This is a genomic window from Enterobacter sp. HG048 (genome assembly GCF_024702055.1).
In the GTDB taxonomy this organism is placed as follows: Bacteria; Pseudomonadota; Gammaproteobacteria; order Enterobacterales; family Enterobacteriaceae; genus Enterobacter; species Enterobacter dykesii.
Genome location: NZ_JANLIZ010000025.1, coordinates 1 through 42,500, shown reverse-complemented (window position 1 = coordinate 42,500; position 42,500 = coordinate 1). Strand labels below are relative to the sequence as shown.

Here is a 42,500-nt window from a genome sequence, read left to right as displayed (position 1 = left end):
CGGGGGGCGAGCGCAGCCCAGGGGCCCCCCGCCTCGACGATGCCGTGCAGCGCCAGGGTCAGGAACACCGAGCGCGGCAGGGCCACCGCCACGCTGTCGCCCGGCTTCACGCCGCGCGCGCGCAGGAGGTTTGCCAGCGCGACCACCTGCTCGCGCATCTGGCGATAGTTCAGCTCAACGTTTGCATCCGCCAGCGCGGGGGCGTCCGGCGTTTTGCTCGCCTGCTCCGCCACCAGATCCGCCAGCGTGGTGGCCGGCAGCGCCAGTCCGGTATTGTTGATGCGCGCAAGCCTCTGGTATTCCTGCTCTGAAACGGTTTCCACTTCGCCGCAGCGCAGGTCCGGGTTAGCCGCAAACTGCATCAGCATCGCGTTCAGACGCGCCACGTGACCGGAAAGAGTCGCTTCATCGTAACGCTGCTTACTGGCGAGGATCTCAATGCTCAAGCCACCCTCTTCGTCCGGGAACAGCGCCAGCTCCAGATCGTTCACCGGGCCGGTTGCGAGCGTGTGGGTGATGGCCTCCACGCCGTCGATATCCAGCTGATAATCAAACACCTTCACGTTCAGCACCGGACCAAACAGGGCTTCATCGCCTGCGGCACGCCCGCTGTCGCGGACGATCTGCTCGGCGTCGTAGCGCTGATGGCGGCGCATTTTTTTCAGCTGGTTCGCCAGGCGCAGCGCCAGTTCCGGCAGGCTCTCCTGCGGGTTGATATTCACCGCCAGCGGCAGGACGTTGAGCACCGGCCCGGTCGCGGTCAGCGCGGCGGAGCCCATGCGGCGCATAAAGATAAACCCGGCGGCGTAGTCCAGCCTTCCGGTCAGGCGGCCCAGCCACAGCGCCACCAGCGCAAGGGCCAGATCGGTACGCTGCACCTGCCCTGCCGCCTGCGCAAGCTGGCTAAAGGCGCGACCGTCGGCGTCAACCTTCAGGCGAAGAATATCGGTTGTGGCGGCGCGTCCCGGCAGCGGCGCGGAAGAGAGCGAGACCGGAGACGGCAGCTGTTTGCGCTGCTCGGCCCAGAAGGCGCCGTCGCGCTGGTACGCCTCGCTGTCGCGATAGCGCTGATACTCCTCCACCACTTCGGCAAATGGCGTAAACGGAGATGCGGGCGTCGGTTCACCCTTTTTCCACGCGGCATAAATCGCGGCAATCTGGCGGGTAATGGCCGGGAAGCTGAAGCCATCCACCACCAGATGGTGATAGCGCTGATACCAGTACCAGTGATTTTCACCGACCTGAAGCAGCTGGTGAAACGCCAGCTGCTTGCCGCTGTCGACGCGCAGGTTCTGGTTAAGATCGGATTCCATCAGCGCCACGGCGGCGGCGTGGGAATCAACGCGAATAACGGACGGCTCCGGCAGAACGAAGCTCTCATCCACCCACTGCCACACCTCGCCGTTTTCTTCGGCAAAACGCATCCGCAGGGTGTCTGCCTGCATCATGCCCGCGGCAATGGCTTTTGCCAGCAGTGGCGCATCGATATCGCCTTTCAGCTCGGTGTAGTGCGCCACGCTCCAGGCGTTTGGCAGCGTGGACAGCTGTTCCGCCATCCAGATCCCCGGCTGGGCGGCGACGAGAGGAAGACGGTTCATGCGTTATCCCCCGCAAAATAAGACGGCTCAAGCGTCTGCCAGCGTTCCGCCAGCCACTGCTGGCATGCCTCCTGAGACTGCGCTTCGCACACCACGCGCCACCCCGCCGGCAGTTCGCACTGCTGCGGCCACAGGCTGTACTGCTCACGGTCGTTTTGCAAAATGGCGAACTGTCCCTGCGGATTATCGAAAGGATTGCTGAATTCCATACAGACTCCGTTATTGAATAAGCGGCTGCCAGAGGGTCATCAGCCCCTGCGTCAGCCCACCGCGCCAGCAAAGCGCGTCGTGTCCGCCGTCAACCTGACGCCAGGTAACCTGCTGCTGCGCGTGTAGTTCGGCGTAAATCGCCTGATTGGCATTGAAAATCAGCGGCTCGTTACGTCCGGCCTCGAGGACGATACGCAGCCCGCTAGCGGTCAGCTCACCGGCTCGGAGCTGTTCGATGAGTTGCCCTTCCTGCTGCCCACTGCGGTGCGGCCACCAGTACGAGCCGGACTGGCTGAGCACGCAGCCAAACCGCAGCGGCCAGTTGAGGCCAGCATAAAGGGAAGAGAGTCCGCCAAAGCTCTGGCCCGCCACCACGGTACGGTCGGCGCGGTCGCTGAAGGGGGCGATATTTTTTACAAGTGGGAGAAGTTCTTCCTGCACCGCCAGCCAGAAATCGGGATTGCACGGCAGCTCGCGGTTGCGATGCTCCATGTCGATAACATCGATTAAGACGTAGACCGCGGGCAGTAATTTGTGCTGGGCGGTGAGCGATGCCAGCGCAGGCCAGACGGGCATACTTTCGGCCCAGAACTGCCCGTCGAGCAGCACCGCCAGCGGACGCTCCGGGTCGTGACCCCCGGTGGTGAAAATCCAGACGCGACGGCGATTTTCCAGGCGCGCGCTTTCCCACTCAATGCAGACCGGCGGCTGATACGGCGTATCGGGATGATTCCAGCCCGGCTGAACCGGCGCTTCCGGCATCTCCAGCGCGGAGACGGCATGTCCGCGCCCGCCGCGCCAGCTTTGCGAATTCAGCGGGTCGGAAACCGCGTGCGGCAGCAGTTTACGCCAGCCTTCGCGCAGCGCCATGCGGTCCGGCAGTTCGCCTTCAAACACGGTATCGGTAAAATCGTTTTCGTTCACGGATGGGATAAAACAGTAGCTTCCGCGCCACTCGGGGCTGAACTCACCCTGCCACTGCCAGACGTCGGTATCCGGAATGCGTTCGAGAGACTGAGGGCGGGCATTTTGGTGGTGATCGGTCACGCCGGTGACGTAGAGCCAGACGCGTTTGATCGGTGACGTTCTTTGCGTTCCTGCCGGGTCACGCCACCAGAACGTGACGCGATATTTTCCCTTTTCCAGCTTCCATTCAGGCCCATTTTTCGACTGCCACCACGCTTCACTTCCGGTTGTTAACGTCGTCACCCTTATAACCCCATGTTTCACAGTCTTTTTTGTTTCAGCGCAAATTTTATTGATAATATTATTGATAACTATTTGCATTTGCAATAGCGTAATGCCCGCGCTGTGGGAAGCGCGTTCATTAAATAACCATAAAAGCGGGACGTACAATGAATAAGAAGATTCACTCTCTGGCCTTGCTGGTCAATTTAGGGATTTATGGTGTCGCGTTGCCCGCCATGGCAGACGACAACACCGCCTCTGCACAGCACGAAGACACCATGGTAATCACCGCCGCCGAGCAGAATTTACAGGCGCCGGGCGTATCGACCATCACCGCCGACGAGATCCGCAAAAATCCGCCCGCGCGCGATGTGGCGGAAATTATCCGCACCATGCCGGGCGTTAACCTTACCGGGAACTCCACCAGCGGCCAGCGCGGAAATAACCGTCAGATTGACATTCGCGGCATGGGTCCGGAAAACACGCTGATCCTGATCGACGGCAAGCCGGTGACCAGCCGTAACTCTATCCGTCTGGGCTGGCGCGGCGAGCGCGACACCCGCGGCGATACCGGCTGGGTGCCGCCGGAGATGATCGAGCGCATCGAAGTGATCCGCGGTCCGGCCGCCGCGCGCTACGGCAACGGCGCGGCAGGCGGCGTGGTGAACATCATTACCAAAAAATTCGACGACCAGTGGCACGGCTCCTGGAACACCTATCTGAACGCGCCAGAGCACAAGGACGAAGGTTCCACCAAACGTACCAACTTTAGCCTGAGCGGCCCGCTGGGCGGCGACTTCAGCTTCCGCATGTTCGGTAACCTGGATAAAACCCAGGCCGACGCGTGGGATATCAACCAGGGTCATCAGTCCGATCGTACCGGTGCCTACGCCAACACCCTGCCGGCTGGCCGCGAGGGCGTGGAAAACAAAGACATCAACGGCGTGGTGCGCTGGGACTTCGCGCCTATGCAGTCCCTGGAGTTCGAAGCGGGCTACAGCCGCCAAAACAACCTCTACGCGGGCGACACGCAGAACACCAACAACGACAGCGCGCTGGTGAAGAAGAATTACGGTAAAGAGACTAACCGTATCTACCGCCAGAACTTCGCGGTGACCTGGAACGGCGGCTGGGATAACGGCATCACCACCAGCAGCTGGGCGCAGTACGAACACACCCGCAACTCCCGCCTGGGCGAAGGGCTGGCGGGCGGTACGGAAGGGTTATTCAACAGCAATAAATTCACCGACACCGACCTCGCCGACGTGATGCTGCACAGCGAGATCAACCTGCCGATTGATTTCCTCGTCAACCAGAACCTGACGCTGGGCACCGAGTGGAACCAGCAGCGCATGAAGGACTCCACCTCCTTTACGCAAACCCTGCAGGGCGGCACCATTCCGGGCATGACAAACGACCGCAGCCCGTACACCTCGGCGGAGATTTTCTCCCTGTTCGCTGAAAACAACATGGAGCTGACCGACAGCACCATGCTGACCCCTGCCCTGCGCTTCGATCACCACACCATCGTCGGCAATAACTGGAGCCCGTCCCTGAACCTGTCGCAAGGTCTGGGGGATGACTTCACGCTGAAGATGGGGATCGCGCGCGCCTACAAAGCGCCGAGCCTGTACCAGACCAACCCGAACTACCTGCTCTACAGCAAAGGCCAGGGCTGCTACGCCAGCTCGGACGGCGTGGGCTGCTACATGATGGGCAACGATGACCTGAAAGCCGAAACCAGCATCAACAAAGAGATTGGTCTGGAGTGGAAGCGCGACGGCTGGCTGGCGGGCGTGACCTGGTTCCGCAACGACTATCGCGACAAGATTGAAGCGGGCTACGCGCCGATTGGTCATACCTCTTCCGGCAAAGTGCAGACGGATATTTACCAGTGGGAAAACGTTCCGAAAGCGGTTGTCGAAGGGCTGGAAGGCTCCCTGAACGTGCCGGTCAGCGACACGATCAACTGGACCAACAACATCACCTATATGCTGCAGAGCAAGAACAAGGAGACCGGCGACCGTCTGTCGATCATTCCTGAATACACGCTGAACTCGACCCTGAGCTGGCAGGTGCATCAGGACGTGTCGCTCCAGTCGACCTTTACCTGGTACGGCAAGCAGCAGCCGAAGAAGTACAACTACAAAGGTCAGCCGGTGACAGGATCTGAGAAAGACGAAGTCAGCCCTTACAGCATCGTTGGCCTGAGCGCGACCTGGGACATGACCAAAAACGTCAGCCTGACCGGCGGCGTGGATAACGTCTTCGACAAGCGTCAGTGGCGCGCGGGTAATGCCCAGACGACTGGAAATGCCACCACCGGTGCGTATATGTACGGTGCGGGAGCGTACACGTATAATGAACCGGGCCGTACCTGGTACATGAGCGTGAATACGCGATTCTGATTCAGGCAGTAACTCCTCCCTCTCCCTATGGGAGAGGGCCGGGGTGAGGGCATCAGGCCGCACAATTCTGAAGGAAAACCATGCACACTACCCACAGCACATTTTCTCTTGCCGGCCACACCGTCCACCACGTCACCTTCGACCCCACCACCTTCACCGACGCCGACCTTCTCTGGCTCCCCCACCACGCAGAGCTTGCAAACGCCGGGCGCAAACGCAAAGCCGAGCATCTGGCTGGCCGCATTGCCGCCGCGCATGCGCTCGGCGTGATAAATGAACGCGCGATCCCCGGCATCGGCCCCAGCGGCGAACCGCTCTGGCCGACAGGTGTGTCGGGCAGCATCACCCACAGCGGCACGCAGGCGATGGCGGTTGTCGTCCGTCATCAAGATGCGCTCGTAGGTATTGATTGCGAAGCCATTCTTCCAGACCGGGAAGCCCGCGAAATCCAGGACGGCATCGTTGATGCGCAGGAAGTGATATGCCTGACGCACTCGGGCTCCCCCTTTGCGCTGGCGCTGACGCTGGCTTTTAGCGCCAAAGAGAGTTTGTTTAAGGCGCTCTTTCCGAAAGCGAATACTTTCATGGGGTTTGAGTGGGCGAGAGTCACTGAGTTAACGGAAAAAACAATCACGCTGGCGCTTTCGCATCCGGCTGGAGACTATCCTGAGGGTAAACGCTTCACCCTCATCTGGCAGAATAATGATACGAGTGTGTTTACGCTGCTAAAAGCCTGATGGCGCTGCGCTTATCAGGCCTACGGTAAACCGGTTTGTATGCCGGGTAAGCGCAGCGTCACCCGGCATAGAGTGTACAGATAGATATCAGCTCACTGCCCCGCAAGCGCTCTGAAAAACGCGGGATTATCTCTAATCACATTTAGCACTTTCGCCGCTAATCCCGTTGGGTTTCGCCGTTTCGACTCCCAGCTTTTAATCGTATCAACGCTTGTACCCAGAGCCTTCGCCATTTCGCTTTGAGTGACATTTAACTGCTCTCTTATCGCGCGAACGTCCGCGACCTCATAGCGAGTGACTCGTGATGGCGTTTTCTTACCACGTTGGATCTCGGCTGCCTCTTCAAGTGAAGCCTTCAGTTCATCAAAGATACTCATTGCCTGCCCCTTGTTGCCTGATGGAGTACATAGTACACCTTTAATTGATGGAACTGGAAGCGCTATTGATGAGAACAGACGTGAGTTTTTTGAGTTCGGCTTTCTCTACATCGGTCAGGCTGTCCTTCATGCTTTTTGGATAGGCCATAAGGAAAAAAATCACCTCTTCAGTAGCCAGAAAGTATATGACTCTGGCCCCGCCGCTTTTTCCCTTTGAGCCAACAGCCATTCTTATTTTACGTAGCCCGCCTGTATGCTGGATCAAATCGCCTTTATGAGGCCAGGCAATGAGTTCCTTTTGGAGATCCCTTAATTCATCATCCGTAGCAATGCTTTTGAATTGTCGGGTAAAAAGTGATGTTTCGATAAATTCTATCGCGTGGCTCATGCATGATACCTTCCCTGATGCAGCAAAAGCCTCAATGCGTCAGCATCAGACTTTTGCTGCAATATGACTCTTCCATGAGTAATATCGCACTGGATAACTGTATTTATATACAGGTTTATTGTTTTTTAAGAATCCATTTAGACATCCGGGAACATCACGCTATTCCCCGGCGCTTCCCTGTGCAGATGGATAAAGTTCAGGTGCCGTTCATACTGGTCCAGAATGTCCGTAATCACCTGCTCTTTGCTGTAATCCATCAAATCATTCCCCTGGCTTCCTTCCAGCAGGAAGGTCTCCAGCCGGTAGTAGGTCGACTTCCCGCTGCGCGCCCGGTAGGTAAAGCCAGGCACCGAGTACTGTTGCGGCCAGATCTGGTAGACAAAGTTCTGCTCGTCGCCCATGTGTACCAGCAGATCCAGATGCCCCAGGGTCTCGCCCTCCTCCGGCGGCAGGTTTTTCAGCTCCACGTAGGCGCCACGCAGCTTCAGCTCCTGCGCAACCTCTTCCATTGCCGGGAAGCAGACCGTCTCCATCATCTGTTTGGTGTAGCGCGTGCCCGGGTAGTTCATCAGGCGCGAGAGCCGTTTTTTCCAGCTCAGCCTGTCCTGCGCGCCCATCGGACGCGGCGCGGTGTCGCGACTCGCGCTGACGCGGCGGTAGTCTTCCACCTTGAGGGATTTATACAGCCCGGCCATCACGAAGAAGATGACGAAGCTGAACGGCAGGCCCATGATCACCGTGGTGTTCTGCAGCGCCGAAATGCCGTTGGTCATCAGCATACCGAGCGTCAGCAGGCCGATGGCGACGGACCAGAAGATGCGCAGCCAGTTCGGCGCATCGCTGTTGATGTCCTTCAGCTTCGAAGTGAAGTTGCCCAGCACCAGCGCACCGGAATCCGCCGAGGTGACGTAGAACAGCAGGCCGGTGATGGTCGCCACGGAGGCGCTAAAGGTAAACGCCGGGTACTGCGCCAACAGGCTGTAGAAGCCGCGCTCCGGGTGCGCCATCGCTTCCTGCGCGAAAGTCGCGTTGCCGTGGATGATCTCATGCAGCGCGCTGTTGCCGAAAATCGACAGCCACAGCAGGGTAAAGGTGAACGGGATAATCAGCGTGCCCATCACGAACTGGCGGATGGTGCGGCCACGCGAAATACGCGCCAGGAACAGGCCGACAAACGGCGACCACGCCACCCACCACGCCCAGAAGAACAGCGTCCAGTTGTTCATCCACTCCACCGGACGGTCGAAGGCGAAGCTGTTCAGCGTCATGCCCATAAAGCGGTTCACGTAGTCGCCCACGTTGAGCACTAACGCATTGAGCAGGAAAGAGGTATCGCCCATAAACAGCACGAACAGGATCAGGCCCAGCGCCAGCGCCACGTTCAGCTCGGAGAGCACGCGGATGCCTTTATCGACGCCCGACGTCACCGAAATGGTGGCGATAATCACCGACAGCGCAATCAGCGCCGCTTTCGCCGCCATCGAATCCGGGATATCAAACAGCACGCTCAGCCCGTAGTTGAGCTGCACCACGCCAATCCCGAGCGTCGTCGCGATACCAAAGATGGTGCCGATCACCGCCGCGATATCGACGCTGTGGCCAATCGGGCCGTTAATCTTTTTACCGAAGATCGGATACAGGGCGGAGCGGATGGTGAGGGGCAAATTATAACGATAGCTAAAGTATCCGAGCGCCATGCCCATCAGGGCGTACATCGACCAGCCCGTCAGGCCGTAGTGGAACAGCGTCCAGACCATCGCCTGGCGCGCGGCCTCCATCGTCTGCCCTGCCCCTTCCGGCGGCTGCATATACTGCGTGACCGGTTCCGCCACGGAGAAGAACATCAGGTCGATGCCGATGCCTGCGGCAAACAGCATCGCGGCCCAGCTCAGCAGGCTGAACTCGGGCTTGGACTGCTCAGGCCCGAGCTTCACCGAACCGAAGCGCGAGCAGGCAATGCAGACCACGAAGACAATATAGAGCGTCGCGGCCAGCAGATAGTACCAGCCGAAGGTCTTCGACACCCAGTTCAGGGTGCGCCCAATCCACTCGGCAGAAAAATCACGAAAGAAGATCGTCGTCAGGGAAAACAACAAAATCAGCCCGGCGGAGGTATAAAAAACGACCGGGTTGATTTTGTCTTTTTCTCTGTCTTGTGAAAGGTCTGTCATCCAGTATCCCCACTGTTTTTGTAACTATTAAAATCCAAATCCGCAACAATTAAGACACATTTTATATTGAACGTCCAATCAAAAACCGCTTTAATGTATAACCAACGCTGATGAATGGAGTGGCAACAATGCCCAAAGTGGGGATGCAGCCGATCCGGCGCAGGCAGCTTATCGACGCCACGCTGGAAGCAATAAATGAAGTGGGAATGCATGACGCGACGATCGCGCAGATCGCCCGTCGGGCGGGCGTTTCCACGGGGATCATCAGTCACTACTTCAAAGACAAAAACGGTCTGCTGGAAGCAACCATGCGCGACATCACCGGCCAGTTGCGCGACGCGGTTTTGAGCCGCTTACGCGCCCTGCCGGACGCCAGCGCGGAGCAGCGCCTGCAGGCAATTGTCGGCGGCAATTTTGATGAAACCCAGACCAGCGGAGCGGCAATGAAGGCCTGGCTGGCCTTCTGGGCGAGCAGCATGCACCAGCCGATGCTCTACCGCCTGCAGCAGGTGAGCAGCCGTCGTTTATTGTCAAACCTGGTGTACGAGTTCCGCCGTGAGCTGCCGCGCGAGCAGGCCGAAGAGGCGGGCTATGGCCTGGCGGCGCTGATCGACGGGCTGTGGCTACGCGCCGCGCTGAGCGGCAAGCCGCTGGATAAGACCCTGGCGCAGTCGCTCACCAGCCACTTCATCAGCCAGCATTTACCGACCGAATAACCGAGGAGAATTTATGTCCCGAATGGCAGAACAGCAGCTTTATATCAATGGTGGTTATACCTCCGCCACCAGCGGTCGCACCTTCGAGACCATCAATCCGGCCAACGGTGAAGTTCTGGCGAGCCTACAGGCCGCCGGGCGCGAAGACGTCGATCGCGCCGTAGAAAGCGCAACGCGCGGGCAAAAAATCTGGGCGGCGATGACCGCCATGGAGCGCTCGCGCGTTCTGCGTCGCGCCGTTGATATCCTGCGCGAGCGCAACGATGAGCTGGCGAAGCTGGAAACCCTCGACACCGGTAAAGCGTATTCCGAAACCTCAACCGTCGACATTGTCACCGGCGCGGACGTGCTGGAGTATTACGCCGGGCTGATCCCGGCGCTGGAAGGCAGCCAGATCCCGCTGCGTGAGACCTCGTTCGTCTACACCCGCCGCGAGCCGCTTGGCGTGGTGGCGGGTATCGGCGCGTGGAACTACCCGATCCAGATTGCCCTGTGGAAATCGGCCCCGGCGCTGGCGGCGGGCAACGCAATGATCTTCAAGCCGAGCGAAGTGACCCCGCTTACCGCCCTGAAGCTTGCGGAGATCTACACCGAAGCTGGCCTGCCGGACGGCGTGTTTAACGTCCTGCCGGGCGTGGGCGCGGAGACAGGCCAGTACCTGACCGAGCATCCGGGCATCGCCAAAGTCTCCTTCACCGGCGGCGTCGCCAGCGGCAAGAAGGTGATGGCCAACTCGGCGGCCTCGTCCCTGAAAGAGGTAACGATGGAGCTGGGCGGCAAATCCCCGCTGATTATTTTCGACGACGCTGATCTCGATCTCGCGGCAGACATCGCCATGATGGCGAACTTCTTCAGCTCCGGCCAGGTGTGCACCAACGGCACCCGCGTGTTCGTTCCCGCGAAATTCAAGGCCGCGTTTGAGCAGAAAATCGTTGAGCGCGTGGGCCGCATCCGCGCGGGCGATCTGTTCGATGAAAACACCAACTTCGGCCCGATGGTCAGCTTCCCGCATCGCGATAGCGTGATGCGCTACATCGCCAAGGGCAAAGAGGAAGGCGCGCGCGTGCTGTGCGGCGGCGACGTGCTGAAGGGTGAAGGCTTCGATAACGGCGCGTGGGTGGCCCCGACCGTGTTCACCGACTGCACCGACGAGATGACCATCGTGCGCGAAGAGATCTTCGGCCCGGTGATGTCCATCCTCACCTATGAAAGCGAAGAAGAAGCGATCCGCCGCGCCAACGATACCGACTACGGTCTGGCGGCGGGCATCGTTACTGCCGACCTGAACCGCGCGCACGGCGCCATTCATCAGCTCGAAGCGGGCATCTGCTGGATCAACACCTGGGGGGAATCCGCCGCAGAGATGCCGGTCGGCGGCTACAAACACTCCGGCATTGGCCGCGAGAACGGCGTGATGACGCTGCAGAGCTACACCCAGGTGAAGTCCATCCAGGTTGAGATGGGTAAATTCCAGTCCATATTTTAACCGGGAGGTTTATTTGCAATTTGACTACATCATTATCGGGGCAGGCTCTGCCGGCAACGTACTGGCAACGCGACTGACTGAAGATCCGAACACCACCGTCCTGCTGCTTGAGGCGGGCGGGCCGGACTACCGCTTTGACTTCCGCACCCAGATGCCCGCCGCGCTGGCGTTCCCGCTGCAGGGCAAGCGCTACAACTGGGCGTATGAAACCGAGCCAGAGCCGTACATGAACAACCGCCGCATGGAGTGCGGACGCGGCAAAGGGCTGGGCGGCTCGTCGCTGATCAACGGCATGTGCTACATCCGCGGTAACGCGATGGATCTCGACAACTGGGCCAAAGAATCTGGCCTTGAGCACTGGAGCTACCTCAACTGTCTGCCCTACTACCGCAAGGCAGAGACGCGCGACGTAGGGCCGAACGACTATCACGGCGGCGACGGTCCGGTGAGCGTCAGCACCTCGAAACCGGGCGTGAACCCGCTGTTTGAGGCGATGGTGGAGGCGGGCGTGCAGGCGGGCTACCCGCGCACCGACGATCTCAACGGCTATCAGCAGGAGGGCTTCGGCCCGATGGACCGCACGGTCACGCCGCAGGGCCGACGCGCCAGCACCGCGCGCGGCTATCTGGATCAGGCCAAAAAGCGTTCGAACCTGACTATCCGCACCCACGCCATGACCGATCATATTATTTTTGACGGCAAGCGCGCGGTGGGCGTCGAGTGGCTGGAGGGCGAAAGCACCATCCCGTCCAAAGCGACGGCGAATAAAGAGGTGCTGCTGTGCGCAGGCGCGATTGCCTCCCCGCAGATCCTCCAGCGTTCCGGCGTGGGCAACGCGGAGCTGCTGAAGCAGTTCGATATTCCGCTGGTGCACGACCTGCCCGGCGTGGGCGAAAACCTGCAGGATCACCTGGAGATGTACCTCCAGTACGAATGCAAAGAGCCGGTCTCCCTCTACCCCGCCCTGCAGTGGTGGAACCAGCCGAAGATTGGCGCCGAGTGGCTGTTTGGCGGCACCGGCGTGGGCGCGAGCAACCACTTCGAAGCGGGCGGGTTTATCCGCAGCCGCGAGGAGTTTGAATGGCCGAACATTCAGTACCACTTCCTGCCGGTAGCGATTAACTACAACGGCTCGAACGCGGTTAAAGAGCACGGCTTCCAGTGCCACGTTGGCTCCATGCGCTCCCCGAGCCGTGGGCACGTGCGGATTAAGTCCCGCGATCCGCACCAGCATCCGGCGATCCTGTTCAACTATATGTCCCACGAGCAGGACTGGCAGGAGTTCCGCGACGCTATCCGCATCACCCGCGAGATCATGCACCAGCCCGCGCTGGACAAGTATCGCGGTCGCGAAATCAGCCCGGGTATCGAATGCCAGACCGACGAGCAGCTGGACGAGTTCGTGCGTAACCACGCGGAAACCGCCTTCCACCCGTGCGGCACCTGCAAGATGGGTTACGACGAGATGGCGGTGGTCGATGGCGAAGGCCGCGTTCACGGGCTGGAAGGGCTGCGCGTGGTGGATGCGTCGATCATGCCGCAGATCATCACCGGCAACCTGAACGCCACCACTATTATGATTGGCGAAAAAATTGCCGACGCGATCCGCGGGCGCGAGCCGCTGGCGAAGAGCACGGCGGCGTATTATGTGGCGAACGGGGCACCGGTAAAACGCTAAGTTTCGCCCGCCTACGTTTCAACGATGATTAAAACCTCAGTTTCATAGACAAAAATCCCCGGACGTCGCCGCCGGGGATTTGTACCAGTCAGAACGCATTGTCCCTGAGACGAAATGAACGGGTAATGCGATCCCAGATCGCCACAAGCTCAGCTTCGCTATAGGCTGATGGGGGAGCAGTGTCGCTTCCTTCGGGTGGGATTTCGTTGCTGAGTGTCAGATCAAGACTGGGATGCATGAAGTCTGCATTTGTCTCATTCGCTACGGCTGTAAACATGAGCTGCGCTGAGGGATTATCGGATGATCTTTTTGGTGGGGCGGTAATCAGCCATTCATTGCCCGTGAAACCGGCAATCTGCGCTTCACCCTTACGTAATGTGCGTCCATTAATGCTGTTGATATAAGACTGAATTTCCCCGGTTCGCTCCAGCATGGTGGTGCTTTCTTTCAGAGCATTATTGCTCCAGACGATAAAAGAAAATACCGAACTGTGCGGATAAATAAAGGTGATGTCTTCCTTTGGTTTACCGTTCCCGTCGCGGATAAACCCTTCTGAAATACAGGTGCCCGGCTGTGTCGGGATTTCATCATTTTTTCGCCCGCTCAGACGGGACATTAAGTCCTGTAGCTCTGCTAGTTTCTGAGGTTTGTTATTAATATGGCCAGGACTGACACCAGCATTGATAAAATCCTCCTTATCTTGTTGATATTTAGGATCTGATAAATCGATAATATCCTGACTGAGGATAAACGCTACCCCATCTATATACAGGTGCCCTTCCAGAGTGCGGCCATATCCTCCTTCACTCCCATTTCTATTCCGGTCAAAGATCACCGCATTCTCATTGATCCGGTACACCTGCTTTAAGAAAGGCTGATCCACTTTCCTCACTGTATGCCCGTTCAGCAACTCCTGCTCTCGTAGCCTGATACGTTGTTCAAATGCCGGGCGATAAAGTCGCTTGCTGCTGATGCTGATCTCATTGATTTTGGCATCTTCGGTCCGGGTGTTTTCAAAAGAGGTCGGAACCTCAAACACATAGCGCCCCACGCACTGGGCTTTAGTGGAGGCAAACAGGGTATCAACCATACGTTTTTCCTTAGCGATCAATTCTGGTGGCGTATGAACAAACGTCACAAAGTTGTGAATATAGAATCCTGCCGCCAGCAACAGCATCGCCAGCGGAATAAGCAGGGGAAACGGGAATTTTTTCATGGTGCCGGCACCTGCTGCACGATTTTTACCACCGAGCGGACCGTGAACATCAGGGCGTCGGACAGGTCGCTGTAAACTGAACGGGAGCGATCCACAGGATCAACGGCATAGGCCCCTTCATGGTCAACATTGGTCGCCAGCACCCCAAAAATTCTGGGGGACCTGGTCCGGATCGCCTTTACTGGCACCGTGCCATCGCCGGGCGTTCCTGCGGAAATCAACTCAAAAGTTGTTCCTGCATCATACCGATATGTCGGTGACGATGGCTCTGGATAGCCCATCACCGGCACAGGCCGCAGAGCAGGCCGTTCTTTCCACGTCAGAAAAGCATCAGACTTATTGTCTGCACTCGCACCATAAAACAGCCAGGTCTGCGGGTGGTATTTGCCATTCAGTTTCTCAATGAATTCTTTAACTGGATTCTTTATCCGGTAAACAAAATCTTGCCACTCACTATTCGTATCCCCCAGCAGCAAATCCTTATCACATAGCCGCCACCAGTCCGTTTTGTTCAGGTATATTTCCGTGTACGGATCGCTCTTTGGTAGAGACTGTTGCGTATCGCCGCTCTCGATTTTCAGCCAGCCAGGACCGTAAGCCTTGCCCGGCAGCAGTTGTAACGGGCCGGGAGACTGGGCCAACACCGGCATCAGCTTCTCGGCACTGTCCCCGATAATTATCCCGGTAATTCCCCGTTCGCCGATTTTCATCCGTCGATAAGCTGCTGGCGAGCCAAGGTCCGGCATCACCCCGTGGACAATCCCCAGAATCTTGCTCTGACCGTTCATGTTTTCTGAATAATGTCGGGCAACCAGGCCTCCCATCGAATGGGTGACCAGAATGACTTTGTCCACCGCCAGACGACCGTGATATAACCCCAGAACCTTGCTGATATATTGGCCAAGCAACGCCGCCGAATCAGCATTCGACTGTAGCCAGTTATAGCCAAAAACATGAAGCGGGTATAAAAAGTGGTGCCCGTGCGCCGCTTCTTCTTCCGTCAGCACCTGCTCTGCAGGTTCGTCACCGATCCTGACCCCGGTAAAACGCTGCCGCGCCGTTTGTAATTGCGCTTCACGGAAATAATTATCTAACAGGATATCGTCGTCACTGAGCAGGTACTGTAACCGGTCAAGCGCCTCGCCGTAGCTCATGTAAAACGCACTTCCCAGCCCCGCACACACCGGGATGGGAACTTTTTACCGTCAGCCCCCTCATTGAAGATATTCCCGCTGTCATCAACAAATGTTGTTTTTGGGTCAAGAAGCTGTTTTCTTTTCTCCGGGCCTGCCAACGGCCATTTTTTTAGTGATTCAAAGCTGTACTCCCAGACTTTGTTCTCTTTGTTCTTTAGATTAGATCCCATCACTCCTGGAATGAAAATAACCGGAATGATTTTGTGCGGCGGCACAAGGCAAACCGCCACGTAATTATTTTCTTTTGGCTGGGAGGTCAATTCATAATGAAACCGTCCATTGTCGTCCCAGATGGGCCGATGATAAGCACGATTTTCAGAGTCATCCATGAGTTAAGTTCCTGATATTGTAGATTCAGAAGGGCATTAGCGCATAAAAGCCGCGAACAGAACTTAACCAAAATCAACTTTCAAATTCACTTTGCCACTCCCTTCCCAAAATATTTTCATCCTCCTGCATCCAGTTTCCCACCAGCCCTCGTATGTGAATATGTGAGCAACGCCTTTGCTCCTTAATCCGAGGATAAATGATGAAAAAGCTACTCAGTGTTGCATTCGTATCCAGCGCTTTACTCTTCTGTGCAGGCGCATCAGCGGCCATGACGTCAGGCTCCGTGATGGTGGGCGGAGCGGAAATGTTCCCGAGCAAAAACATTGTTGAAAACGCTGTGAACTCAAAAGATCACACCACGCTGGTGGCGGCGGTTAAAGCGGCCGGACTGGTGGATACGCTCCAGAGTAAAGGGCCATTCACCGTCTTTGCGCCCACCGATGCGGCGTTTGCGAAATTGCCTGCGGGTACGGTCGACAATCTGGTGAAGCCGGAAAATAAAGCGCTGCTCACCAGTATCCTGACCTATCACGTGATCGCCGGTAATTACGATGTGAAAGCGCTGGAGCAGAAAATTAAACAGGGAGGCGGCCACGCGGAGCTGAAAACCGTTAACGGTCAACCGCTGTGGATCATGAGTAACGGCCCGCACAATATTCAGCTCAAGGATGGTAAAGGTAACGTGGCGAACATCAGCACCTATGACGTCCATCAGAAAAATGGCGTGATCGATGTGATTGATACCGTCCTGATGCCTAAGTAGTTGTCTATACTTAGGAAGTGTGACGTTGCCTTCCGGGAAAAACATGGATAACGCGTTAGCTGAACAGCAGTTGAAATTAATGCAGGCGGTCGCAAACGGCGATCGCCGCGCATTTGAACAACTTTACCGACTCACATCGCCTCACCTGTTTGCCGTCGCGCTGCGCATGCTACGCCATCGCGCCTGGGCAGAAGAGATCCTTCACGACTGTTTTGTCACCGTCTGGAGTAAAGCCGAAACCTATAACGCCGCCCTGAGCTCTCCGATGACCTGGCTTACGCATATTGTTCGCAACCGCTGTATTGACTGGCTGCGCAGCGGGCAAACCCGGGCTGCCGCCCGCGAGGAGTCGTATTCGGAAGATATTCTGCTGAGCGAAAGCGATGAGCAAAACAACTGGCACGACGACGCGCAGGCAGCACGGCTCAGGCATTGTCTGGATCATCTGAGTCATGAACAGCGGCAGAGCATTACGCTCGCCTACTATCAGGGCATGTCCCACAGCGACATTGCCGACTGGCTCCAGCAGCCCGTGGGCTCGGTAAAAAGCTGGATCCGCCGCGCGATGGATCATCTTCGGGAGTGCGTGGGCCTATGAATGACAGCGAAAAACGCGATGACATGCTGGCTGCAGAATATGCCCTCGGTACCCTGCGCGGAGGGGCGCGGCTTCAGTTCCAGAAAAGGCTTGCCGCGGAGCCCGGTCTGGCCGCCCGCGTGGCGTACTGGCAGGAGACGTTCAGCACGCTCGACAGTCATCTCGCGCCCGTTAACCCACCCGAGACGGTGTGGAAGAGGATCGCCCTCGATCTGCCGCCCAGGAAGCCCTTGCGCCAAAGCCGGCCCTATCTCGGCTGGATGGTCGCTGCTGGCCTCGCCGCCGTTACCGTCGTGACCTGGTATTCCACCCGCACGCCGGAACTCGCACCGCTGATGGTGCTCAACGATGCCCAACAGCACGGGCAATGGATCGTCAGTGCGGACAGCCGCCGCCAGTATCTGAGCATCACCCCTCTCAGACCGAACGCTGTCGCGGCGCAAAACAGCCTGCAGCTTTGGCTTATTCCTGCCGGTAAGGCTCCGATATCCCTTGGGCTGCTGCAAAGTGATATACCGACTGATGTTGCCCTCAGGAACAACACCCTTACCCCTGACGCGATGATAGCCATAAGCCTTGAACCTAAAGGGGGATCACCCACCGGTCAACCCACCGGCCCCGTGCTGTACAGCGGCAAGATTTAATCCTCCGGCCTTGTTCGCAGGGCCGCGCGCATCTTAATCTGCCTTCTACGGATTTACGCCCGAACGATAAGAAAAGAGAGATTTTTCAATACTCAATCCTGTACCTAACATTGGCTGTTAGATATAAGAATTAAATATTAGCACCGCAATGAATTTTATTATTAGAAACTTTATTGACACTCTCCCTGCAACTCCATTAAGTTTAAATCGAATGCTATTTAATTCGATATATACAATATATTTTTAAAAAGGGTTAAAGAATTCGTCATCATTCTTTAATCCTTCTCTGCATTTTATTTTTTTGAATCACATAACAGTGAGATAAGATCATGAATAATAGTGCAAACAAAGTTGTTGTTATCACCGGTGCCAGCAGCGGTATTGGTGAGGCCATTGCCCTTCATCTGGCAAATAAACCTTTTTCCCTGGTGCTGGTTGCCCGTCGTCTGGAGAGAATTAACGCCCTGGTGGATCGCATTATTCAGCAGGGCGGCCGGGCGATTGCCGTGAAGGCGGATGTGACCCAACAGGAGGAGGTTCAGCGCGCGATTGACGCTGCCGTTGCCGCCTACCAGCGCGTGGATGTTCTGATCAACAACGCGGGCTTTATGGCCATCGCCCCGCTTAGTGAGCTGAAAACCGACGAGTGGGACAAGATGATTGATACCAATATCAAAGGCGTGCTGTACGGCATCGCCGCGGCTTTCCCGGTGTTCCAGCGTCAGAGGAGCGGACATTTTATTAACGTGGCCTCCGTGGCGGGTATCAAGGTCCTTGCCCCCGGCGGCGTGGTGTATAGCGCCACGAAATTCGCCGTCCGCGCGCTGAGTGAAGGCTTACGTCAGGAAGCGGGGAAAACCGTTCGGACTACCCTTATTTCCCCCGGCGCCGTTGAAAGCGAGCTGCAGTTTGGCAGCTCTGATGCCCCGAGCAAACAGTTCCTGCATGAATTTTATAAGCAGGCTATTCCGGCAGAGTCGATTGCCAGAGCCGTATTATTTGCTATCGAACAGCCTGGCGACGTTGATGTAAATGAAATAATTGTCCGTCCAACGCAGGAAGAATTTTAGCATGAGTTAAATAACGCTGAATGAGGTGTCATTATGATTAAATCATTAACGTCCCTGTCAGATTTAAATATGCGATCGGGTGCCGACATTCTCCTTGAAGTGCTGGAGAGTGAAGGTGTGGAATATATTTTTGGCAACCCCGGCACCACCGAACTTCCGCTCATTGATGCCCTTCTTCGCCATGAAAATATTCACTATATTCTGGCACTCCAGGAAAGCAGCGTGGTCGCCATTGCCGACGGTTACGCGAAAGCCTCCGGCAAGACCGGTTTTATCAATTTGCATACCGCCAGCGGTCTCGGACACGGGATGGGGAATCTCATTAATTCGCGGATCATGAAAACGCCGCTGGTTGTCACCGTCGGGCAGCAGGACACGCGGCACTACGTGCGTGACCCGCTCCTGTACGATGACATTGTCTCCATTGGATCGCCGGTGGTGAAATGGGCGCAGGAGGTCACCAGCGCCGATCAGCTCCCGGTGCTGGTGCGTCGGGCATTTCACGCCGCCAGCTATCCTCCCGCGGGTCCGGTGCTACTTTCCCTGCCAATGAACGTGATGGAAGAGATCAGCGACGCCGGGATACAAACGGCCTCTAAAGTGAACTACCACACCGTGGCGGGCTCGCTGGACGAACTGGCCGAAGAGTTGAGCCAGGTTACCCCCGGCAGGATCATGATTGTGGCGGGGGATGAAGTTCACTCCAGCGGCTCGACGCAGGAGATTGTCCAGCTTGCTGAAGCGCTCGGCGCCCACGTCTACGGCTCCTCCTGGCCGTTGAACCTCCCCTTTCCCACGCAGCACGCGCTCTGGCGCGGCAATATGCCCACCACCGCAAATGAAATCGCCAGCGTCGTTAATGCCTACGATGCGGTGTTTATCATCGGCGGCAGAAGCCTGATTACCATTTTGTATAGCGAGGGCGAGGCCATTCCGGAAACCTGCGCGGTGTATCAGCTCTCGGCGGATATGAACGAACTTGGCCGCACCTACGCCACCCGCCTCTCGGTGATGGGGGATATAAAACTCTCCCTGAAGGAACTGTTGCCGAAGCTTGAGCAGTGCCGGGTGGCAAGCAAATTGACGCATCAGCGGCTGCTCAAATCGGCACGCGCTGAACGTGAAAAAGAGTGGCAACTGCAGGAAGAGCGTCTGGCAGCCGAGCGGCTGCGCCCGGCAATTTCTCCAATGGTCGCGGCCTACGAGGTGATAAAGTCCGTTCCGCCTGGCATAACGATTGTCGACGAAGCGATTGCAACGGCCAGACACGTTCGCCGGTTTATCTCCGATCAGCAGCACCCGCGCTACTACTTTATGCGCGGCGGCGGTCTGGGCTGGGGAATGCCTGCAGCAGTAGGTCACTCGCTGGGGCTGGGGCGCGAGCCGGTAGTGTGTCTGGTTGGCGACGGCGCCTCCCTGTACTCGCCGCAAGCGCTCTGGACGGCGGCGCACGAAAATCTGCCCGTCACCTTTATCGTGATGAATAACCTGGAGTACAACATCCTGAAAAACTTCATGAAAGGACAGCCGGGCTACAGTTCAACACAGCTGGGTCGTTTTATCGGGATGGATCTGATTAACCCGCGAATTGATTTCCAGTCGCTGGGCACCGCGATGGGTATCCGCTGCTGCCGGGTGACCCAGGCCGCGGATATCGCCACGGCGGTGATGCAGGGGCTACAGTCAGGAAAAACCAATTTGATTGAAATTGCCATTTCCGCAGATTGATCGACCATTTCAGATGTACCCTACATAAAACACTTATAACCGAAACGCCTCAAGCCGCTTAATCTGCCGCCCTTCCCCGTCAAAATTCTCCGTCGCCAGCCAGGCGCGCAGTTCGGCATCGCGCTGCGGCCACTCGCCGTCAATAATAGAAAGCATATCGCTGTCGCGGTTGCGCCCTTTGCGCACCAGCTTCTGGCGCAGGCGTCCTTCCCAGACAAACCCCAGCCGCTCCGCCGCGCTGCGCGACGCAACGTTCATGGAATCGCACTTCCACTCGACGCGCCGGTAGCCGTGCTCAAACGCATTTTTCAGCAGCAGCCATACCGTTTCGGTGCCCATCCGGGTTCCTTTCATCCTGCGCGACCAGGTCACGTGCCCGATCTCCACCGACCCCAGCAGCCGCTCGTTAGCCATATAGCTCACCAGCCCCACCGCGCGTTCGGTGCGTAAATCAATGACGGCAAACGGCACCAGCTCATCGTCCATAACCTTACCCACGATCCAGTGGGCGGTGGCTTCCACGCTCGCTGGCTGCGTGCTGGCAAGCCACGTCCAGTCGCTGTCGTCGCCCAGCGCGTAGGCCTCATAGAGATCAGCCGCGTGGCGATCGGCATCCAGCGGCTCCAGGCGGCAATACTGGCCGAACAGCGGCGTGCGGGTTAATACGCGCGCGCCTCTCCAGTCTGGAACGATATCGTTGACGGTTTGACCATGTTGATTGATTTCGGGCACGGCGGTGACTCCCTGAAAGGTAAGGAGTTTGTTATAGCAGGTTAAAAAGCGTGCGAAAAGCAGCGTATTTTAATAGCCCGAGCGCATGCGATATTCCCGCAAGATATAAGCAAAGCTGAATTTCGACTTTGCGGAATGTCAGAGTCGACCTAACGTAGCGGAGCATAAAACAATCACAATATATTCTTCTCAGGGATCGCTATGACGAAAAAACTGTTGCCGTTACTGGTGCTGGCTGCGCTCTCAGGCGTTGTCCACGCCGCTACTCCGCCCAACACGCTGGTTGTTGCCCAGGGGCTGGATGACATCGTGAGCCTCGACCCGGCCGAAGCCAACGAGCTTTCCAGCATCCAGACCGTTCCGAGTCTGTATCAGCGTCTGGTACAGCCGGACCGCGATAACCCGGAAAAAATCACCCCGATTCTGGCAGAAAGCTGGGAAGCGGACGCGGCAGCAAAAACGCTGACGATCAAACTTAAGCCCGATGCCAGATTCGCCTCCGGCAACCCGCTGCGCCCGGAAGACGTGATTTTCTCTTACACCCGCGCCGTGACGCTGAACAAATCCCCGGCCTTTATTCTGAACGTGCTGGGCTGGGACGCGAGCAACATCGCCAGCCAGCTGAAAAAGGTGGACGATCATACCCTCCAGCTTCACTGGACGGCGGACGTTAGCCCGTCGGTGGCGCTGAATATTCTCTCCACGCCGATCGCCTCCATCGTCGATGAAAAGCAGGTTGCGGCAAACGTGAAGGATAACGACTTCGGCAACGCGTGGCTGAAAATGCACTCCGCGGGCAGCGGCGCGTTCAAAATGCGCGTCTATCAGCCGCATCAGGCCATCGTGCTGGAAGCTAACGAATCGGCACCCGGCGGCGCGCCGAAGCTCAAAAGCATCATCATTAAAAACGTCCCCGATCCGGCCTCACGCCGCCTGCTGATCCAGCAGGGTGATGCGGACGTGGCGCGCGATCTCGGAGCAGATCAGATAAGCGCCCTGGACGGCAAGCCGGGCGTTAAGGTGCTGAGCATTCCGTCCGCCGAGCAAAATTACCTGGTGTTTAACACCGGCAACAGCGCCAACCCGCTGCTGAACAACCCGGCGTTCTGGGAAGCCTCGCGCTGGCTGGTCGATTATGAAGGCATCACCAAAAATCTGCTGAAAGGCCAGTACTTTGTTCATCAGAGCTTCCTGCCGGTCGGCCTGCCGGGCGCGCTGGAAGACAACCCGTTTACGTTTGACCCGGCAAAAGCGAAAGCCATTCTCGCCAAAGCGGGCATTAAAGACGCGCACTTCACGCTGGACGTGGAGAACAAGCCGCCGTTTATCACCATCGCCCAGTCGATGCAGGCGAGCTTTGCCCAGGGTGGCGTGAAGGTCGATCTGCTGCCTGCCGCCGGAAGCCAGGTCTATGCCCGCGTGCGCGCGAAGCAGCATCAGGCGGCGATTCGTCTGTGGATCCCGGACTACTTCGACGCGCACTCTAACGCCAGCGCCTTCGCGTGGAACGACGGTAAATCCAGCACCGTGGCCGGGCTGAACGGCTGGAAAATCCCGGAGCTGAACAAAGCCACGCTGGCGGCGGTAGCCGAGCCGGATCCGGCGAAGCGTCTGGATCTGTACAAGAAGATGCAGGAGCAGCTGCAGCAGAATTCGCCGTACGTATTTGTCGATCAGGGTAAAACCCAGATCGTGGTGCGCGATAACGTGAAGGGGTATCAGCAGGGGCTGAACGCGGATATGGTCTGGTACGACCGCGTCACGAAGTAGCCCTTCTCCTTCTCCCGTGGGATAGGGTTGGGGTGAGGGCAACATCGCGCAACAGAGCCGCCTGTTTCCCCTCACCCCGCCCTCTCCCAAGGGAGAGGGGGCCGTCCGTGCTTATTTTCAGTTTTTGTAGGCCGGGTAAGGCGAAGCCGCCACCCGGCATGAAGAGATTTCCCATGCCACATCTTTCCACCCGCGTGCTTCAGGGTCTGCTGACCCTGCTGCTCACGCTCTTCGGGCTGCTGCTCGTCACGTTTGCGCTCTCGGCGTTTTCACCTGTCGATCGCGTGCTGCAGATCGTCGGCGATCGCGCCAGCCAGTCAACCTACGATCAGGTTCGCCACCAGCTTGGGCTGGATCGTCCCTTGCCCGTGCAGTTCTGGCACTACCTGCAAAACCTTGCCCACGGTGATTTAGGCACCGCCAGCGCCACCGGGCAGCCGGTGCTGCAGGACCTGCTGCACGCGTTCCCCGCCACGCTGGAGCTGGCCACGCTGGCGTTAATCATCGGCGCCGTGCTCGGCGTGATTGCCGGAGTGCTGTGCGCCCGCTACGCCGGTTCGCCGCTCGATCTCGCCATCAGAACGCTAACCCTGCTCGGCAACTCGGTACCGATTTTCTGGCTCGGCCTGCTGATGCTGGCCCTGTTCTACGCGAAGCTGCAGTGGAGCGCGGGTCCCGGCAGGCTGGACGATATCTGGCAGTTCACCGTCGAGCCGCGCACCGGCTTTGCGCTGGTGGATACCTGGCTTTCCGGCGATCGCGAGGCGTTCCGCAACGCCCTCAGCCACCTGGTGCTGCCGGTGCTGCTGCTGGCCTATTACTCGCTGGCGAGCATCACCCGCCTGACGCGATCCGCCTGCCTGAGCGAAATGAACAAAGAGTACATTCTGCTTGCCCGCGCCAAGGGCGCCGGGGAGATGACCATTCTGCTGCGCCACGTGCTGCCGAACATTCGCGGTACCCTGATGACGGTAATCGCCCTCGCCTACACCAGCATGCTGGAAGGCGCGGTATTAACCGAAACCGTCTTCTCCTGGCCGGGGATCGGGCGCTATCTCACCACCGCCCTGTTCGCCGGAGACACCACCGCCGTCATGGGCGGCACGCTGCTGATTGGCGTCTGCTTTGTACTCATTAATAACCTTACCGACCTGCTTGTGCGGGCGACAGATCCCAGGGTGCGCTGATGCCGTTTTATCTCTTCTTACGCCGCCTGCGCCGCTCCCCTGCCGCATTTTGCGGGCTGGTAGCCATCGCGCTGCTGGTGGTTATCGCCCTGTTCGCGCCGTGGCTGGCACCGCTTGACCCGAACTGGCAGGACGCCGCCGCGCGCCTGCAGGCACCGAACGGCCAGCACTGGCTGGGCACCGACAGCTACGGGCGCGACCTGCTTTCGCGCCTGATTTACGGTACCCGCCCGGCGCTCGGGCTGGTGGCGTTAGTTACCGTAATCACCCTGCCCGCCGGGCTGCTGGTGGGGATTTTGTCCGGCTACTACGGCGGCTGGCTGGAGCGCATCCTGATGCGTTTTACCGACGTGGTAATGTCGATGCCGCGTCTGATCCTCGCCTTCGCGTTTGTGGCGATGCTTGGCCCGGGGCTGGTCAACGGCGCGCTGGCGCTGGCCTTAACCACCTGGCCTGCCTACGCGCGGCAGGCGCGGAGCGAGATCCAACGTCTGCGCCACAGCGACTACCTCGCCGCCGCCGGGATGATGGGCATTCGCGGCCCGCGCCTGCTGGTCGGCCATATTCTGCCCCTGTGCCTGCCGTCCGCGATTGTGCGGCTGGCGCTGGATCTGGCGGGCATTATTCTGGCGGCCGCCGGGCTGGGCTTCCTCGGTCTTGGCGCCCGTCCTCCAATGGCCGAATGGGGCGCGATGATCGCCGACGGTATGCAGGTGATTTTCGACCAGTGGTGGATAGCCGCCATTCCGGGCGGGGCGATTCTGTTTGCAAGCCTCGCCTTTAACCTGCTGGGCGACGGCCTGCGCGACGTACTGGAGCCGCAGCATGACTGAACAACGCGTCATCGTCGATGCGCTGAATATCGACTACCCCGCCGCGCGCGTGGTCAACAATCTCAGCTTCACGCTGGGCAACGAGCGGCTGGCGCTGGTGGGGGAATCCGGCTCGGGCAAATCAATGTCCGCCCGCGCCCTGATGGGGCTGGTGCGTAAGCCCGGCATCGTGAGCGCGAACCGGCTTAACGTTCTCGGCAACGACCTGCTGACCCTGAGCACCCGCCGCTGGCAGGCGCTGCGCGGCAACGGGATTGCGATGGTCCTGCAGGACCCGCGCTACGCGCTGAATCCGGCGCAAAACGTCGCCGCTCAGCTCGATGAAGCGCTCACCCTACACCAGCGCCTCCCCCGCGCCGAGCGCAGGGCGCGCATTCACGACATCATCCGCGCCGTTGGGCTCAACGGACATGTCCTCACGCGCTACCCCGGCGAACTCTCCGGGGGCATGGGCCAGCGGGTGATGATTGCCATTGCGCTGATCAACAACCCCCAGGTGCTGATTGCCGACGAACCCACCTCCGCGCTGGACGCCCGCCTGCGCAATCAGATCCTCGAGCTGCTGGTGCAGCAGAGCGAAGAACGCCAGATGGCGATGCTGCTCATCAGCCACGATCTGCCGCTGGTGGCGGAACACTGCGACCGCGTGCTGGTGATGTATCAGGGCGAAAAGGTCGATGAGATGGCGGCGAACCGGCTTCCGCAGGCGACGCATCCGTACACGCGAACCCTGTGGACCTGTCGTCCAGACGCCCATACTTATGGACAGATGCTGCCGACGCTCGATCGCTCGCAGCCGTGGAAGGAGGCCGATAATGGCGCTCGTTGAGGTTAACGATCTCCAGGTGAGATTCGGGGAGAAAACGGCGGTGTCCGCCGCCAGCTTTGGCATCGAGAAAGGTGAAACCTTCAGCCTGATCGGCGAATCCGGCTGCGGGAAATCGACTATTCTGCGCGTGCTGGCGGGGCTGCAGCGCGAGTGGAACGGCCGCATTTCGATCCTGGGAGAGGCGCTACGGCCAGGACGGCGTTTTGAAGGCGAGCTTCGCCGCAACGTGCAGATGGTGTTTCAGGATCCGTGGGCGTCGCTGCACCCAAACCACACCGTTGCGCGCACCCTGTCGGAGCCGTTAAACATCCACGGCGAAACGCAGGTTGCGGAAAAGGTGGCGGATGCGCTGCAGCAGGTGGGGCTTTTCGCCGACGCGGGCAGGCGTTATCCGCACCAGCTTTCCGGCGGCCAGCGCCAGCGCGTGGCGATTGCACGTGCGCTGCTGCTGCGCCCGCAGCTTCTGCTGCTGGACGAGCCAACCTCGGCGCTGGATATGTCGGTGCAAGCGGAAATTCTGAACCTGCTCAACCGCCTGAAGGCCGAGCACGGCATGACCTACCTGCTGGTGAGCCACGACGCGGACGTGATTGCGCATATGTCCGACCGGGCGGCGTTTATGGCGCACGGGGAGATCCAGAGGGTGTTTGACCGCGAGGCGATGTTACGGGGTGAGCACAGGATGGGGTAAGTGCGCGCGGCGGTGCCCGGTGGCGCTGCGCTTACCGGGCCTACGTTTCGTGCCGCGTTGATGGTTTTTCGTAGGCCGGGTAAGGCGTCGCCGCCGCCCGGCAAAAAAAAATCACTTCAGCAGCTTCACCGTGGCGTCGATGTCGATCTCATCTTCGGTGAAGATCAGCGTCGTATTCTGGAAGGTGGTGATCGCCAGCTTCTTCACCGTGCGCATTTCGCCCGGCTTTTTCTCGGATTTCGGCTTGATGCTGTTCATCAGCAGCCCCACCGACAGCACCGCGTTCTCTTTGTCGATTTTGGCATCAACCGGCTCTTCTTCGTTAAACACCACGAAGGATTTGATCGAGGTGAGCTTCACGCGCTCGCCCGCAATAAAGAGATGTTTGCTTTCAGGGATCACCTTCACCGCATAGGCGGAAAGGCCTTTGTTGTTGGTGGTCGGCTCGAAGGTCACCGCGGCATCTTTTTTAATCAGATCGGGATTCGCGACCTTAATCACATGAAAATAGCGGTTGTCGCCGTTTTCATCTTTGATAAATCCAAAGCCTTTATCTTTAAACCACGTTGTGATTGTACCGTTCATCGCTGTTACCGCCTGTCAGATCGTAATGACTAAAGTTTTGCAGCGCGCAGTGTAATGCACAATGGATGAGGAGACAAAAAAAAGCCCCTGCACGGGTGCAGGGGAAAACTCATGTCAGAGCTTATTAGAATTTAATTAAACACCATCCCACCATCGATGAGCAGAGATTGGCCGGTCATGTAGTCGGAATCCGGGCCTGCCAGGTATGAGACGCAGGCGGCCACATCTTCCGGCTCGGACAAACGGCCAAGCGTGATGCGTTTGGCAAAGGTTTCGGTCCCGTAGCCGAGCGGTTTACCCGCCGCCTCGGAGACCTGACGGTCGATCTCCGCCCACATCGGCGTTTTGACGATGCCCGGGCAGTAGGCGTTAACGGTGATCCCCAGCGGAGCAAGATCCCGCGCGGCGGTCTGCGTTAAGCCGCGCACCGCGAACTTGCTGGAACTGTAGACCGCCAGCTCCGGGTTGCCGGTGTGGCCCGCCTGGGAGCAGGCGTTGATGATCTTGCCGCCGTGCCCCTCTTTGCGAAACGCGTCAATCGCGGCCTGGATCCCCCAGATCACCCCTTTCACGTTGATGTTGTAGACCTTGTCAACAATCTCAGGCGTGATGGATTCGATGGGGGTGGACGGCGCAATCCCGGCGTTATTCACGATAACGTTAAAGCCGCCCAGCGCGGTGCGCGCTTTCTCCACCGCTGCGAATACCTGTTCGCGGTCAGAGACATCGACCTTCACGGCCACGGCGTTGCCGCCGTTACGGATGATTTCATCGGCGACGGCTCTTGCCGTCTCAACGTTATAGTCGGCGATGGCGACGGCAAAGCCATCTTTCACCAGGCGAAGCGCGATCGCTTTACCAATCCCCTGGCCTGAGCCGGTTACGAGAGCAACTTTTTGCATTTATCTGTCCTTATATTGAGTCACAAAATCTGGCTGAGATGGAGCTGGCCCATCAGCAGCGGGTTATCGCTGTAGTCGACGGGAATGGCCACCACGGCCGGGCCATCCACATCCATCGCCGCACGCAGCGTGGGTTCCAGCGCGTCGGCGCTCTCCACGGCAAAGCCTTTCGCGCCAAAGGCGTCGGCATAAACTTTGAAATCGACCGGGCCGAACTCGACGCCGGAAAGGCGCTGGTATTTTTTCTCTTCCTGAATCGCCACCATGTTGTAGCCGTTATCCACCCAGATGATGTGCAGCACGTTGGCATTGAGGCGCACCGCGGTTTCCAGCTCCATGCTCGACTGCAGGAAGCCGCCGTCACCGGAGACCGAAACCACCTTGCGGCCCGGGTTCACCAGCCATGCGCCGATCGCCCACGGCAGCGCGACGCCCATGGTCTGCTGACCGTTGGAGATCATCACCTGACGCGCCCGGAAGCTGTAGAGGTAGCGGGCGATCCAGATGTGGAAGCTGCCCATATCAACGGTGAGCGTCACGTCGTTATTCACAATGTCCTGCATGGCGCGCACGATGCGCAGCGGGTGCAGGGCAAACTGGTTAAGCGAGGCGCCGCGGCGATCGAGCAAATCCCGCTGGTGCTGGCGATCGACCAGAATTTCGGAGGCCCGCTGGCTCAGTTCGAGCTTACGATCGATGCGGTTAGCGAGCAGGTTCAGCGTTTCGGCGATGTCCCCCACAAGCTCCAGATCCGGCACGTAGTTACGCTCTTCATAGGCGGGCAGCACATCGATATGCACCAGCGTCGCGTCGCCGCTATTCCACATGGACGGCTCGTACTCCACCGGGCTGTAGCCGATGCAGATAATCAGGTCCGCCAGATGCAGCAGCCGGTCGCCCGCCTGGTTATTGAACAGGCCGACGCGTCCGGCGAAGCGGGTGAAGTGCTCCTGGTTCACCGCCCCGGCGGCCTGATAGGTGCTGGTGACCGGAATACGGCTTTTCTCCAGCAGCTTGCGCAGCGCGGCGCTGTTCGCGGGCTGGCTGGCCATCAGGCCGAGTAAAATGACCGGATTTTTGGCGGTTTCGATAAGCTTCGCCACGTCGTTGATGGCCGACTCCGGTGCCGGGCCCATCAGCGCCGGGCCGCTGGCGGGCAAAATCGCCCCCGTCGCGGGCTGGTCGACGATATCCTGCGGCAGGCTGACGAACGCGCCCCCCGGCCTGCCGTGCTCGGCGGCGCGAAACGCGTTCGATACCACCTCGGCAATCGCGTCCGGTGAGCTGACCTCCACGGCGTATTTGGTGACCGGGCTGAACATGGCGACGGTGTCCATGCTCTGGTGCACCAGCTTGGCTTTATCCGCCCGCTTCACCGCCCCGCCCAGCGCCACGACCGGGTCGCCTTCGCTGTTGGCGGTGGCGATACCGGTGATCAGGTTGGAACAGCCCGGCCCGGAGGTCACCAAAGCTACCCCAGCCTTGCCGGTCAGCCTCCCTACCGCCGCCGCCATAAACGCCGCGTTCGCCTCGTGGCGGACGGGAATAATCTCGATGGAGGAGTCCAGCAGAGAGTCAAAAACTTTGTCGATTTTCGCACCCGGGATCCCGAACACCTGCTTCACGCCCTGCGCTTCCAGCTGACCGACAACCATATCGGCGCCGTGCGCCCACTGACGTGACTGTTTCTCACTGTTCACGGTAGTTCTCCTGTTAGTTTTCGACGGAACGGATCGCTGCATCAAGATTGCTGGGGTGAAGGTTGGCCCGTAAAAACGCGCTGTCGGCGGGCAGGTCAATCATCAGCTTGTGGATTTCCCCAAAGGTGAGCACGCCGCTCTCCAGCTGGTAGTCGAGCAGATGGCCCCCGCCCTGACGGTCGTCGGTGATGAAATGCTCGTGATAGCCGGCCACGTTAATGCCCTGCATGTGCTGCGGCGTGCGGAACCCGACCAGCACCCCTTCGCGCTGGTTAAAGCGGAACACCGGCTGGTCGTCCAGCACGTCGGTCATCGCGCGGTACGGCGGCTTCTGGCGCGGCACCGTGCGGGTGTGGGCGTGGCGGAAGTTGCCGTCGATGCGCAGCGCGCAGAACAGGTTGTCGGAGGGGATCTGCTGGTCGATGACGTCGTGGATCTGCTGACGGCTGACCGGCGCATCGAAGGTTTTGCGGTACTGCGGCTGGAACCAGGTCATCACCGCAAACGGCGTTTTCTGCTCAGGCTTCGCGGCCCGGGCGCTGCCGTCGGCGCGCAGCTGGTACACCTGGCTGCTGAAGGCAATCATTTCGCCGTCCAGCTCGTTGAAGGTGCCCAGACCAAAATCACCGTGTGCCAGCAGATCGGCGATGGTGGTCTCTCCTTCGTACACGCCGCTTAGCAGGGCGCTCATTAGCGATGTCTGATAGATCACGCTGTCAGGATGCTGGGCGGAGAACCCACGCAGGGTCTCGCACAGGCTGGCCTCACAGTCGCAGGCAGATGAATGCATCATCGTGCTCGTCCTCTTCAACTTTATTTAGAAAGGTTAAATAAATGTTGACCCGATTCAGCAGAGAGTTCCAATATAGAAACCATGCTGGTTTGAGACGTTTTAGATATGGAACTTCGTTATCTGCGGTATTTTGTCGCGGTTGCACGCGAGCGACACTTCACCAGGGCGGCCGAAGCGCTGGGTATTTCACAGCCTCCTCTGAGTCAGCAGATCAAACGGCTCGAAGAGGAAGTCGGCACGCCGCTGTTCAGACGCCTGACGCGGGGCGTGGAGCTGACCGAGGCGGGAGAAGCCTTCTACGAGGACGCCTGCAAAATTCTGGCGCTGAGCGACGCCGCGCTGGAAAAAGCCCGCGGCATCGCGCGCGGGCTGAACGGCAACCTGTCGATTGGCATCACCAGCTCCGACGCTTTTCATCCCAAAATTTTCGCGCTGATCCGCCAGTTTCAGGTGCAGAACATGGCGGTTCAGGTTCACCAGGTGGAAGCCAATATGTCGTCGCTGACGACGATGCTGGCGGAGGGTGAGCTAGATATCGCCTTCGTGCGCCTGCCGTGCGAGAGCAGCAAGGCGTTCGAGTTAAAAATCCTCGACCGGGAGCCGATGGTGGTTGCGCTGCATCGCGATCATCCGCTGGCGGCGTGCGATTCGCTGGCGTTAGAGCAGCTTCGGGATACGCCGGTGGTGCTGTTCCCGCAGGAGGTCGCGCCGGGGCTGTACGAACGGGTTCACGGCTGCTGCGAACGGGCCGGGATTGACGTGCAGCACGCGCTGCAGTCGTCGCAGCTTTCCTCCTCCCTGAGCATGGTTTCCGCTGGCGGCGGGTTCGCGCTGGTGCCCAAATCCATGGCGGCCATTTCACCGCCGAATGTCACCTATCACTCGCTGAGCTCGCCGGAGCTTTATACCGATATCGCGCTCTGCTGGCGGCGCTTTGAACGCTCGCGGACGGTGAAGCGGTTTTTGATGATGATGATCGAGGGGTGACGGCGCAGCGCTGCTGGTTTATTGGCCGGGTAAGGCGTTGCCGCCACCCGGCAAGTCAGCCTTAGTTGTCAAATCACGGGATCCTGGAACGGTAAAGGTCTTACTGATGCACGCTTCGGTACTACGTTTTCCTGGTAATTGTCTGCCGCAAACCATCTGTTACTCTGGCTGCACTCAAGGGATGACAAGGAAGAGAGATGCTGAATAATCCATGCTGGCAAGATGCCTTGAAATACCCTGAACAATGGAGGTTTTGATGACTACACGAGTTATTGCATTTTTGCTCATACTCGGCGCATTCGCTGTAAATGCTGCCGATGGCGGTAATGGTGGGGATGGCGGAAACGGTTCTGATGGAGGAAACGGTTCGGATGGCACCGTCTCAGCTCCGGGCCGCGCAGGTTGTCCGGGCGGAACAGATCCGGACGCGTCGGGAAAATTTTATCTTCCAGGAACAAAACAGCAATGCAATCCGGGGAAGCAGGATGCCGTGAAAAGCGCCAGGCAATCAGATGCAGAGTGACAGTATGCTAACGCATCCTGGCTCCTCATCCTCATTTGCCTCCTGCTTCAGGCATGAATACCTGCGGCGGAATACGCAGACCTAGTCTTTCGCCTCCGCACGTAATGCCGCCTGCACCGCGGGACGGGCGCTGATTTTTTCCCTGTACGCCACTAGCGCGGGCCAGTCGTTGAGTTCAATTGAGAAGAACGAGCACCATCCCAGCACGGTGAAAAGATAGGCATCCGCCACGCTGAATGACGCTCCCGCCAGATAAGCGCTTGTGGAGAGCGTTTCCTGAAGAAAATCGAACCGCCTGAACAGCTTCTCACGAAAAATCGATTTGGCCTCTTCGGGCAGCACGCGATTAAAAAGAGGTGCCGATCCCGCGTGTATTTCGCTGGTGATAAAGTTTAGCCATTCCTGAAGCCGCACTCGCTCCCAGCTGTCTGCTCGCGGTGCCAGCCCACTTTCTGGCTTGAGATCTGCCAGGTACTGCAAAATGGCTGGCCCCTCGGTCAGGATTTTCCCGTCATCCAGTTCAAGCGCAGCGACATAACCTTTAGGGTTGATGGTCAGGAAGTCGCGCCCGTCAGCGGTAATCTTGCTCCTGTTGTCCACTTTTACCAGATCAAACTCAATCGCCAGTTCGCGCAGCACGATATGGGGTGAGAGTGAACAGGTGTCCGGGGCGTAATAAAGTTTCATGATCTCTCCGTTAAAGCGGTTATGTGATTTACATACACTGTGCTTAAAGCCATTCTCACTGTAAAATTAATGATTCATAAAATAGCTATTAGCTGAGCTACTGATATCCATGATGAATCTTTTACACTGGCGCTTGCTGGTTGCAGTGGCCGATGCCAGTAATATTTCCCGTGCCGCTGAAGAGGTCGGCATGACGCAGTCGGGCGCCAGCCAGGCGATCGCTCAGTTAGAGGCCTCTTTAGGATTTGCGGTATTCACGCGAGAGCGACGCCACATCGGCGTGACTGCCCTGGGCGAGCGGGTTGTCAAAGAGGCAAGGAGTATGCTGGCGCGGCTGGACGCCATCCGTGCACTGGCGGATGAGAGCCGGGGGCTGAGCGGCGGGCGCATTCGTCTTGCCAGTTTTCCTTCGGTGACATCCACATTTTTACCCGGACTGCTGCGCGACTTTAAGCGCCTGCATCCTGAAATCGAGGTGGTCGTACTGGAAGGTACGGACCAGGAGGTCGAAGAGTGGCTGGCGGCAGATACGGTTGATCTGGGCGTGGTCATGAACCCTGTTCCCGGGCGTGCTGAAGCGATCTTAGGGCAGGATGCGTGGGTCGCGGTGCTGCCAGCCAGTCACCGTCAGGCTCGCTATGCGCGTTTGCGGGGTATCCCCCTTGAGGAACTGGCAGACCAGCCCTTCGTGCTCGCAACCGGCGGTTGCGCCGTCAATGGAAAAAGCCTGATGGAACAGGCTGGCTTGCAGCTGTCTGACGTGCGGGTGACCGTCCGCGACTGGATCAGCGCCTGCCTGCTGGTGCGCGAAGGCATGGGCGTCGCGCTGATACCTGAATCCGCTCTGCCGGATGAATTACGCGGCTTGTGCGTCGTGCCCGTAGCACCTTCGCTGTGCCGGGAGTTTGGGCTGGTTTGTTCGCAGGCGGGCAAATCCTCCCGCGCGACGCAGGCGTTATTAGAAGGGTTGCTCAAAATGAAAAGGTCTGCGTGAAGGAGTAGCCGCCACCCGGCAGTGCCCTTCTGGAAGCCGCCTCGCAAACTTTCAATCAACCTTATGTAATTCAGGGTTATTCCTTTCCTTCCATTTTTCGCCGCCGTAAAGTGCCTGCGTTGCGGCACATCCGTAACCGGGCGTAGGAACCCGTTAGCATAAAGCGATATTTTTTGTCGCGACAGCGCATATCCCGTTAGAATCACGGTGGCGCTGGCGGAGCAGCCGAAAGGCTGGCCGTTTTTCTTTATGCACGGCATTCCTACCTCCGTCAGCGCTACCCCCTCTGAGCGTAGGAACTCATCGGGCGGTTAATATTTTTTTGCATAAAGAGGATGCCTTATGGCTACTATCCCTGGATTTTCTTACGCGCTTACTGAAGAAAGCGCTGTTTATCACCTTATCCACCTGCAACTTCCCGATTCTGCGAATCTCTTCGAACTGGCTGACGCCTGCACTGCGTATGTAAGCGTGCTGGTGGAAACTGACGACGCGGTGACGTTTGCCACGCTCTGTACGCGATTGCTGGCTGCGCTGAAGCGACTGCGGGAGTGCTGCGATGCCGAGCTGCCTTCGCATCTGGTTGAACAACTGATTGCGGGGGAAAAGATTGCTTCCTGCGTGCCCGACTGCTGGCAAGAGACGACGTTGCAGGTGGACTATGCCGTAGCGTTAACGTTGGCAGTGATGGGCGGGACGTTGCCTGCGAGCGTGGCGAAAGAACTCACCGGGCTGCTGCATGATATGGTCTGGTTATTGGCGGAGTTTGTGAAGGAGCCTTATATCCAGGCGCACTGAGGCGGGTGACTGAAGGCCGGAATTCTGCGAGGTAAGAAGCAGGATTTCGGCCTTACTCAAAGTACAGAGTTGTTTGTGGAATGTCCGTTAAGAGCGAATAGCAGACGGCCTATCCATCAAAAGAACATAAAAAAAACCGCCTCACGGCGGTTAAGCTATCAAGTCAAGAAGTTGCGCTTGCGAGACGTGCTGCAAATCCAATGAAGAACATCCCTACCAGCGCATTTCCTATGGCAGATAACCTACGGTTGCCTTTAAGACGGCTGAGCAGATAAGAGCCGCAGAAAACGAGAAAGCCGAAATAAACGAGAGTAATTGCGAACATTACTGCTGCCAGAATGATAAAAGCCATCCAGGAGTGTTCAGCCTGAACATTAATGAACTGGGCGAAGAAAGAGATATAGAACAGCAGCGTCTTTGGATTCAATAGCGTAACCAACATTCCGCGTCCGATGATCCCCCCGGCATCAGCTGAAGCTTTCTTTTCCTCACTCGTTTCGACAGCTGGCTTGAAGATAGCGCGTATTGTCTGGACACCGAGATAGAAAAGATAAGCAGCGCCTGCGTACTTGATGGCGTTAAACAAGGCAGGAGTTGAGCTTATGACCGCCGCCAGCCCACACCATGCCAGCAGAACCAGAATAACGTCGCTCACCAGAATGGAAAATATTGCAGCAAAGCCCCGCTTGATGCCGCTGGTAATGCTCGTTTTAATCACGAACATGGTTTCAGGGCCAGGTACAAGGACTATCAGCGTTGCACCAAGCAGGTACGTCCAGAAATTCACGACACCAAAATCAGCAAACATTTTCACTCCGGTTCTCTCGTTTTCAACGAAGCTATTCTAATGTAACCAGCGTAGATGAAAACACATCACGGCAACTTTCCTGGTAAGCCAATGTCTGCTGTTGGCACAAAGCGGACATTTTTTTCACAGCCACCTCATACAGTGTTCACACTAATTAAATGACCGCCATCATCACGAGCATATGAACACTGTACTCCATCAAAGTTTCCACATTGTCAACCCACCAACCGTCACCCATAATGTTTCCAGTCTGGAAACAAGGGGCAAGGATGCACGTAGTCTCAAGAGCACCTTTCGACGCAGCCACCAGACAATTTCCTAATCAAGCACTCGCCCTGGACGATCTTTACCGGGTACTAAAAAAGGAGCATTACCTGTCACCAGACGACATGCGAAAGCGCTTCCCCAGCCTGGACAGGATGAAGTACCGGGAGAAATGGTGGGTCATTAATGTGGGTGGCGGGCATTTAAGAGTGATGTTTTTTACTGATTTTGAGCTAGGAACAATTTTCATCAAACACATCAGCACTCACGCAGAGTATGACAAGCTCACGGACCTCTACCGGAGAATGAAAGAATGAATTATGCAGCAGCCATCAAAGCGGCAAACGACCTGACAAACGCGCTCCCTTTCCTGGGCTCAAGCCCGTCGCGAGAAGATTACGAAGATGCGCTGGCGCTGGTGGAGTATCTGATCGAACATGAACCCGATAGCCCGCTGGTAGAGATGCTCACCACCAAAATCGATAAATACGAAAACGAGTCTCCGGAGTTTGCGGAATTTAACGCGCGTGTTGCCAGCATTCCGTCAGGCGTTGCGTTATTGCGAACGCTGATGGATCAGTACCAACTCACTCAGAGCGACTTCGAGAACGAAATTGGCAAGAAGTCTCTGGTGAGTCGAATCCTCAACGGACAGCGCACGTTAACGCTGGATCATATGCGTGCGCTGGCAAAACGTTTTGGTTTGCCGGTGAGTGCGTTTGTGGGGAAGTGATCGAGAGCAGGCGCTTTGTACCCAATCCGCGATGATGAGTCGTTTATATTCAAGAACAAAGAGCTGTTTATGAAAACAATTGAAGAACTACGAAACGAGCTTCTAAAAATAGGTGAGCAGTTAGGCGGAGGCACAAGGCCAAACCATTACTTCTTTATCCCTGACCAACCCGATGGGGTTGCAACGCCCTATCTTGAAATTCATGGCAAAGAATATCATTTTATCGTCAGTGAAAGAGGCCTTCAAATACAGCGAAAAGTAACGCTCAGTGACGATGAAATTCTGTATTGGTTTGTGGAGAGTGCCGTGGCGGGGATGGCCTCAACCTATGCAGCAAGCCATTCATCTGAACGAGAATTTAGAGAGGTTTACTTCAGAAGGCAATACAGTTTAATGCTCTCTATCAAACCTGAATGGGCAACAAGAAAGCGCAAAGAAATCGCTGAGCTTCTCCATTCGCAAAGAAGCGAACGTTATTAACCCAACCGGCTCGTTACATTTACTTCCCTGTTGCCCTCTCTTTTCCTGGTAATTGCCTGCGACACACCATCTGTTACTCTGGCTGGACGCAAGGGAAGACAAGGAAGAGAGATGCTAAACCCTGGATTCGTTACCCGCAAAGCGCTTGCTCAGTGGCAGGATGTTCCCGCTTTTCTCCCCCTAGTTCCAGTTTCATGAAAAACACCGAACGATCATTCGCACTCCCTACCCTGAAAATATTCTGCCAATGATTGCCAGCTTTGACGTCCGGCAAGATGCCGTGATTCGGCGATTAATGTCATTGCGTCAAATACCGCAAAAATTTCTGCGCAACCAGAAGCCACAGTCGATCGGAAACTTTGGTTTGCACAGTTTTACCCTTTTGAAAAATTCAGTATCAGAAATCTGTTACGGCTTAAGAGGACAATTCTGGCGTTCGGATTTCGGTCTGGAAAACGTGCCGGATGCCAGTGCTTTTCAGACCCCAGCCGCGCCGGGCAGCGCGAAACTGTTGCTGCGCTACAAGATAACGGAGCTGACGCCCGGCAAGCATGAGCTCGCTACGGAAACATTCATCTCTTGTCCGGACAGACGCACTCGGCTAAAAATGTCGGCTTACTGGCTGGTAATACGGGCGGGAAGCGGCTGGATCCGTAAAAGGACGCTGAAGGCTGTTAAATCGAATATTGAAGGATGGGAGTCATAAGATGCTGGCTTATATCACTATAGGTACAAACGACTTTCAGCGCTCCGTGAATTTTTATGACGCTGTTTTTAACGTTCTTGGCTACTCGCGTCTGCCGGCGTGGACTGAAAGCTGGGCAATGTGGGTAGATGAAAATAATTCCGGCGAGGGGTTCAGCTTCTGTATTTGTCCTCCTTTTGACCAGCAGCCCGCGACGGCGGGAAACGGGACAATGTTCGCATTCAGTGCAGATAACGCGGATCTTGTCAGACGGTTCCACGCAGCTGGCCTCCTTGCGGGTGGAACGAATGAAGGCGAGCCTGGTACGCGAAGCGCTTACGGCCCCGACTTTTATGTTGCCTATCTGCGCGATCCTGACGGGCATAAGCTCGCATGCGTTTATCAGCATTACTCTCCTGAAGCCGATAAGTTTGTAGGCGAGGAATAGTCGCTTCAATCCTTATCTACCGCCCCACCTCCACGCTCGCCGACAGCCCCGCCACCAGCTCAACCCCCTCCGGCAATCTGTCGATATGAATGCGCACCGGCACGCGCTGCGCCAGCCGCACCCAGCTAAAGGTGGGCACCCAGCTAAAGGTGGGCTCGACGTCGGGCAGGCCCAGCCCGCCCGTTTCGTCATTACTGTCCCCGATCCCATGCCCGACGCTCTCCACGTGACCCGTGATGACAGGCTCGTAACCCATCAGCACCACCTGCGCGGCATCCCCGACGCGAATATGGCGCAGCTTGGTCTCCTCAAAGTACCCCACTATCCAGAAGCTGTGGGCATCAACGATGGCGACCTTCGTCTCCCCCGCCGTCGCGTAGTCGCCGGGGCGAAGCCGCAGGTGGGTGACGTACCCCGACACCGGCGCGCGCACGGTGGCGTGCGCCAGATTCAGCTCTGCCAGATCCAGCGCGGCCAGCGCGCCGTGATAATTGGCCGCCGCGACGTTCGCCGCGCTGCCGGTTTGCTGCAAATCCTCGCTGGAGATGGCGTTTTTAATCAGCGTGCGGCGATGGGCCGCGTCCTGGCGCATCAGCATCTCATGGCGTTTCGATTCCACATCAGCCTGCGCGCTGACCACCGCCAGCTTAAGCCAGCGCGGATCGATGACGTAAAGCACATCGCCCCGGTTCACCCACTGGTTGTCCCGCACGGCTACGCTGATGACCGGCCCGGAGACGTCCGGCGCAATCTGCACCACGTCCGCCCGCACGCGGCCGTCGCGGGTCCACGGCGTTTGCGCGTAGTGTTTCCACATCATAAAGGCCAGAAGCGTGGCCGCCACAGCCGCGCTTAAGGTCAGCGCATAGCGAGCCAGTAAAGAGAGCAGTGATTTCATGACAATAACCCCAACGCGGTCAGACCCTGCATCAGCAGGAAAAAGGTGACAATCCAGGTTGAAACATCCATCAGCGGGCGAAACGGTAAGCGCCGGTAGAGCCTGCTGAGCGAGAAAAGCGCGACGAGGCCCAGCGTGCAGACCAGCGCCGCGAGGGCGACCGTCAGCAGCCCCGGAATAAAAACCCCGCCGATATTGAGATCGTTAACCATGATCGGGCCCCCGTAATGCACAGTGCAGATCCACCAGCCTGAAGACCAACTGGCGCGTATGTTCATCTGCTGCTGGCAGATGACGTTCGATAAGTGCAGCGATGCGTTCGCGCAAGGCGTGGCGGTCCGCGGCGTTTATCCGATGAAAAAGCGCGTCAACCTCCCTGCCGGACGGCGCGTCACTGCGGCGTAAATGCATGACCGACAGCCCCAGACGTAGCGCGTGTAACAGTCGATCGAGCGCCTGTTCTGGCGCGCGCGCGCTGCGCTGCAGGCGCGGCAGCAACAGGGCGGTTCGGTCCATCATCAGGTTGATCCAGTGCGTTTCATCAATCCGCAGCGAGCCCTTCACGCTGCGGCGAATGTCGCGCTGGCAGAGGTTCAGCAGACGCGTGATGGCGCCATCCGCCTGCACGGTTTGCAGCAGGCTCATGCTGATGACGGCAAAGCCGGTCGCGGCAAAGAGCGCAATGGCCGTGTTAGCCGCAACGGCGAAGTCTCCGCTGTAGCGCGCCCCCAGCTCGCACAGAATGGGCAAGGTCAGGGTGATGCCCATCGCCATAAACGTGGTGGGCGGACGCGCCTGAAGCGACCCGGCCAGCAGATACGCCGGGGCAAGCACCGCCACCAGCACCGGGAAATCGCTCACCAGCGGCAGCAGCGCAAAGCTGTAGAACATGCTAATGACCACGCCCCAGAATGAGCCGATGATGTATTTCACGATGTGCGGCGCCGGGGTGTCGAAGCTGCCAAACAGCGTGCAGCAGACGCCGAGTATCGAAACCGCCGTACCGCCATCCGGCCACGCCGAGAAGATCCAGACCAGACAGCCGCTCAGGATGATGGCGAAAGCCCCCAGCGCCGTGCGGGCTGCGGTAAGAGGATCGCGGTGGAAAACGTAGCCTTTTGCCGCGCGGGTTTGCATCTTCCCAAACACGGGTTTTGCATGGTGGATGGCCCCGGAAAGACGCTCGCACTGCTGCAGAAGCGCGATCGCCTCCGAGAGGTAGCGGATAAAGCTGACCTGCAGCGCGTCGTCAAACGTCTGCGCCTGCGCGGCATACCGATCGATGAGAAGCGCACAGCGGAGCCGCAGCGCGTCTGCCGTGCTGCTGGCACCAGCGCCTTCAGCGGCAAGCCAGGCCTGAACGTCCTCCATCAACGCCTGCGCGTCGGCGGGCAGGGTTTCGATCGCTGGCAGGCGATCGTGCAGTTCACAGTTGACGATAACCAGCCGCGCCAGCCGGTCGTGAATCGCTTTTCTGGCCTGCCGCACCGGGGCTGAGAGGGCAAAATCATAGGGAATATGGTGGCTGATGCCCTGCAGGAACTGCAGCGCCAGGGCCAGATGCAGGGGGCCGGAAGCCGCGTCGGGTTTGCCTGCTAAGGTATCCGCCACCCGCCCGCGCGCGGCCCGTAGCGTCTGGGATAGCTTAGCGTTGAACTGGCCCGATACCCGCGCGGGCAGCACGTAGCGGTGAATCAGCGCCGCGCAGAAAATCCCAATCGCGATCTCCTGCACGCGGACAATGGCGACGTTAAAGATGCCGCCGGGATCGGACACCGCGGGAAAACCAATCAGGCTCGCGGTGTAGCCTGCCAGCACAAACGCGTAAGCCCGGGGCGTGCGTTCCAGCAGGGAGAGCCACAGGCAGAATACGATCCAGCCCGTCAGCACCACGCTGCACAGGACTGGCGTATTCGCGAAGGCAGGCACAATAAGTACGGTCGCGCTGGCACCCGCCACGGTACCGGCCAGCCGGTAAAGGCTTCTGCTCAGCGATGCTCCGACCGACGTCTGCGACACGATGTAAACCGTAATAATGGCCCACGAGGGGCGTTCGAGGCCGATCGACAGCGCAATGTAATAAGCCAGCATCGCCGCGGCAAAACTCTTCGCAGAGTAGATCAGCGCGCCCGCATCGTTTCGCAGCGCGGCGGGGAGACGAACGGAATGAGATAGGATGTTTTTCATGCCGGGATTATTACCGGCTTGCAGACCCGCTTAAATACTCTATTCTGTCAAAAAATACCTAAATGTTGCCAGAATCGTGAAACCTCAACCTGCTACTACGCTGTATGACCCCGACTCTACCGCCAGCCCGGCAGTGGCGCGTCATCTGGACTTCGTGGACTACGCCGCGGAAGTGCCGGTGCATACCCACCGCAAGGGCCAGCTGATTATTGCCCGATACGGCGCGGTTAGCTGTTACGCGGAGAATGATATCTGGATCGTGCCGCCGGACTGCGCCGTCTGGATCCCCGGCGGGATCCCGCACAGCGCCAAAGCGACCTGGAACGCGCATCTCAACTATCTGTTTATTGAGCCCGGCGCGGCGGCGCTGCCGGAAAAATGCTGCACGCTGGCGATCTCGCCGCTGATTAAGGAGCTGGTCGATCGTCTGACGCGCGAAGGCGTGGATTATTCCCCGGACGGCCACGTCGCCAGGCTGACCCGGGTCACGCTTGACGAGCTCGCCAGCATGCCGCAGCAGAAGCTGAGCCTGCCGGTCTCAGCCGATCCGAAAATTCGCGCCATGGCGGACGCGCTGGTCAGCCGACCTGAGGACAGAAGCACCCTGAAGGAGTGGGCGAAACGGCTGGCCCTCAGCGAGCGCTCGTTTGCCCGCCTGATGCAGCGCGAGACCGGGCTGAGCTTCGGGCGCTGGCGTCAGCAGCTGCATTTGATTATTGCCCTGCGGGAGCTGGCCAGCGGCGTGCCCGTCCAGAACGTGGCGACAACGCTCGGATACGAATCCGTGAATGCGTTTATCACCATGTTCCGAAAATCGATGGGCAGCACGCCCGCCCATTACTTTGCCGAACGGAAAAACAGCGGCCGTTAGCCCGGCCCCTCGCTCCCCGCCGCCAGCAGAGGCACCACCACGTCGCTGATGGGCACCGCAATCCCGTGCTTGCGGCCGTAGCGTTGGATCACCCCGTTGCGGATATCCCACTCCATCGGGCGATCGGCCTGACGGTCGGCCAGGATCGAGGTGCCCAGGTCCTCAGGCGCACGCTGGAAGTTCGCAAGAATTTCCTGCGCTACGTCATCGTCCAGCTTCGCCCCTTCGGCGCGGGCGACGGTAAGCCCCTCGCGCAGGTAGGCCAGCGCAAGCTCGCTGATATCCTCGCGCCTGAACATCCCGGCGCGGCGGTTAGAAAGCACCATCAGCCCGGCGGCCGCGTTTTGCAGCAGCTTGCGCCACGCGACGGTGGCGAAATCAGCCGAAAGCTCAACCGCACATCGCGTACCGCGAAGCGCCTCCACCACCCGCAGCGCCTGCGGCACGTCCGGCAGCGTCAGGCGCGGTTTGGCGCGCAGCCACACGGAGGCATCCGGCTCGCGCTGGGCCGGGAACCAGACCACCGACGGCAGCACCGTCGCGCCGTTAACCCACGGCTCAAGCTGGGCTTTTTGCTCCACGCCGTTTTGCAGGGCGCAGACCACGGTGTTTT

At 58.1% G+C, this 42,500-nt stretch carries 46 protein-coding genes and 1 pseudogene; 26 read left to right on the top strand and 21 right to left on the bottom strand.

Annotation, left to right across the window (positions count from 1 at the left end; all coding sequences use genetic code 11):
• From NUX24_RS20915 to fes, 3 genes are all read right to left on the bottom strand, one after another.
• A partial coding sequence (locus NUX24_RS20915; protein WP_257833890.1) for a condensation domain-containing protein occupies nt 1–1,598 on the bottom strand: 1,598 nt, incomplete at its 3' end.
• Entirely contained in the window at nt 1,595–1,807 is a 213-nt protein-coding gene (locus NUX24_RS20910) for an MbtH family NRPS accessory protein (RefSeq protein ID WP_257833887.1), read from the bottom strand. The genes NUX24_RS20915 and NUX24_RS20910, both read right to left, overlap by 4 nt.
• A 10-nt stretch (nt 1,808–1,817) precedes the next feature.
• Nucleotides 1,818–3,017 (bottom strand): enterochelin esterase, encoded by a 1,200-nt coding sequence (fes, locus tag NUX24_RS20905; protein ID WP_257833884.1) that lies wholly within the window; start codon nt 3,015–3,017, stop codon nt 1,818–1,820.
• 146 nt (nt 3,018–3,163) lie between these two features.
• Here fes and NUX24_RS20900 point away from each other — a divergent pair, with 146 nt between their 5' ends.
• Nucleotides 3,164–5,404 carry a TonB-dependent siderophore receptor gene (locus NUX24_RS20900; protein ID WP_257833882.1) on the top strand — a complete coding sequence of 747 codons (2,241 nt, stop codon included), beginning with the start codon at nt 3,164–3,166 and terminating at the stop codon, nt 5,402–5,404.
• An 80-nt stretch (nt 5,405–5,484) separates the two neighbouring features.
• Nucleotides 5,485–6,141 (top strand): enterobactin synthase subunit EntD, encoded by a 657-nt coding sequence (gene entD / locus NUX24_RS20895; RefSeq protein WP_257833880.1) that lies wholly within the window; start codon nt 5,485–5,487, stop codon nt 6,139–6,141.
• 92 nt (nt 6,142–6,233) lie between these two features.
• Here entD and nadS read toward each other — a convergent pair whose 3' ends face one another.
• From nadS to betT, 3 genes are all read right to left on the bottom strand, one after another.
• Complete coding sequence (gene nadS, locus NUX24_RS20890) at nt 6,234–6,518, bottom strand: NadS family protein (protein ID WP_033144885.1); 285 nt, start codon at nt 6,516–6,518, stop codon at nt 6,234–6,236.
• Between the two features lie 40 nt (nt 6,519–6,558).
• Complete coding sequence (locus tag NUX24_RS20885; RefSeq protein WP_126329040.1) at nt 6,559–6,906, bottom strand: type II toxin-antitoxin system RelE/ParE family toxin; 348 nt, start codon at nt 6,904–6,906, stop codon at nt 6,559–6,561.
• A gap of 137 nt (nt 6,907–7,043) precedes the next feature.
• On the bottom strand, nt 7,044–9,077 hold the full coding sequence (gene betT, locus NUX24_RS20880) for a choline BCCT transporter BetT (RefSeq protein WP_029741651.1): 2,034 nt from the start codon (nt 9,075–9,077) through the stop codon (nt 7,044–7,046).
• 128 nt (nt 9,078–9,205) lie between these two features.
• On the opposite strand from betT, the gene betI reads away from it, so the two are divergent.
• Genes betI through betA form a run of 3 tightly spaced genes read left to right on the top strand, consistent with a single transcriptional unit; the run spans nt 9,206 to nt 12,957 of the window.
• Complete coding sequence (gene betI / locus NUX24_RS20875) at nt 9,206–9,793, top strand: transcriptional regulator BetI (protein WP_024906969.1); 588 nt, start codon at nt 9,206–9,208, stop codon at nt 9,791–9,793.
• Between the two features lie 13 nt (nt 9,794–9,806).
• Nucleotides 9,807–11,279: a betaine-aldehyde dehydrogenase gene (gene betB, locus NUX24_RS20870; RefSeq protein ID WP_257833874.1), complete on the top strand. Its 1,473-nt coding sequence runs from the start codon at nt 9,807–9,809 to the stop codon at nt 11,277–11,279.
• A gap of 13 nt (nt 11,280–11,292) precedes the next feature.
• Entirely contained in the window at nt 11,293–12,957 is a 1,665-nt protein-coding gene (gene betA, locus NUX24_RS20865) for a choline dehydrogenase (RefSeq protein ID WP_257833871.1), read from the top strand.
• Nucleotides 12,958–13,045: 88 nt separating this feature from the next.
• Here the strand turns inward: betA and NUX24_RS20860 are convergent, their stop codons facing one another.
• The 4 genes from NUX24_RS20860 to NUX24_RS20845 all read right to left on the bottom strand — a co-directional run bounded on the left by NUX24_RS20860 (nt 13,046) and on the right by NUX24_RS20845 (nt 15,969).
• Complete coding sequence (locus NUX24_RS20860; protein ID WP_257833869.1) at nt 13,046–14,173, bottom strand: T6SS immunity protein Tli4 family protein; 1,128 nt, start codon at nt 14,171–14,173, stop codon at nt 13,046–13,048.
• A complete protein-coding gene (locus NUX24_RS20855) occupies nt 14,170–15,327 on the bottom strand; it encodes an alpha/beta fold hydrolase (protein WP_052119516.1) in 1,158 nt (385 codons plus the stop codon). The genes NUX24_RS20860 and NUX24_RS20855 overlap by 4 nt, the downstream gene beginning before the upstream one ends.
• Nucleotides 15,324–15,698 (bottom strand): hypothetical protein, encoded by a 375-nt coding sequence (locus NUX24_RS20850; RefSeq protein ID WP_257833867.1) that lies wholly within the window; start codon nt 15,696–15,698, stop codon nt 15,324–15,326. Before NUX24_RS20850 ends, NUX24_RS20855 begins: the two co-directional genes overlap by 4 nt.
• 73 nt (nt 15,699–15,771) lie before the next feature.
• On the bottom strand, nt 15,772–15,969 hold the full coding sequence (locus NUX24_RS20845) for a hypothetical protein (protein ID WP_214576409.1): 198 nt from the start codon (nt 15,967–15,969) through the stop codon (nt 15,772–15,774).
• Here NUX24_RS20845 and NUX24_RS20840 point away from each other — a divergent pair.
• From NUX24_RS20840 to NUX24_RS20820, 5 genes are all read left to right on the top strand, one after another.
• Nucleotides 15,899–16,462: a fasciclin domain-containing protein gene (locus NUX24_RS20840; protein WP_211438387.1), complete on the top strand. Its 564-nt coding sequence runs from the start codon at nt 15,899–15,901 to the stop codon at nt 16,460–16,462. The two genes, NUX24_RS20845 and NUX24_RS20840, sit on opposite strands and share 71 nt — an antisense overlap.
• Before the next feature lie 43 nt (nt 16,463–16,505).
• On the top strand, nt 16,506–17,060 hold the full coding sequence (locus NUX24_RS20835) for an RNA polymerase sigma factor (RefSeq protein WP_047650524.1): 555 nt from the start codon (nt 16,506–16,508) through the stop codon (nt 17,058–17,060).
• Nucleotides 17,057–17,704 carry an anti-sigma factor domain-containing protein gene (locus NUX24_RS20830; RefSeq protein WP_214576398.1) on the top strand — a complete coding sequence of 216 codons (648 nt, stop codon included), beginning with the start codon at nt 17,057–17,059 and terminating at the stop codon, nt 17,702–17,704. The genes NUX24_RS20835 and NUX24_RS20830 overlap by 4 nt, the downstream gene beginning before the upstream one ends.
• Before the next feature lie 329 nt (nt 17,705–18,033).
• Nucleotides 18,034–18,774, top strand: coding sequence for an SDR family oxidoreductase (locus NUX24_RS20825; protein ID WP_257833865.1), 741 nt, complete (start codon nt 18,034–18,036; stop codon nt 18,772–18,774).
• Nucleotides 18,775–18,807: 33 nt separating this feature from the next.
• The gene (locus tag NUX24_RS20820; protein ID WP_257833862.1) at nt 18,808–20,502 is read left to right on the top strand and encodes a thiamine pyrophosphate-binding protein; all 1,695 of its coding nucleotides are present in this window, start codon (nt 18,808–18,810) and stop codon (nt 20,500–20,502) included.
• Between the two features lie 33 nt (nt 20,503–20,535).
• Here the strand turns inward: NUX24_RS20820 and NUX24_RS20815 are convergent, their stop codons facing one another.
• On the bottom strand, nt 20,536–21,234 hold the full coding sequence (locus NUX24_RS20815; protein WP_214576179.1) for a GNAT family N-acetyltransferase: 699 nt from the start codon (nt 21,232–21,234) through the stop codon (nt 20,536–20,538).
• 201 nt (nt 21,235–21,435) lie between these two features.
• Between NUX24_RS20815 and NUX24_RS20810 the strand changes: the two genes are divergently transcribed.
• The 5 genes from NUX24_RS20810 to NUX24_RS20790 all read left to right on the top strand — a co-directional run bounded on the left by NUX24_RS20810 (nt 21,436) and on the right by NUX24_RS20790 (nt 26,544).
• Nucleotides 21,436–23,004 (top strand): ABC transporter substrate-binding protein, encoded by a 1,569-nt coding sequence (locus NUX24_RS20810; protein WP_257833860.1) that lies wholly within the window; start codon nt 21,436–21,438, stop codon nt 23,002–23,004.
• A 173-nt stretch (nt 23,005–23,177) separates the two neighbouring features.
• Nucleotides 23,178–24,191, top strand: a complete 1,014-nt coding sequence (locus NUX24_RS20805; RefSeq protein ID WP_257833858.1) for an ABC transporter permease — start codon at nt 23,178–23,180, stop codon at nt 24,189–24,191.
• Nucleotides 24,191–25,024 carry an ABC transporter permease gene (locus NUX24_RS20800; protein ID WP_257833856.1) on the top strand — a complete coding sequence of 278 codons (834 nt, stop codon included), beginning with the start codon at nt 24,191–24,193 and terminating at the stop codon, nt 25,022–25,024. Before NUX24_RS20805 ends, NUX24_RS20800 begins: the two co-directional genes overlap by 1 nt.
• The gene (locus NUX24_RS20795; RefSeq protein ID WP_257833854.1) at nt 25,017–25,853 is read left to right on the top strand and encodes an ABC transporter ATP-binding protein; all 837 of its coding nucleotides are present in this window, start codon (nt 25,017–25,019) and stop codon (nt 25,851–25,853) included. Before NUX24_RS20800 ends, NUX24_RS20795 begins: the two co-directional genes overlap by 8 nt.
• Entirely contained in the window at nt 25,840–26,544 is a 705-nt protein-coding gene (locus tag NUX24_RS20790) for an ABC transporter ATP-binding protein (RefSeq protein WP_214576175.1), read from the top strand. Before NUX24_RS20795 ends, NUX24_RS20790 begins: the two co-directional genes overlap by 14 nt.
• A gap of 111 nt (nt 26,545–26,655) precedes the next feature.
• Here the strand turns inward: NUX24_RS20790 and NUX24_RS20785 are convergent, their stop codons facing one another.
• The 4 genes from NUX24_RS20785 to budA all read right to left on the bottom strand — a co-directional run bounded on the left by NUX24_RS20785 (nt 26,656) and on the right by budA (nt 30,524).
• A complete protein-coding gene (locus NUX24_RS20785) occupies nt 26,656–27,129 on the bottom strand; it encodes a cold-shock protein (RefSeq protein ID WP_126329047.1) in 474 nt (157 codons plus the stop codon).
• Nucleotides 27,130–27,260: 131 nt separating this feature from the next.
• Entirely contained in the window at nt 27,261–28,031 is a 771-nt protein-coding gene (locus NUX24_RS20780; RefSeq protein WP_045402003.1) for a (S)-acetoin forming diacetyl reductase, read from the bottom strand.
• A gap of 20 nt (nt 28,032–28,051) precedes the next feature.
• Complete coding sequence (alsS, locus tag NUX24_RS20775) at nt 28,052–29,773, bottom strand: acetolactate synthase AlsS (RefSeq protein WP_276518063.1); 1,722 nt, start codon at nt 29,771–29,773, stop codon at nt 28,052–28,054.
• On the bottom strand, nt 29,745–30,524 hold the full coding sequence (gene budA, locus NUX24_RS20770) for an acetolactate decarboxylase (protein WP_047650518.1): 780 nt from the start codon (nt 30,522–30,524) through the stop codon (nt 29,745–29,747). The genes alsS and budA overlap by 29 nt, the downstream gene beginning before the upstream one ends.
• 105 nt (nt 30,525–30,629) lie before the next feature.
• On the opposite strand from budA, the gene NUX24_RS20765 reads away from it, so the two are divergent.
• Together NUX24_RS20765 and NUX24_RS20760 are read left to right on the top strand one after the other, a co-directional pair.
• Nucleotides 30,630–31,511 carry a LysR family transcriptional regulator gene (locus tag NUX24_RS20765; protein ID WP_257833848.1) on the top strand — a complete coding sequence of 294 codons (882 nt, stop codon included), beginning with the start codon at nt 30,630–30,632 and terminating at the stop codon, nt 31,509–31,511.
• A gap of 256 nt (nt 31,512–31,767) precedes the next feature.
• Nucleotides 31,768–32,034: a hypothetical protein gene (locus NUX24_RS20760; protein ID WP_072015502.1), complete on the top strand. Its 267-nt coding sequence runs from the start codon at nt 31,768–31,770 to the stop codon at nt 32,032–32,034.
• Between the two features lie 81 nt (nt 32,035–32,115).
• Here NUX24_RS20760 and gstA read toward each other — a convergent pair whose 3' ends face one another.
• A complete protein-coding gene (gene gstA / locus NUX24_RS20755; RefSeq protein ID WP_257833845.1) occupies nt 32,116–32,721 on the bottom strand; it encodes a glutathione transferase GstA in 606 nt (201 codons plus the stop codon).
• A gap of 109 nt (nt 32,722–32,830) precedes the next feature.
• Between gstA and NUX24_RS20750 the strand changes: the two genes are divergently transcribed.
• From NUX24_RS20750 to NUX24_RS20740, 3 genes are all read left to right on the top strand, one after another.
• Complete coding sequence (locus tag NUX24_RS20750; RefSeq protein ID WP_257833843.1) at nt 32,831–33,715, top strand: LysR family transcriptional regulator; 885 nt, start codon at nt 32,831–32,833, stop codon at nt 33,713–33,715.
• Between the two features lie 207 nt (nt 33,716–33,922).
• The gene (locus NUX24_RS21945) at nt 33,923–34,030 is read left to right on the top strand and encodes an ash family protein (RefSeq protein ID WP_223603752.1); all 108 of its coding nucleotides are present in this window, start codon (nt 33,923–33,925) and stop codon (nt 34,028–34,030) included.
• 27 nt (nt 34,031–34,057) lie between these two features.
• A complete protein-coding gene (locus NUX24_RS20740) occupies nt 34,058–34,513 on the top strand; it encodes a hypothetical protein (RefSeq protein WP_149323813.1) in 456 nt (151 codons plus the stop codon).
• A 163-nt stretch (nt 34,514–34,676) separates the two neighbouring features.
• On the opposite strand, the gene leuE is transcribed toward NUX24_RS20740, so the two are convergent.
• A complete protein-coding gene (gene leuE, locus NUX24_RS20735) occupies nt 34,677–35,321 on the bottom strand; it encodes a leucine efflux protein LeuE (protein WP_257833841.1) in 645 nt (214 codons plus the stop codon).
• Nucleotides 35,322–35,590: 269 nt separating this feature from the next.
• On the opposite strand from leuE, the gene NUX24_RS20730 reads away from it, so the two are divergent.
• The 5 genes and pseudogenes from NUX24_RS20730 (at nt 35,591) to NUX24_RS20710 (ending at nt 37,931) form a co-directional block, all read left to right on the top strand.
• On the top strand, nt 35,591–35,902 hold the full coding sequence (locus tag NUX24_RS20730; RefSeq protein WP_257833839.1) for a type II toxin-antitoxin system HigB family toxin: 312 nt from the start codon (nt 35,591–35,593) through the stop codon (nt 35,900–35,902).
• Nucleotides 35,899–36,318, top strand: coding sequence for a type II toxin-antitoxin system HigA family antitoxin (locus tag NUX24_RS20725; RefSeq protein WP_047650512.1), 420 nt, complete (start codon nt 35,899–35,901; stop codon nt 36,316–36,318). Before NUX24_RS20730 ends, NUX24_RS20725 begins: the two co-directional genes overlap by 4 nt.
• Before the next feature lie 69 nt (nt 36,319–36,387).
• Nucleotides 36,388–36,798 carry an immunity 63 family protein gene (locus NUX24_RS20720; RefSeq protein WP_257833836.1) on the top strand — a complete coding sequence of 137 codons (411 nt, stop codon included), beginning with the start codon at nt 36,388–36,390 and terminating at the stop codon, nt 36,796–36,798.
• 111 nt (nt 36,799–36,909) lie between these two features.
• Nucleotides 36,910–37,504 (top strand): annotated as a pseudogene (locus tag NUX24_RS20715) (hypothetical protein).
• Nucleotide 37,505: 1 nt separating this feature from the next.
• On the top strand, nt 37,506–37,931 hold the full coding sequence (locus NUX24_RS20710) for a VOC family protein (RefSeq protein WP_257833834.1): 426 nt from the start codon (nt 37,506–37,508) through the stop codon (nt 37,929–37,931).
• A gap of 16 nt (nt 37,932–37,947) precedes the next feature.
• Here NUX24_RS20710 and NUX24_RS20705 read toward each other — a convergent pair whose 3' ends face one another.
• Genes NUX24_RS20705 through NUX24_RS20695 form a run of 3 tightly spaced genes read right to left on the bottom strand, consistent with a single transcriptional unit; the run spans nt 37,948 to nt 41,016 of the window.
• Nucleotides 37,948–38,829 (bottom strand): HlyD family secretion protein, encoded by an 882-nt coding sequence (locus tag NUX24_RS20705; protein ID WP_257833833.1) that lies wholly within the window; start codon nt 38,827–38,829, stop codon nt 37,948–37,950.
• Nucleotides 38,826–39,041, bottom strand: coding sequence for a DUF1656 domain-containing protein (locus NUX24_RS20700; protein WP_047650509.1), 216 nt, complete (start codon nt 39,039–39,041; stop codon nt 38,826–38,828). The genes NUX24_RS20705 and NUX24_RS20700 overlap by 4 nt, the downstream gene beginning before the upstream one ends.
• The gene (locus NUX24_RS20695) at nt 39,034–41,016 is read right to left on the bottom strand and encodes an FUSC family protein (protein ID WP_257833830.1); all 1,983 of its coding nucleotides are present in this window, start codon (nt 41,014–41,016) and stop codon (nt 39,034–39,036) included. The genes NUX24_RS20700 and NUX24_RS20695 overlap by 8 nt, the downstream gene beginning before the upstream one ends.
• 76 nt (nt 41,017–41,092) lie before the next feature.
• Between NUX24_RS20695 and NUX24_RS20690 the strand changes: the two genes are divergently transcribed.
• Complete coding sequence (locus tag NUX24_RS20690; protein WP_126329058.1) at nt 41,093–41,887, top strand: helix-turn-helix domain-containing protein; 795 nt, start codon at nt 41,093–41,095, stop codon at nt 41,885–41,887.
• Here the strand turns inward: NUX24_RS20690 and NUX24_RS20685 are convergent.
• A partial coding sequence (locus NUX24_RS20685) for an oxidoreductase (RefSeq protein WP_257833827.1) occupies nt 41,884–42,500 on the bottom strand: 617 nt, incomplete at its 5' end. The two genes, NUX24_RS20690 and NUX24_RS20685, sit on opposite strands and share 4 nt — an antisense overlap.

Coding starts and splice junctions, on each gene's coding strand:
- NUX24_RS20730 (WP_257833839.1), top strand. CDS start 35,591: ATGCACGTAGTCTCAAGAGCACCTTTCGACGCAGCCACCAGACAATTT.
- NUX24_RS20785 (WP_126329047.1), bottom strand. CDS start 27,129: ATGAACGGTACAATCACAACGTGGTTTAAAGATAAAGGCTTTGGATTT.
- leuE (WP_257833841.1), bottom strand. CDS start 35,321: ATGTTTGCTGATTTTGGTGTCGTGAATTTCTGGACGTACCTGCTTGGT.
- NUX24_RS20860 (WP_257833869.1), bottom strand. CDS start 14,173: ATGAAAAAATTCCCGTTTCCCCTGCTTATTCCGCTGGCGATGCTGTTG.
- NUX24_RS20810 (WP_257833860.1), top strand. CDS start 21,436: ATGACGAAAAAACTGTTGCCGTTACTGGTGCTGGCTGCGCTCTCAGGC.
- NUX24_RS20840 (WP_211438387.1), top strand. CDS start 15,899: ATGAAAAAGCTACTCAGTGTTGCATTCGTATCCAGCGCTTTACTCTTC.
- NUX24_RS20825 (WP_257833865.1), top strand. CDS start 18,034: ATGAATAATAGTGCAAACAAAGTTGTTGTTATCACCGGTGCCAGCAGC.
- NUX24_RS20750 (WP_257833843.1), top strand. CDS start 32,831: ATGATGAATCTTTTACACTGGCGCTTGCTGGTTGCAGTGGCCGATGCC.
- NUX24_RS20705 (WP_257833833.1), bottom strand. CDS start 38,829: ATGAAATCACTGCTCTCTTTACTGGCTCGCTATGCGCTGACCTTAAGC.
- NUX24_RS20835 (WP_047650524.1), top strand. CDS start 16,506: ATGGATAACGCGTTAGCTGAACAGCAGTTGAAATTAATGCAGGCGGTC.
- entD (WP_257833880.1), top strand. CDS start 5,485: ATGCACACTACCCACAGCACATTTTCTCTTGCCGGCCACACCGTCCAC.
- betT (WP_029741651.1), bottom strand. CDS start 9,077: ATGACAGACCTTTCACAAGACAGAGAAAAAGACAAAATCAACCCGGTC.
- NUX24_RS20710 (WP_257833834.1), top strand. CDS start 37,506: ATGCTGGCTTATATCACTATAGGTACAAACGACTTTCAGCGCTCCGTG.
- NUX24_RS20900 (WP_257833882.1), top strand. CDS start 3,164: ATGAATAAGAAGATTCACTCTCTGGCCTTGCTGGTCAATTTAGGGATT.
- NUX24_RS20845 (WP_214576409.1), bottom strand. CDS start 15,969: ATGGCCGCTGATGCGCCTGCACAGAAGAGTAAAGCGCTGGATACGAAT.
- betI (WP_024906969.1), top strand. CDS start 9,206: ATGCCCAAAGTGGGGATGCAGCCGATCCGGCGCAGGCAGCTTATCGAC.
- NUX24_RS20800 (WP_257833856.1), top strand. CDS start 24,191: ATGCCGTTTTATCTCTTCTTACGCCGCCTGCGCCGCTCCCCTGCCGCA.
- NUX24_RS20790 (WP_214576175.1), top strand. CDS start 25,840: ATGGCGCTCGTTGAGGTTAACGATCTCCAGGTGAGATTCGGGGAGAAA.
- NUX24_RS20795 (WP_257833854.1), top strand. CDS start 25,017: ATGACTGAACAACGCGTCATCGTCGATGCGCTGAATATCGACTACCCC.
- nadS (WP_033144885.1), bottom strand. CDS start 6,518: ATGAGTATCTTTGATGAACTGAAGGCTTCACTTGAAGAGGCAGCCGAG.
- NUX24_RS20725 (WP_047650512.1), top strand. CDS start 35,899: ATGAATTATGCAGCAGCCATCAAAGCGGCAAACGACCTGACAAACGCG.
- NUX24_RS20700 (WP_047650509.1), bottom strand. CDS start 39,041: ATGGTTAACGATCTCAATATCGGCGGGGTTTTTATTCCGGGGCTGCTG.
- NUX24_RS20765 (WP_257833848.1), top strand. CDS start 30,630: ATGGAACTTCGTTATCTGCGGTATTTTGTCGCGGTTGCACGCGAGCGA.
- NUX24_RS20740 (WP_149323813.1), top strand. CDS start 34,058: ATGGCTACTATCCCTGGATTTTCTTACGCGCTTACTGAAGAAAGCGCT.
- NUX24_RS20760 (WP_072015502.1), top strand. CDS start 31,768: ATGACTACACGAGTTATTGCATTTTTGCTCATACTCGGCGCATTCGCT.
- NUX24_RS20820 (WP_257833862.1), top strand. CDS start 18,808: ATGATTAAATCATTAACGTCCCTGTCAGATTTAAATATGCGATCGGGT.
- betB (WP_257833874.1), top strand. CDS start 9,807: ATGTCCCGAATGGCAGAACAGCAGCTTTATATCAATGGTGGTTATACC.
- NUX24_RS20780 (WP_045402003.1), bottom strand. CDS start 28,031: ATGCAAAAAGTTGCTCTCGTAACCGGCTCAGGCCAGGGGATTGGTAAA.
- NUX24_RS20850 (WP_257833867.1), bottom strand. CDS start 15,698: ATGGATGACTCTGAAAATCGTGCTTATCATCGGCCCATCTGGGACGAC.
- NUX24_RS20720 (WP_257833836.1), top strand. CDS start 36,388: ATGAAAACAATTGAAGAACTACGAAACGAGCTTCTAAAAATAGGTGAG.
- budA (WP_047650518.1), bottom strand. CDS start 30,524: ATGATGCATTCATCTGCCTGCGACTGTGAGGCCAGCCTGTGCGAGACC.
- NUX24_RS20855 (WP_052119516.1), bottom strand. CDS start 15,327: ATGAGCTACGGCGAGGCGCTTGACCGGTTACAGTACCTGCTCAGTGAC.
- NUX24_RS20885 (WP_126329040.1), bottom strand. CDS start 6,906: ATGAGCCACGCGATAGAATTTATCGAAACATCACTTTTTACCCGACAA.
- gstA (WP_257833845.1), bottom strand. CDS start 32,721: ATGAAACTTTATTACGCCCCGGACACCTGTTCACTCTCACCCCATATC.
- alsS (WP_276518063.1), bottom strand. CDS start 29,773: ATGCAGCGATCCGTTCCGTCGAAAACTAACAGGAGAACTACCGTGAAC.
- NUX24_RS20910 (WP_257833887.1), bottom strand. CDS start 1,807: ATGGAATTCAGCAATCCTTTCGATAATCCGCAGGGACAGTTCGCCATT.
- NUX24_RS20695 (WP_257833830.1), bottom strand. CDS start 41,016: ATGAAAAACATCCTATCTCATTCCGTTCGTCTCCCCGCCGCGCTGCGA.
- NUX24_RS20830 (WP_214576398.1), top strand. CDS start 17,057: ATGAATGACAGCGAAAAACGCGATGACATGCTGGCTGCAGAATATGCC.
- NUX24_RS20805 (WP_257833858.1), top strand. CDS start 23,178: ATGCCACATCTTTCCACCCGCGTGCTTCAGGGTCTGCTGACCCTGCTG.